General features: G+C 61.4%; 47 protein-coding genes and 1 pseudogene (2 of these 48 cut by a window edge). 29 read left to right on the top strand and 19 right to left on the bottom strand.

All coding sequences use genetic code 11. From position 1 onward, the window contains the following. Positions 1-2,644: pseudogene (locus ACI77D_RS13920) on the top strand (autotransporter-associated beta strand repeat-containing protein); it begins 7,855 nt to the left of the window's first position. Positions 2,645-2,660: 16 nt separating this feature from the next. Here the strand turns inward: ACI77D_RS13920 and ACI77D_RS13915 are convergent. Continuing rightward, positions 2,661-3,557, bottom strand: coding sequence for an EamA family transporter (locus tag ACI77D_RS13915; protein WP_407016799.1), 897 nt, complete (start codon positions 3,555-3,557; stop codon positions 2,661-2,663). Between the two features lie 99 nt (positions 3,558-3,656). On the opposite strand from ACI77D_RS13915, the gene ACI77D_RS13910 reads away from it, so the two are divergent. The 3 genes from ACI77D_RS13910 (at position 3,657) to ACI77D_RS13900 (ending at position 7,436) form a co-directional block, all read left to right on the top strand. Further along, positions 3,657-4,439 (top strand): helix-turn-helix domain-containing protein, encoded by a 783-nt coding sequence (locus ACI77D_RS13910; protein WP_407016798.1) that lies wholly within the window; start codon positions 3,657-3,659, stop codon positions 4,437-4,439. Positions 4,440-4,521: 82 nt separating this feature from the next. Further along, positions 4,522-6,075 (top strand): DUF726 domain-containing protein, encoded by a 1,554-nt coding sequence (locus ACI77D_RS13905; protein WP_064452781.1) that lies wholly within the window; start codon positions 4,522-4,524, stop codon positions 6,073-6,075. Between the two features lie 41 nt (positions 6,076-6,116). Beyond that, entirely contained in the window at positions 6,117-7,436 is a 1,320-nt protein-coding gene (locus tag ACI77D_RS13900; protein ID WP_407016797.1) for an Nramp family divalent metal transporter, read from the top strand. A 94-nt stretch (positions 7,437-7,530) separates the two neighbouring features. Here ACI77D_RS13900 and ACI77D_RS13895 read toward each other — a convergent pair whose 3' ends face one another. Next, the gene (locus ACI77D_RS13895; protein ID WP_064452779.1) at positions 7,531-8,463 is read right to left on the bottom strand and encodes a LysR family transcriptional regulator; all 933 of its coding nucleotides are present in this window, start codon (positions 8,461-8,463) and stop codon (positions 7,531-7,533) included. A gap of 117 nt (positions 8,464-8,580) precedes the next feature. On the opposite strand from ACI77D_RS13895, the gene ACI77D_RS13890 reads away from it, so the two are divergent. The 7 genes from ACI77D_RS13890 to ACI77D_RS13860 all read left to right on the top strand — a co-directional run bounded on the left by ACI77D_RS13890 (position 8,581) and on the right by ACI77D_RS13860 (position 12,657). After that, positions 8,581-9,069 carry a DMT family transporter gene (locus tag ACI77D_RS13890; RefSeq protein ID WP_056859391.1) on the top strand — a complete coding sequence of 163 codons (489 nt, stop codon included), beginning with the start codon at positions 8,581-8,583 and terminating at the stop codon, positions 9,067-9,069. A 4-nt stretch (positions 9,070-9,073) separates the two neighbouring features. Then, positions 9,074-9,529, top strand: a complete 456-nt coding sequence (locus ACI77D_RS13885) for a DMT family transporter (RefSeq protein WP_407016796.1) — start codon at positions 9,074-9,076, stop codon at positions 9,527-9,529. A gap of 89 nt (positions 9,530-9,618) precedes the next feature. Beyond that, a complete protein-coding gene (locus ACI77D_RS13880; protein WP_221294988.1) occupies positions 9,619-9,789 on the top strand; it encodes a metallothionein in 171 nt (56 codons plus the stop codon). 79 nt (positions 9,790-9,868) lie between these two features. Further along, positions 9,869-10,633: an AraC family transcriptional regulator gene (locus ACI77D_RS13875; protein WP_407016817.1), complete on the top strand. Its 765-nt coding sequence runs from the start codon at positions 9,869-9,871 to the stop codon at positions 10,631-10,633. Positions 10,634-10,722: 89 nt separating this feature from the next. Then, complete coding sequence (locus ACI77D_RS13870; protein WP_010564275.1) at positions 10,723-10,896, top strand: DUF1427 family protein; 174 nt, start codon at positions 10,723-10,725, stop codon at positions 10,894-10,896. A gap of 30 nt (positions 10,897-10,926) precedes the next feature. Continuing rightward, positions 10,927-11,886: a zinc-binding alcohol dehydrogenase family protein gene (locus tag ACI77D_RS13865; RefSeq protein WP_407016795.1), complete on the top strand. Its 960-nt coding sequence runs from the start codon at positions 10,927-10,929 to the stop codon at positions 11,884-11,886. 435 nt (positions 11,887-12,321) lie between these two features. Continuing rightward, a complete protein-coding gene (locus ACI77D_RS13860) occupies positions 12,322-12,657 on the top strand; it encodes a DUF6124 family protein (protein ID WP_407016794.1) in 336 nt (111 codons plus the stop codon). Between the two features lie 120 nt (positions 12,658-12,777). Here ACI77D_RS13860 and ACI77D_RS13855 read toward each other — a convergent pair whose 3' ends face one another. Continuing rightward, on the bottom strand, positions 12,778-13,809 hold the full coding sequence (locus tag ACI77D_RS13855) for a purine-nucleoside phosphorylase (RefSeq protein WP_407016793.1): 1,032 nt from the start codon (positions 13,807-13,809) through the stop codon (positions 12,778-12,780). A 14-nt stretch (positions 13,810-13,823) separates the two neighbouring features. Next, on the bottom strand, positions 13,824-14,786 hold the full coding sequence (locus ACI77D_RS13850) for a nucleoside-specific channel-forming protein Tsx (RefSeq protein ID WP_064452773.1): 963 nt from the start codon (positions 14,784-14,786) through the stop codon (positions 13,824-13,826). A 206-nt stretch (positions 14,787-14,992) separates the two neighbouring features. Between ACI77D_RS13850 and ACI77D_RS13845 the strand changes: the two genes are divergently transcribed. After that, the gene (locus ACI77D_RS13845; RefSeq protein ID WP_407016792.1) at positions 14,993-15,805 is read left to right on the top strand and encodes an aminoglycoside phosphotransferase family protein; all 813 of its coding nucleotides are present in this window, start codon (positions 14,993-14,995) and stop codon (positions 15,803-15,805) included. Here ACI77D_RS13845 and ACI77D_RS13840 read toward each other — a convergent pair. Further along, positions 15,787-16,734, bottom strand: a complete 948-nt coding sequence (locus ACI77D_RS13840; RefSeq protein ID WP_407016791.1) for an AraC family transcriptional regulator — start codon at positions 16,732-16,734, stop codon at positions 15,787-15,789. The genes ACI77D_RS13845 and ACI77D_RS13840 overlap by 19 nt on opposite strands. A gap of 276 nt (positions 16,735-17,010) precedes the next feature. Here ACI77D_RS13840 and ACI77D_RS13835 point away from each other — a divergent pair, with 276 nt between their 5' ends. The 3 genes from ACI77D_RS13835 to ACI77D_RS13825 all read left to right on the top strand — a co-directional run bounded on the left by ACI77D_RS13835 (position 17,011) and on the right by ACI77D_RS13825 (position 20,142). Beyond that, positions 17,011-18,270: an ABC transporter substrate-binding protein gene (locus tag ACI77D_RS13835; RefSeq protein ID WP_407016816.1), complete on the top strand. Its 1,260-nt coding sequence runs from the start codon at positions 17,011-17,013 to the stop codon at positions 18,268-18,270. Between the two features lie 21 nt (positions 18,271-18,291). Continuing rightward, positions 18,292-19,065 (top strand): L-iditol 2-dehydrogenase, encoded by a 774-nt coding sequence (locus ACI77D_RS13830; RefSeq protein WP_064452769.1) that lies wholly within the window; start codon positions 18,292-18,294, stop codon positions 19,063-19,065. Between the two features lie 429 nt (positions 19,066-19,494). Further along, positions 19,495-20,142: a nicotinamidase gene (locus tag ACI77D_RS13825; protein ID WP_128588114.1), complete on the top strand. Its 648-nt coding sequence runs from the start codon at positions 19,495-19,497 to the stop codon at positions 20,140-20,142. Between the two features lie 543 nt (positions 20,143-20,685). On the opposite strand, the gene ACI77D_RS13820 is transcribed toward ACI77D_RS13825, so the two are convergent. The 9 genes from ACI77D_RS13820 to ACI77D_RS13780 all read right to left on the bottom strand — a co-directional run bounded on the left by ACI77D_RS13820 (position 20,686) and on the right by ACI77D_RS13780 (position 29,491). After that, the gene (locus ACI77D_RS13820; RefSeq protein ID WP_082895908.1) at positions 20,686-20,847 is read right to left on the bottom strand and encodes a DUF2256 domain-containing protein; all 162 of its coding nucleotides are present in this window, start codon (positions 20,845-20,847) and stop codon (positions 20,686-20,688) included. Then, entirely contained in the window at positions 20,844-22,382 is a 1,539-nt protein-coding gene (locus ACI77D_RS13815; protein WP_407016789.1) for a cryptochrome/photolyase family protein, read from the bottom strand. Before ACI77D_RS13815 ends, ACI77D_RS13820 begins: the two co-directional genes overlap by 4 nt. Before the next feature lie 669 nt (positions 22,383-23,051). After that, positions 23,052-24,083: an ABC transporter substrate-binding protein gene (locus ACI77D_RS13810; protein WP_407016788.1), complete on the bottom strand. Its 1,032-nt coding sequence runs from the start codon at positions 24,081-24,083 to the stop codon at positions 23,052-23,054. 14 nt (positions 24,084-24,097) lie between these two features. Beyond that, positions 24,098-25,195: an NAD(P)/FAD-dependent oxidoreductase gene (locus ACI77D_RS13805; protein ID WP_407016787.1), complete on the bottom strand. Its 1,098-nt coding sequence runs from the start codon at positions 25,193-25,195 to the stop codon at positions 24,098-24,100. Then, the gene (locus tag ACI77D_RS13800) at positions 25,192-26,535 is read right to left on the bottom strand and encodes an FAD-dependent oxidoreductase (RefSeq protein ID WP_407016786.1); all 1,344 of its coding nucleotides are present in this window, start codon (positions 26,533-26,535) and stop codon (positions 25,192-25,194) included. Before ACI77D_RS13800 ends, ACI77D_RS13805 begins: the two co-directional genes overlap by 4 nt. Continuing rightward, positions 26,532-26,822, bottom strand: coding sequence for a (2Fe-2S)-binding protein (locus ACI77D_RS13795; protein WP_064452763.1), 291 nt, complete (start codon positions 26,820-26,822; stop codon positions 26,532-26,534). The genes ACI77D_RS13800 and ACI77D_RS13795 overlap by 4 nt, the downstream gene beginning before the upstream one ends. Next, positions 26,822-27,616, bottom strand: a complete 795-nt coding sequence (locus ACI77D_RS13790; RefSeq protein ID WP_053256614.1) for an ABC transporter permease — start codon at positions 27,614-27,616, stop codon at positions 26,822-26,824. The genes ACI77D_RS13795 and ACI77D_RS13790 overlap by 1 nt, the downstream gene beginning before the upstream one ends. Before the next feature lie 4 nt (positions 27,617-27,620). Further along, complete coding sequence (locus ACI77D_RS13785) at positions 27,621-28,466, bottom strand: ABC transporter permease (protein ID WP_064452762.1); 846 nt, start codon at positions 28,464-28,466, stop codon at positions 27,621-27,623. Further along, on the bottom strand, positions 28,463-29,491 hold the full coding sequence (locus ACI77D_RS13780; RefSeq protein ID WP_064452761.1) for an ABC transporter ATP-binding protein: 1,029 nt from the start codon (positions 29,489-29,491) through the stop codon (positions 28,463-28,465). Before ACI77D_RS13780 ends, ACI77D_RS13785 begins: the two co-directional genes overlap by 4 nt. Positions 29,492-29,733: 242 nt before the next feature. On the opposite strand from ACI77D_RS13780, the gene ACI77D_RS13775 reads away from it, so the two are divergent. Further along, entirely contained in the window at positions 29,734-30,564 is an 831-nt protein-coding gene (locus ACI77D_RS13775) for an IclR family transcriptional regulator (RefSeq protein ID WP_407016785.1), read from the top strand. A gap of 120 nt (positions 30,565-30,684) precedes the next feature. Here ACI77D_RS13775 and ACI77D_RS13770 read toward each other — a convergent pair whose 3' ends face one another. Continuing rightward, positions 30,685-31,350, bottom strand: a complete 666-nt coding sequence (locus ACI77D_RS13770; protein WP_053256610.1) for a response regulator — start codon at positions 31,348-31,350, stop codon at positions 30,685-30,687. Then, positions 31,325-34,708: an ATP-binding protein gene (locus tag ACI77D_RS13765; protein WP_407016784.1), complete on the bottom strand. Its 3,384-nt coding sequence runs from the start codon at positions 34,706-34,708 to the stop codon at positions 31,325-31,327. Before ACI77D_RS13765 ends, ACI77D_RS13770 begins: the two co-directional genes overlap by 26 nt. 302 nt (positions 34,709-35,010) lie before the next feature. On the opposite strand from ACI77D_RS13765, the gene urtA reads away from it, so the two are divergent. The 11 genes from urtA (at position 35,011) to ACI77D_RS13710 (ending at position 45,779) form a co-directional block, all read left to right on the top strand. After that, a complete protein-coding gene (gene urtA / locus ACI77D_RS13760) occupies positions 35,011-36,219 on the top strand; it encodes an urea ABC transporter substrate-binding protein (protein WP_064452758.1) in 1,209 nt (402 codons plus the stop codon). A 178-nt stretch (positions 36,220-36,397) separates the two neighbouring features. Continuing rightward, the gene (gene urtB, locus ACI77D_RS13755; protein WP_053256607.1) at positions 36,398-37,315 is read left to right on the top strand and encodes an urea ABC transporter permease subunit UrtB; all 918 of its coding nucleotides are present in this window, start codon (positions 36,398-36,400) and stop codon (positions 37,313-37,315) included. 10 nt (positions 37,316-37,325) lie between these two features. Continuing rightward, on the top strand, positions 37,326-38,486 hold the full coding sequence (gene urtC, locus ACI77D_RS13750) for an urea ABC transporter permease subunit UrtC (RefSeq protein WP_407016782.1): 1,161 nt from the start codon (positions 37,326-37,328) through the stop codon (positions 38,484-38,486). Then, positions 38,483-39,241, top strand: coding sequence for an urea ABC transporter ATP-binding protein UrtD (urtD, locus tag ACI77D_RS13745; RefSeq protein WP_407016781.1), 759 nt, complete (start codon positions 38,483-38,485; stop codon positions 39,239-39,241). Before urtC ends, urtD begins: the two co-directional genes overlap by 4 nt. A gap of 10 nt (positions 39,242-39,251) precedes the next feature. After that, on the top strand, positions 39,252-39,941 hold the full coding sequence (gene urtE, locus ACI77D_RS13740) for an urea ABC transporter ATP-binding subunit UrtE (protein WP_064452755.1): 690 nt from the start codon (positions 39,252-39,254) through the stop codon (positions 39,939-39,941). A gap of 218 nt (positions 39,942-40,159) precedes the next feature. Further along, positions 40,160-41,389, top strand: a complete 1,230-nt coding sequence (fmdA, locus tag ACI77D_RS13735; protein ID WP_064452754.1) for a formamidase — start codon at positions 40,160-40,162, stop codon at positions 41,387-41,389. 2 nt (positions 41,390-41,391) lie between these two features. Continuing rightward, positions 41,392-41,739: an FmdB family zinc ribbon protein gene (locus tag ACI77D_RS13730; RefSeq protein ID WP_407016780.1), complete on the top strand. Its 348-nt coding sequence runs from the start codon at positions 41,392-41,394 to the stop codon at positions 41,737-41,739. A gap of 15 nt (positions 41,740-41,754) precedes the next feature. Continuing rightward, positions 41,755-42,798, top strand: a complete 1,044-nt coding sequence (locus ACI77D_RS13725; RefSeq protein ID WP_064452752.1) for an aliphatic amidase — start codon at positions 41,755-41,757, stop codon at positions 42,796-42,798. 3 nt (positions 42,799-42,801) lie between these two features. After that, a complete protein-coding gene (locus ACI77D_RS13720; RefSeq protein ID WP_407016779.1) occupies positions 42,802-43,758 on the top strand; it encodes an AAA family ATPase in 957 nt (318 codons plus the stop codon). 67 nt (positions 43,759-43,825) lie between these two features. Then, positions 43,826-44,398: a DUF2239 family protein gene (locus tag ACI77D_RS13715; RefSeq protein ID WP_407016778.1), complete on the top strand. Its 573-nt coding sequence runs from the start codon at positions 43,826-43,828 to the stop codon at positions 44,396-44,398. A 25-nt stretch (positions 44,399-44,423) separates the two neighbouring features. Continuing rightward, positions 44,424-45,779 carry an MATE family efflux transporter gene (locus ACI77D_RS13710; protein WP_221294969.1) on the top strand — a complete coding sequence of 452 codons (1,356 nt, stop codon included), beginning with the start codon at positions 44,424-44,426 and terminating at the stop codon, positions 45,777-45,779. Here ACI77D_RS13710 and ACI77D_RS13705 read toward each other — a convergent pair. Beyond that, positions 45,763-46,356: a TetR/AcrR family transcriptional regulator gene (locus ACI77D_RS13705; protein ID WP_407016777.1), complete on the bottom strand. Its 594-nt coding sequence runs from the start codon at positions 46,354-46,356 to the stop codon at positions 45,763-45,765. The two genes, ACI77D_RS13710 and ACI77D_RS13705, sit on opposite strands and share 17 nt — an antisense overlap. 142 nt (positions 46,357-46,498) lie before the next feature. On the opposite strand from ACI77D_RS13705, the gene ACI77D_RS13700 reads away from it, so the two are divergent. After that, positions 46,499-47,689: an MFS transporter gene (locus ACI77D_RS13700; protein WP_407016776.1), complete on the top strand. Its 1,191-nt coding sequence runs from the start codon at positions 46,499-46,501 to the stop codon at positions 47,687-47,689. Here ACI77D_RS13700 and ACI77D_RS13695 read toward each other — a convergent pair. Together ACI77D_RS13695 and ACI77D_RS13690 are read right to left on the bottom strand one after the other, a co-directional pair. Beyond that, a complete protein-coding gene (locus ACI77D_RS13695) occupies positions 47,672-48,037 on the bottom strand; it encodes a type II toxin-antitoxin system HicB family antitoxin (protein WP_407016775.1) in 366 nt (121 codons plus the stop codon). The two genes, ACI77D_RS13700 and ACI77D_RS13695, sit on opposite strands and share 18 nt — an antisense overlap. Next, on the bottom strand, positions 48,034-48,285 hold the full coding sequence (locus ACI77D_RS13690; RefSeq protein ID WP_053256594.1) for a type II toxin-antitoxin system HicA family toxin: 252 nt from the start codon (positions 48,283-48,285) through the stop codon (positions 48,034-48,036). The genes ACI77D_RS13695 and ACI77D_RS13690 overlap by 4 nt, the downstream gene beginning before the upstream one ends. Before the next feature lie 209 nt (positions 48,286-48,494). On the opposite strand from ACI77D_RS13690, the gene ACI77D_RS13685 reads away from it, so the two are divergent. Next, a protein-coding gene (locus ACI77D_RS13685; protein WP_407016774.1) for a non-ribosomal peptide synthase/polyketide synthase crosses the window boundary here: on the top strand, positions 48,495-57,671 show its 5' portion. It continues 4,878 nt past the right edge of the window; only the first 9,177 of its 14,055 coding nucleotides appear in the window; it begins with the start codon at positions 48,495-48,497; its stop codon lies off the right edge, out of view.

The raw sequence follows: 57,671 nt of genomic DNA, 5'->3' as shown, positions 1-57,671 counted from the left end.
GTTGACCGGCAACAACACCCTGACCGGCAACACCAACGTCAACGCGGGCAGCCTGCTGGTCAACGGCACGCTGAACAGTGCGGCGGTGCAAGTGGCCAGCGGCGCGACCCTCGGGGGCAGCGGTACCCTCGGCGGTGCAGTGAGCATGGCGGATGGCTCGACCCTCAAGGCCGGGGCGGCGACGCCGCTGTCGGTGGGTTCGCTGGCGCTGTCGTCGGGCACCGCGTTGGACTTCGCCCTGGGTGCGCCAGGTGCGTCCACCACGGCGGTGAACGTGGCAGGCAACCTGGTCCTCGATGGCACACTCAATGTCACTGACGCTGGTGGCTTTGGCATCGGTGTGTATCAACTGTTCCGCTACGGTGGCGCCCTGACCGACAACGGCCTGACCTTCGGCTCGATACCTGCCGGCCTGGGTAACCTGAGCCTGCAGACGTCGTTGGCCAACCAACTCAACCTGTTGGTGCAGACCATGCCAGGGCAAATTCAGTTCTGGAACGGCGGCACCACCAACCCGGATGGCACTATCACCGGCGGCAGCGGCACCTGGGGCCCGGGCACTAACTGGACCGATCCAACGGGCACCCAAGCTCAGGCGTCGAACAACCAGTTCGCTGTATTCGCGGGGCAGGGTGGTACCGTCACCGTGCTCGGTAATCAGAGCTTCACCGGCCTGCAATTTCTCGACCCTGGCTACACGCTGACGGCCGGTGCAGGTGGGACCTTGTCGCCAACCGGCACGGCGGCGGTGCGGGTCAACTCGGGTGTTACCACAGAAATTGCCGCGCCAATCGTGGGCGCTGGAGCGATCAACAAACTCGACGCGGGCACCTTGTTGCTGACCGGCGCCAATACCTACTCCGGCGGCACTACCGTCAGTGGCGGTACGCTGGCCGGTAACACCCTCAGCTTGCAAGGTCGCATCCTCAACAATGCGCGACTGCTGTTTGTCCAACCCACTAACGGCACCTTCAATGGCACCTTGACCGGCACCGGTACCCTCTCCAAACAGGGCGCGGGTGCATTGTTGCTCACCGGCAACCAGCCGTTCAGCGGCACCGCGTCGGTGGATGAGGGCGTGCTGCAAGTCGGTAACGCGGCCAACCCGGGCACCGTGTTCGGCGGGCAGGTGACAGTCGCCAATGGCGCAGGCCTGACCGGCAACGGCAGTGTCGGTTCGTTGGTCAACAACGGCAGCGTCACACCGGATGGCGGCAAGCTGACGGTGGCCGGCAACTTCACTAACGCCAGCACTGGCGCGCTGAACCTGGTGATCACGCCTTCGATGACCACCTCGCTGGCCGTCGGTGGCACTGCGAACCTGGGCGGCAGCTTGAATGTGGTCAACCTGGTGCCGTATGCCGGCCCGATGACCTACACATTACTGACTGCCAGCGCGATAAACGGCACCTTCAGCACCACCAATCTGGAGAACCTGGCGTTCCTCAGTACCTCGCTGAACTACAGTCCGACCCAAGTGGCATTGGCGGTCGGCCGTAACAACGTCAGCTACGCCAGTGTGGCGGCCACCGGTAACCAGCGCGGCGTCGCGGCAGCGTTGGACAGCGGTACCGCTGTAGGCGGCGCTGCGGTGCAGAATGCGCTGCTTACCTCGGACGCAGCCGGGGCGCGCGCCGCCTTCGACAGCTTGTCCGGTGAGATCCACGCCAGCACTGCCAGCGCTTTGCTTGAGGATTCGCGTTACATCCGTGACGCGGTCAATGAGCGCCTGCGCCAACCGGGCTGCTACCGCGAAGACGACCCACGCAACAGCCTGGCGCCGAGTGAAAATCGCCTGAGCAGCGCCGGTTGCCATGGCGAGATGGTCGGCTGGATGCGCGTACTCGGTACGTGGGGCCACATGGGCGGCGACAGCAACACCGCCAAACTGGACCGCAACCTCAGCGGCTTCCTGCTCGGCACCGACAAGCAAGTGGATGACGCCTGGCGCGTCGGCATGGCGGCCGGCTACACCCGCAGTGACCTGGACGCCAAGCGCCGCAGTTCCAGTGCCGACGTCGACAGCTACCACTTGATGGCCTACACCGCTTATCAGCAGGAGGCCTTCGCCGCGCGTATGGGCGTGGCGTACAGCTGGCATGACATCGAAAGCAAACGCGACGTGGCCGTTGGCGGTGCAGGTCAACGCCTGAAAGCTGACTACAAGGCACGTAGCGCGCAAGTCTTCGGTGAAGTGGGCTACACCCTTGAAACCCGCAGTGTGGTGGTGGAACCCTTCGCTGGCCTGGCCTATGTCAACTACGACAGCGACACCCTCAGGGAGAAAGGCGGTTCCGCAGCCCTGCGTGGTGATGCCGATCAGGACGTGACCTTCTCGACCTTGGGCGTGCGCATCGGCCAGACCCTCACCTTGGGCAACGGCTCGAAAATCACCCCACGTGGCAGCATCGGCTGGCGTCACGCCTTTGGCGACACCAAGCCGGATGCCGACCTGAGCTTTATCAACGGCGGTGGTTCGTTCAGCACCCAAGGGGTGCCGATCGCCAAAGACAGCGCGGTGGTGGAAGCGGGCGTCGATTACCAGATCAGTCAGAACGGCAAGCTGGGCTTGGGCTATTCGGGGCAGTTGTCCCGAAACGATAAGGACCATGCGATGACGATCAGTTTCTCCCTCGGTTTCTGATCAAAGCCGAGCACCTTCAACCGCCCGAAAGGGCGGTTTTTTTTGCGGCGTCATGCACCACTGGTTTACGGTAAAGCCCGACAGCCAGGCCGATGATAATGACGGTGATGAACAGCCCATTGGCTGGGGAAATGCGCTCGCCCAGTATCAGCATTGAACTGGTGATCCCGAACACCGGGATCAATAACGACAGCGGCGCCACAGTTGACACGGGGTATGCCTTGAGCAGCGAATTCCAGCCCCAATAGGCGAAGTGCGTGGCCAGGTAAACCTGAAACAGCAGTGACAACCCGGCGGTCAGGTCGAGGCTGGCCGGCAAGCCGTCGAACGCGGCGTTGCCGTGCATCCACCAGGCCATCAGCCACAGTGGGATTGGCGGAAACAGGCTGGCCCAGACCATGAACGAGAAAATTTCCTTCACGCCCGATGCCTTGATGATGACGTTACCGATACTCCAGGCCAACGCACTGAACACGATCAACAAAACCCCAACTACCGCATGCTCGCCTTCTTGGGTAGAGATGATGCCCGCCAGCCCGATCAATGCCATAACGGCGCCGAGCCATTGTGCACGGCGGATTTTTTCCTTGAACAGCAGGTAGCCCCAGCCCAGCGTGAAAAACACGCTGCACTGAATGATCAACGAGGCGATTCCCGGGCTAACGCCAGCCTGGATGCCATAGTTGATCACGCCCCACATGCCCAGCCCGAAAATAATGCCGTAGGCGGCCACATAGCGGAACTTGACGCTGGGGCGCTGTATGAACAACACCAGTGGCAAGGCGGCGAGGGCAAAGCGCATGCCTGTCAGCACGAACGGGTCGATGGCACGCAGGCCCAGCTTGGTGATGGGAAAGTTCAGCCCCCAGACCAGGGTGACCAGCAGGGCAAGTGCCAGATGTTTCTTTTGCATGGCGATTCCTTCGAGCACGCTGCTTCAAAGGCATGAAGGGTAGGGCGCGTGCGGATGGCCCGCTTGCTATGTTGGGTCATCTTTTGACAATATCGGGCCATGATTCCAACCTTTGATGACAACGCCCCCGAAGCGCTGGTCACCCTGCGTGCGTACCCCTCCGGCACCGTGTTCGAGCGGCATACACACCCGCGCGGGCAGTTTGCCTATGCCTCCACCGGCGCGCTGAAAATGTTCACCGACCTGGGCAATTGGGTGGTGCCGCCGCAGCGGGCAATCTGGGTGCCGGGTGGCATTGCCCATGAAATGCACATGCGCGGTGATGTGGTCATGCTAAACACCTACCTTGATGCTCAAGCTGCCGAGCGGGCAGGGCTGCACGACCGCTGCCAGGTAGTCGAGGTGTCGCCACTGCTCCGGCATCTGTTGGAAGCGGCATTGGCTATCGACCCATCGGCAGCGTCCGATGCCCGACGGCATAGCGTATTGACGCTGCTGATCGATGAAATAGGCAGCATGCCGGTATTGCCCCTCAGTGCGCCGCTGCCCTCCGAGCCGCGCCTGGCCCGTGCTTGCCAGCGCTTTCTGGACGCGCCTGCGCAAACCGTGTCCCTCGACGAGATGGCCGAGTGGTCGAGCATGAGTCGACGTACCTTTACCCGCCATTTTCAGAACAGCACCGGCATGACGTTTGTAGCCTGGCGCCAGCAGGTCTGCTTGCTGGAGGCCACTGCACGGCTCAGTCATGGTGCATCCATCACCGAGGTAGCGTTAGCGCTGGGTTTCAGCAGTTCCAGCGCCTTTACCTCGGTGTTTCGTCGCAACCTGGGGGATTCCCCGGCGCGCTACCTGGCCAAATCCAGGGCCGCGTCATTGTTCTGAGCCCACGTCGGTCAGGATTCACCTTGCTTGCAGTCATGCTTTGTTACTATCGCCGTCCATCGTCACCAGGAGTCACCGGCCCATGCAACACCAGTGGGATGAAATGCACCGCACCCGCAAACCCACGTTCTTACTGTGCGGCGAGCCTCAGGGGGATGTGCTCAATCTCTATGTTCACGGTTACTCGGCCTTCTTCAACCGCCAGCAACTGGGCAATTTCAAAGCGCAACTGGCAGGTATCGAAGGCTCGACCAACTTGATGCTGTTCTGGCCGGCTGGGCATTTTCTGGAAAACCTGTTCGCCCCCTTCAAGGATGTGATCACCTCGATGCTCGGTGGCGGCGGCCTGGGTGCGGCGACTGTGGGCGTGGGCAAGGCGATTGCGTATTTTCTTGATCATTACAAAAGCGTCGAGGCGCGTGTCGATGAAGTGGCCAAGACTTTATTGCCGGAGTTGGCCAGTTACCTGCACGCCGAATCGCTGCAAGTAAGGCGCATCAACCTGATCGGCCATTCCCTCGGCGCACGCATCCTGGTCAAAAGTTTGCTGGCCAGTCCCGAGATCGCCCGCGAACTGCCATTGAACAATTTGTTGCTGATGGGCGGGGCGATCTGTACGTCCAGCCCGTGGGATGAAGTGTCGGCGCCGCTCAAGGGGCGCGTGATCAATTGCCACTCCAGCAAGGACTGGGCGCTGGCTATCAAGCCGGATACCGAGCGCTGCATTGGCCGTTATGCGATTGATGTCACGCCGGCACTCAAGGCCAAGGTCACCAATGTGCACCTGGCCACCTTTGATCATGCCGCCTACTGGCCGCAGTTGAAGACGGTGGTGCAGTACACCGACTTGTTGCAGGAGCGGCGCGGCCTGATTCGCTCTGATCTGCGCAGCAGTGAAGTGCGTTTTGCCGAGGAAGACGCGCAACTGTTCCCGGCACTGATGCAGGCGCGTGCGGAAGAATTGAAGTTTCTCGCCGAATTGATGGCGCAAAAGCGCAGTGCCTCGATTGATGCCAGCGTGCGCGAACCGCTGAAACTGGCCATCGAGTTGCAGCGTATGGGCGGTGACAGCTTTATGAACCTCGCCCGCGGCCATGGCGTGAGTTATCGACAGATCGCCGAAGATGTGGCGCAAAAGCTTGGAATCAAGTTCGATGAGCCGCTTGAAACCGTGGCGCTGGCGGACATCGAGGCGCAGGTCGCGGAAAAACTGATCGAGCAATACAAAGGCAAACTCAGCAGCGCCGACCGGCAGGCCTTCGACGCCGAGCTCAAGGCCGCCGCGCAAAAAGAGCAGGGGTTGTTCAATCGAATCGACATTGGCCGCTCGGCCACCACCGCGCTGAGCGGCACGGCGTTGGCGGGGTTGACCGGGTTTATCCTGCGGCGCGGCGCGGCCACGGCGATTCCGGTGGTGGGCCAGGCGCTGGCGGCGGCGATGTTGCTGGTGACGGGAGTGCGGGCGTTTTCCGGCCCGGCTTTTTCGATCACCACCTTGTCGGTATTGGTGATAGGTGTGATTCGCCAGCGCATGGAGCGCGAAGCGCTGAATCAGGAGATGGACCTGGTGGTGCAAGTCGTTGAAGCGTTTGATTTGCCCCGGGAGACAGTGATGCGCACGGTCGCATCGGACTGATAAGCTGCGTTTCTGACTTGTGTGTTTGCCTGGGATACCGCGTGAAATTCAGCCTGCCGAAAATCGCTACCGCCCCGTTCTGCCCGCCGGAAGTGGCCGGCTCCGTTGTCGTTGACCCTACGGCATCGTTTTTCAAACGGGCGCTGATGTTCGCCGGCCCCGGCCTGCTGATCTCCATTGGCTACATGGACCCGGGCAACTGGGCCACGGCCATCGAAGCCGGTTCACGTTACGGCTACAACCTGCTATTTGTAGTGCTGCTGGCCAGCCTGGCCGGAATGGCGGTGCAATGCCTGTGCTCGCGCCTGGGCATCGCCACCGGCAAAGACTTGGCGCAACTGTGCCGCGAGCGCTATAGCAAGCGCTCCTCGCGCACGCAGTGGGTGCTGGCGGAAATCTCCATCATCGCCACCGACCTTGCCGAAGTGCTCGGCTGCGCCCTGGCATTTCACTTGCTGCTCGGTGTGTCGCTGACCACCGGTATCGTGATCACCGCCTTTGACACGCTATTGATCCTGGCTCTGCAGAACCGAGGCTTTCGCCGCCTTGAAGCGATCATGCTGGCCCTGGTGGCGACCATCGGCGTGTGCTTCTTTATCGAACTGGTGCTGATCAAGCCGTATTGGCCGGACGTACTCAGTGGCTTCACCCCGTCATTGTCGGCCATCAGCGATGCGGCGCCGTTGTACCTGGCCATCGGTATTCTCGGCGCCACTGTGATGCCGCATAACCTCTACCTGCACACCTCCATTGTGCAGACTCGCCTGATTGGCAAAGACCTCGCCAGCAAACAGGACGCGGTCAAGCTGGCGCGTATCGACACCATCGGCTCCCTGGCGCTGGCGTTGCTGGTAAACGCTGCGATCCTGGTGCTGGCGGCGGCTGCGTTTTACAAAACGGGTCACACCGAAGTAGTCGAAATCCAGGACGCCTACCACCTGCTTGATCCGTTGGTGGGCGGTGCGTTCGCCAGCATCCTGTTCGGCATCGCCTTGCTGGCTTCGGGGCAGAGTTCGACCTTTACCGGCACCATCGCCGGGCAAGTGATCATGGAGGGTTACCTCAACCTGCGCATTCCGTGCTGGCAGCGCCGTCTGATTACTCGTGGGCTGGCACTGATTCCGGCGTTTCTCGGGGTCTGGCTGATGGGCGACGATGCCATCGGCAAGCTGCTGATTCTGAGCCAGGTGGTCCTCAGCCTGCAGTTGCCGTTTGCGCTCTATCCACTGATCCGCATGACCGACGACAAGCAACTGATGGGGCCGTTCGTAAACCGACTGCCCACGCGGTTACTGGCGTGGTTTCTGTTTGCGGTGATCAGTGGGGCGAATGCGTGGTTGATTGGGCAGTGGTTGTTTTGATCCAAACGTGCGCGGTTTGAGGCGACCAAAACCAGGACCGCCACTCGAGAGCAGGACAGGGGGGGCGCAGCAGCAACCCGTGAACTGAGAGAGCTCACCGATCCCAGTAGGGCACGGTCCCAAAACACTCCACAAAATAATCAATCACCGTGCGTACCTTCAGTGACAGCCGCCGACTGCCCGGCCACAACGCGGCAATCTGCTGCGGTTCCAGCGTGGTCGCCACCTCGTACTCCGTCAGCACCGCCTGCAAGGTGCCTGCGCGCAACCCTTCGCCAATCAACCAGGACGGAAACACCACCAGCCCAAGGCCTTGCTCTGCCGCATGGGTAAGGGTATCGGCGTGGTTGCCGGTGATGGGGCCTTTAACGCTGTACGGCGTCCAGTCGCCCTGGTCGCGGCGGAAGAACCAGCGTTGTTGGCCGGTGATGCCTTTGTAGGCCAGGCACTGGTGATTGACCAGTTCATCGGGGTGGCGCGGTGTGCCATGGCGTGCGAGGTAAGCGGGGCTGGCGGCGATACGAAAGCGCTGGGGCGCGAAGATGCGCGCCTGCATGCCCGAGTCATTGAGCACGCCGATGCGAAACAGCAGGTCGGTGCCATCTTGCAGCGGGTCGACGTAGGTGTCGGTTTGCTGGATATCCAGTTGCAACTTGGGGTAGCGCCGGCACAACTCGCCCAACCAGGGTGAAAGGTGACGCTGGCCGAACACCATCGGCGCATTGATCCGCACCAGGCCGCTGGGTTCGCTTTCCTGTTCCTGCAGCGCCTGGGCGGCCGCTTCCAGTTGTTCCAGCATCACGCGTGCGTGATGCCCGAGCAGGCGCCCGGCCTCCGTGGGGCTGACCGCGCGGGTATGCCGGTAGAGCAATTGTTGGCCGAGTGCCTGTTCCATCAGCTGGATCTGCCGCGAGATCGAGGAGGGCGCCAGGCTCTCGCGGCGTGCTACTTCGGAGAAGCTGCCGTGGTCCAGCACGGCGACGAACAGACGCAACGCTTTGAAACTCAACTCATTTAAACCCTGCATCGTGCCTCCGAGCTGTGCGCATTGCGCAAAGGTGTTATCCGCATGCTCCCATTTATCGCACAGGACGGCCACCGGATAATGCGCGCCATGTTTCCTTTCCAGTAGTGCAGGTGATCTATGCAGGCAAGTTCGATCGAGGGCGTGGCGCAGGCCAGGCCGAAAAAGAACCTTCTACGGCTGCTGTTGTTGCCGTTGGTGATTCTGGCGGGCATGGGCCTGTCGGTGGAGGCCGGTTTGCTCGGCCCATTGGGTGTGCAGGTCGGGCATTTGTGGGCGACGTTGAGCATCTTTGGCGTCGGCACCGCCATCCTGTTTTTGCTGCTGCTGTTCAGCGGCCCGCAAAAGGGCCCGGCCCTCACCGATTTGCCGCGCTGGCAGTTGATCGGCGGGTTCCTCGGGCCGATGTACGTGGTGGTGCTGACACTCGCCACACCGCACATCGGTATCGCCATGACGATGATCGCGATCCTGTCGGGGCAGGTGGGCAAGAGTGTGTTGATCGACCATTTCGGCTGGTTTGGTACTGCGCGCAAGCGGGTCAATGGCGAGCGCTGGATTGCCCTGGCGTTGATTGTGGCGGCACTTGTTCTGATTGCACGAGGGTAAGGCGATGAATCTGATTCTGTTATTGGTACTGGTGATTGCCGCCGGTGCGGTGTTGAGTGTGCAGGCGGCGATCAATGGTCGCCTGGGCCAGACGGTGGGTGTGTTGCGTAGCAGCTTGCTGACTTTTGCAGTCGGAGCACTCAGCACCGCGTTGTTGATTTTTTTCTTCGAGCCCGCGCAGGCTGTCAGCCTGCTGGATGTGCCGAAGTGGCAACTGACCGGCGCGCTGTTCGGCGTGGTGTACATGATGGTGATGGTCGGCGCGATGCCCATCGTTGGCACGGCAGTGGCAACGGTGGCGGTGATCGTCGGGCAATTGGGCATGGGCATGCTGATCGACAACTTCGGCTGGCTCGGTAACCCGGCCATCGAACTGTCGGGCAGTCGCATCGTGGCGATGCTCTGTCTGGCCCTGGCGCTGGTGTTCATGTACCGCAGCAATACCCGTCAGGCCGATTAACGGCGCTGAACCTTGGCGTCTTGCCGAGAGTCACTGCTTAAGGTGCAGCGCTCGCCGCACCTGGACGACCATGAAAAAGGAGTCTGACCATGGCTGATAAAACCTGTGCTTGCCCACATTGCAAATGCGTACTGGGCAAAGAGGCGGTGATGAAAGACGGTAAGGGCTACTGCTGCCAGGGCTGCGCCGAGCACCATGCGCATGGCGAGCCGTGCGCTTCGTCGACGGGTTGCGAGTGCACCAAGTCGGCCCACGGCTAAAAAACGCTTAAAAAATCCGCTCGGATTATTGGGTGGCGGTCATTACCATGGCCGTTCACCCTTGACCGATGCGCTCTTCATGGCTCTGGCCGCACCCCCCGACCTCAGTGATCATGCCGTCCCCGTGCAACCCTTGGCGCGTACCTACCCGCGCGGGTTGTATGTTGAGCCCCATAGCCATGACTGGGGCCAGTTGCTGTATGCCATGAGCGGTGTGATGTGGGTGGAAACACCGCGCGAAGCCCTGGTCGTCCCGCCGCAACGTGCGGTGTGGCTGCCGCCAGGGGTGGAGCACGGGATTCGCGTGGTCTCCGATTTACAGATGCGTAATATCTACTTGCGCCCGGCATTGGCGGCGACGCTGGACAGCCAGGTGCAGGTGATTGAAGTCGGTGGGCTGCTGCGCGAGCTGATCGTCACCTTGGTCGATCATGGCGATACCGGCGATTCGGCGTATTACGACGCCGTGGTTGGCCTGGCCCTGTTGGAACTGCAACGTGCGCGCCGCTCGCAAATCCGCATCGCCATGCCGGTGGCGGCGGACCGCCGGCTGATCAGCGCGTGCCAGGCGGTGATGGCGGCGCCTTCCCTGGAGATCCCCTTTGAGCAACACGCCGAGACGGCCGGTGCCAGCGTGCGTACGCTGGCGCGGCTGTTCCAGCATAACCTCGGCATGGGCTTTGCCGAGTGGCGTCGTCAGGTGCAACTGGCCACGGCGGTGGCGGAGCTGATCCAGGGCCAGTCGGTCAGCGGCATTGCCCGGTCTTTAGGTTATTCGCCCAGCAGCTTCAGTGACATGTTTCGGCGCGAACTCGGTGTGGCGCCATCGCACTACATCGATTGAGGGGTTGGCCGAAATCCTGAAGCACTTGGCCGATGCCTCGGCGACGGGCTCACTACACTGAGCCCATCAACCCACCAGGCGTCGCCCAAATGAATTACCTGATTTCCCTCGCCATTGGCCTGTTTGTCGGCGTGATCTACGGTGCCCTGGACTTCCGCTCGCCCGCGCCGCCTGCCATCGCTCTGGTCGGTCTGATGGGCATGTTACTGGGCGAGAAGCTGTGGCCCATGGGGCGGCAACTGGTGAGTGGTTGGTTGTCCTGATTATTCACTTCCCTTCGATGGATGTTGGCCATGAAAGCTCTGCAATTTTCCGCCACTGGCGACCTCGCCGCCCTGAGTTTCGTCGACGTCGCCACCCCGGTACCGGCTGCCGATGAAGTGCTGGTACAGATCAAGGCTGCGGGCCTGAACCCCAGCGATGTTAAAAACGTGCTGGGCCGCTTTCCCTACACCACGCTGCCGCGTATTCCCGGGCGAGACTTCGCCGGTGTTGTGGTGCAAGGCCCGCCAGCGTTGGTGGGGCAGGACGTGTGGGGCACCGGCCGTGACCTCGGGTTTTTCGCCGACGGCTCCCACGCGCAATACCTCACCGTGTCCGCCAAGGGCGTGGCGCACAAGCCTGCTCACCTGAGTTTTGCTCAGGCCGCCAGCCTTGGCGTGCCCTACACCACCGCTTGGGATGCCCTGGAACGTAGCGGTGTCGCGAAGGGCACGCGTTTGTTAGTGATGGGTGCCAATGGTGCCGTAGGCAGTGCCGCGTTGGCCCTGGCGAAGATTCGTGGTGCCCAGGTGTTGGCGGCGGTGCGCAAACCCGATCAGGTTGCGGCGTTGCAGGCGCAAGGGTTTGACGCGATTGCACTGGGCCAGCCGGAAACGCTGGGTGCGCAGGTGAATGCCGTGTTCAAAGGCGGCGCCGATGTGATCTTCGACACGACCGGTTTCTGGCTGCCGGCCGCTGTCGCAGGGTTGGCCCCATTCGGGCGCATCGCAATCATCGCCGCGCCGGTTGATGGGCACGTGCAACTCCCGGCATTGGCCTTGTATCGCAAAGGCGGCTCGGTGGTGGGCATCAATTCGTTGCTCTACAACTGCGAGCAGTGCGCCGTGATGCTGGAGCAATTCGGGCGCTTCTTTGATGAAGGGCTACTGCCACTGCCGACTGGGTTGCGCGAAGTGGCGCTGGCGGATGGTGTGCAGTGTTACGAGGAAGTGAACCAGGGCGGTGCTGACAAGATCATCTTTCTGCCTTAACACGGATAAAAAATGTGAGAGCTGGCTTGCCTGTGATAGCGGTGTGTCAGTCAACATCTATCTGACTGACAGGCCGTCATCGCGGGCAAGCCCGCTCCCACAGTTTGATCTTCACTGGGCATCAGAAACCTTGGTCGCTCGGACCTTTCCCACAGAGATTTCAGGTTGTCGCTCGGAAGGGCGCTGACTAACCTCACTGCCGTCGCTGACCGTTCAGCGATCGGATTTGACCGTCCGACTAAACCAGTGTGCTACAGCACCCAAGACCTATATCAGGCGTTTTTTCTACGCTTGATGTATCGTGTCGCGGCAGCTGTGCGCGGGATACCTTCGGGTATGCCGGATCCCTGGTTCCGGTCGGTCAACCCGCGTTCAGCTGCCACCCCACTTTGTTTGACCGCGAGTGATGGCAGCTCCACTACCAGGAGTTCCACCATGATTAAAGACAGCCCAAACCCCCCAGGCCAGCAAGACTTCGATACCTGCACCCTGCACGAAGTGGCCAACCGCGCGATCAACCACTACCTCAATCCCGGCAAGCCAATCCCCGAACCCACCGAAGGGCTCTTCACCGTGCGCGCCGATCTGGGCACTGAAACCTTGCTGGTCAATGCTTCCCAGGATTTGGCGTCCCTCTGTGAGATTGCCAACCATCTGGCGTTTGAAATCGACGGGGCTCAACGCAATGTCGCGCTGGGTATCTGTCGAATGCTGGAGGGAGTGCAACTGTTGGTCGATAAGGCACTGAACGCGGCCCATCCGACGGCCTAGCGATTGTAACGCGGTCAAAAAATGTGGGAGCGGGCTTGCTCGCGAAGGCGGTAGGTCAGTCACAGAAAGGTTGACTGAAACACCGCATTCGCGAGCAAGCCCGCTCCCACAGTTTGATCTCTACTGGGCGTCGGGAACGCCTTTTTCCCAGGCTGACCAGTTCTTCAGAATCGCCTGTACCAGCGGGTTGCCCGTGCGGTACAGGTTCTCCAGTGCCGGAACAAACCCACCCTGGTCGGCGTATTTCAGCAGGTTGTCGACTTCGCTGTAGCCAGGGTACGGCCGGTCGAAATCGGAACCTGCACGCACCACGGCCAGGCGCTGGATATCCACCAGGCCTTCGCGGCTGGCGCGCAGCAGGGCTTCATAGGTGGAGTTGTCTTCCTGCTGGGTGGTGCAGTACTCGCCTTTGTTGTCGGTGAGCAACTTGGTCCAGACTTCGGCGCGCTCGCTCAGGCGTGTGCCGGAGAACCAGGTGTTGCCTGCCAGCGTGTCACAGCGGGTGACTTGCGGCGGCTGGTTGGCCGGGGCGGCAGGGTAGTGTTTGCGCCAGGCGCTGGATTCCTTGCTTTCCGTCAGCTCAACCTTGTGCGACAAGTCATACGCCTTGGCTTGTAGCTTGGGGTTCAGCTCAAAGACTTCGGTCTTGTAGTCCAGTGGCGGTTTTTCGTTGGGGCCTTTGGTGTTGATGCCGATGTAACCGGTTGGCCAATCCTTGGGCGCATCCCGCGAGTCCAGTTCCCATTGGGTGCCGAATTCCACCAGGTAATGAGCCCAGGCAGCCGTGCCGATGGTGCCGTGTTTGGGGCTGATACCGGCAATCCCGGCGATCAGGAAATAGCTCTGGCGCAGGTCGAACTGGGGCGACAATGCCAAGGCCAGGGTCGACGCGGCGGCGTTGGTCTGGCCCATGCCGGTCACCAGCAGGCATACATCCTGGGTGTTGCAGCGAATCACCGGGTATTCAGCCGACAGGCCCGGCACGCGTACTTCCTGCTTGAGTTCCAGGCGGTCGATCCAGGTCTGCGCCTCGGGGGCGAACATTGTGATCAGCATCACTTTGGGTTTGATCGGCGCGGGGGCAGCCGCCAGCACCACGTGAGGCAGCAGGGCCAGGCCAACGGCCATCGAGAGACGGGTAAACGCTTTCATCTAATGCTCCTTTATCAGAATTGGTAGCCGACACCGGCGTAGTAGCCCCAGCCATCCGAGCGGGCGCGGAAGTTGCCTTCGCCGAAGTTCAGCTCGCTGCCGTCCTCCCAGTTGCCGCCGTTGTGAAAGTAACGGCCAACCAGGGTAAAGCGCAGGTGGGTAAACGAATACAGCAGCACGTTGGTCGCCACCAACGAGTTGGCGGTGCGCGCCGGATTGTCCTTGTGCAGGTCCGAGCCGAAATCGTAGTTGGTGAAGCCGATGTAGGTCAGCGACGCACCGTTATCGAAACTGCTGATGGGCACGATGTACTTCATTTGTGCACGGTAGCCGTCCCACGAATATTCATTGCTCGCGCCATAGTTTTCCCATTGGTAGCGCCCATAGAAGTTGGCCGACAGGTTGACCCGCGAGTGCGTGTCGATGTCGGTGCCGAGACCGCTGTACAGGGTGTTGGCGCGGTTGGACTTATTGCTGCCATGGTCGTAGATCCAGTCAAACGCCACATACCATTCCTTGAACGGCCCGATGGCCAGGCTGCGACCAGCCAGGTAGTCGATGGAGATGCGCGGCTCGTGCTCCATGAATACCGGCGAGCCATGGTCCCACGCGCCTTTGTCATTACTGTTACCGATGCCGAGAATCTTCGGCACGTCGATATAGCCGTACAACTCGAACGGGCCCTTGCGACCGAAGTACTCGTACTCCAGATAGACGTCATCCTGCGGCTTGGGGCCGAAGCTGATGTCTTTGCTGCCGATCAGTGTCAGGTCCTGGTTGAACCATTCCGACAGATACACGCCTTTTTTCGCGGGGCTGGCGTCGGGGCTCTTGGTCTCAGGGCTGAGGGTTTCGCCCTGTGCTGAGTCATCAGCGGGTTTTTCCTGCGCCAAAATGGGGGCGCTGAGTACTCCCGTAACGGCAGCCAGTAGCAAGGAAACACCAAAGGAAGCAGGACGCCTTGAGGTGGGGTGCATTGAAAGTCCCTATTCGTACGCGGTTTGAACCCGATACCTCGGGTAACGGTGAACTTGGCAGCCAAGTTCGTTCCGCAAACGTTTGCACAGGCTGTACCAACTTTGCTCAATGGCTTGAATAAAATGAAAAAAAGCGCAATTAGTCGACCTTTTGATCAAAAATGACTGGGTGTCATTTTTGCAGGCCACTACGAGGATCCACTCACATGTTCGAGCGCTATTTGCAATCCTGGAACCTGAAGGTTGAGGGTGACCCCGTCGTGACGCCCGGCAGTCACCTGTTGCCCGTGCGTTGGCAAGGCCGGCCGGCGATGTTGAAAATTGCTCACACCTCAGAAGAGCAGCTCGGTGGGCAGTTGATGAGCTGGTGGGCGGGCGAGGGTGCCGCCCAGGTGTATGCCCATGACGACGTGGCGTTGTTGATGGAGCGAGCCAACGGCCCGGGTTCCTTGATGCGCATGGCCCTCAATGGGCAGGATGATCAAGCCAGCCGGATCGCCTGCGCCACGGTTGCCCGGCTGCATGCGCCACGGCCATCGCCACCGCAAGGGTTACTGTCCCTGCAAACCTGGTTCCAGTCATTGTGGAAGGCCGCTGATGACAAAGGCGGTGTGTTGCGCGACTGCGCAGCGATGGCGCATGCACTGCTGGCGGCGCCACAGGACATCGTGGTGCTGCACGGTGATATCCATCACGACAATATTCTCGACTTCGGTGCTCGGGGTTGGCTGGCGATTGATCCAAAGCGTGTCATCGGCGAGCGTGGTTATGATTATGCCAACCTGATCTGCAACCCTGATTTGCTGACCTGCCACGATCCGGTGCGTTTTAATCGGCAGGTCGCGGTGATCGCCCAGGCTGCCAACCTCGCACGCCCACGCCTGCTGCAATGGGTATTGGCCCATGCAGGTCTGTCCGCAGCTTGGTTCCTTGAGGATGGAGAGCGCCAGCGTGCAGACGTTGACCTTGAAGTCGCTCGCCTGGCGCAACGGGCGTTGGCTCAATGGCCGATGGTGTAGGGCAATGGCTGATCGGCGATGCGGTTGAACAGATGCATCGCGGTTTCCCGGCGATACTCACTCGGGGTCTGGTTCATTTCGATCCGAAAGTGCCGGTTGAAGTTGGACAGGTTGGCGTAGCCCACTTCGAAACAAATATCCGCCACTGACATCTCGCTTTGCAGCAACAGCCGGCAGGCGCGCTGCACGCGGAACTTGCGCATCAGCTCGATAAAGCCGTGGCCGGTGTTGCGTTTGAAGAAACGCGAGAAGCCCGGTTCGCTCATCTCCAGTTGGCGCGCGATGACCGACAGGCGCAAGTCGCCGGTCAGCTCGCGCATCAGGTAATCGAAAGCCTTATTGATGCGCTCGGCGCTGCGTGCGTCCAGGGTGGGGGCATAGCAGGGGCTGGCCAGCGCCTGCACGTGCGGTGGCGGGGCGTTTTTGAGGGTGTCGAGCAGTTGCAGGAACAGGATCAAGCGTTGCAGGCCATGGGCGTTGCCGATGCTTTCCATCAGGCGTGCCGCCTGCGCGGCGGTGTCACCGCTGAATTGCAGGCCGCGCCGGGCCTGTTCGAACAGCGGCTGCAGGTCGCCGAGTTCCGGCAGGGTCTTGCGCAGGGCGAGGAGGGCGGCGCCGTCGAACTGCAGCACCACGTCGCGGCCGGTCAGGTATTCGCCGGGGGCCAGGTCACCGATCCAGTCGTGGGGCAGGTCCGGGCCGATCAGCGCGACATGCCCGGCACCGAACGCGCCGATATAGTCGCCCGCCACCAACTTGCCGCTGCCTTGGCGGATCAGGTGGATTTCGAACTCGGGGTGGTGGTTCCAGCGTGCCAGGTCATACGGGTAGTCATGTTCGAACCAGCGGAAACAGTGGTCCGGCTCGGGCAGGATGACTTCCAGTTCGGCGGGGCGGTGCTCGAACAGCTCGGCGCGACTGACGGGCATGGTGATGCCTCTTTTAGTTGTTGAGTCGCCTCAAAATACGCGCACAGGCATTCAATACGCTACCCCCGGTTTCGCCTGGCACTGATACTTTTTTGATCCTGGAGCCTGGGTTAAAAAAGTATCAGCTGTGCATTCGCCATTCGTTTGTGAGGGCTTGGCCAAGCTGCTGTAATCGACGCTCAACAACAAAAACAACAGGTGGAAACCGCCATGCTCCCGACCTGCAAAGCCAAGATCCCGCAAGCGCTGTTCCTGCTGACCGGCCTGGCGCTGGCCATGCCCAGCTACGCCGCTGACACCGTCACGATCGCCACGGTGAACAACAGCGACATGATCCGCATGCAGCGCCTGTCCAAGGTGTTCGAGGAGCAGCACCCGGACATTAAGCTCAATTGGGTGGTGCTTGAAGAAAACGTATTGCGCCAGCGCCTCACCACCGATATTGCCACCCAGGGCGGGCAATTCGATGTGCTGACGATCGGCACCTACGAAACGCCGCTGTGGGGCGCCAAACACTGGCTGGAACCGCTGACCCAATTGCCGGCTGACTATGACGCTGACGATATCTTCCCTTCGGTGCGCCAGGGCCTGTCGGTCAACAACACCCTGTATGCCCTGCCGTTCTACGGTGAAAGCACGGTCACTTACTACCGCACCGATCTGTTCAAGCAAGCCGGCCTGAGTATGCCCGCGCACCCGACCTGGACCCAGCTCGGTGAATTCGCTGCCAAGCTCACCGCAAAAGATAAAGGCCAATACGGCATGTGCTTGCGCGGCAAGGCCGGTTGGGGTGAGAACATCGCACTGCTCAGCACCATGGCCAACGCCTTTGGCGCGCGCTGGTTCGACGAACAGTGGACGCCCGAGCTGACCAGCCCGGAGTGGACGGCAGCCGCCAACTATTACGTCAATACCCTGAAAAACTATGGCCCGCCGGGCGTCTCCAGCAACGGTTTCAACGAAACCCTGGCGCTGTTCAACAGCGGCAAATGCGCGATCTGGGTGGATGCCAGCGTCGCCGGCTCTTTTACCACCGACAAGAGCCAGAGCAAGGTAGCTGATGACGTAGGCTTTGCCGCCGCCCCAACTGAAGTCACCGACAAGGGCTCCTCCTGGCTCTACGCCTGGTCCCTGGCAATCCCGGCCACGTCCAAGCATAAGGACGCTGCCAAAGCCTTTATCAGCTGGGCAACCTCCAAGGACTACATCCAATTGGTCGCCGATAAAGAGGGCATCACCAACGTACCGCCGGGCACCCGCCAGTCCACTTATAGCGAGGCGTATTTGAAGGCCGCACCGTTTGCCCAGGTGACGCTGGAAATGATGAAACACGCGGACCCCGCGCACCCTTCGGCCAAACCGGTGCCCTACGTGGGCATTCAGTACGTGACCATCCCTGAATTCCAGGCCATCGGCACCTCCGTCGGCAAGCTGTTCTCGGCGGCGCTCACCGGCGGCATGACGGTTGACCAGGCGCTGCTCGAAGCCCAGTCCACCACCGAGCGCGAAATGAAACGCGCCGGCTATCCCAAATAATTTTGAACGGACACGTACCCCATGAAACGACTGGAAGGTAAGAGCGCGCTGATCACTGGATCGGCGCGCGGGATCGGCCGCGCTTTTGCCCAGGCTTATATCGCCGAAGGCGCAACGGTTGCCATCGCCGACATCAACCTGCAACGCGCCCAGGCCACGGCGGCCGAGTTGGGCCCACAGGCTTATGCGGTGGCGATGGACGTCACCGACCAAGCCTCCATCGACGGCGCGATTGCCGCTGTGGTCGCCCATGCCGGCAAGCTCGATATCCTGATCAACAACGCCGCGCTGTTCGACCTCGCACCGATCGTCGACATCACCCGCGACAGCTATGACCGGCTGTTCTCGATCAACGTGGCCGGTACGCTGTTCACCTTGCAGGCGGCGGCGCGGCAAATGATCAGCCAGGGGCACGGCGGCAAGATCATCAACATGGCCAGCCAGGCCGGGCGGCGCGGTGAACCGTTGGTGGCCATCTATTGCGCGACCAAGGCCGCGGTGATCAGCCTTACGCAATCGGCGGGGCTGAACCTGATCAAGCAGGGCATCAACGTCAACGCCATTGCTCCCGGTGTAGTGGACGGTGAGCATTGGGACGGCGTGGACGCGTTGTTCGCCAAGCATGAAGGCCTGGCGCCCGGTGAGAAGAAGCAGCGGGTAGGGGCTGAGGTGCCGTTCGGGCGCATGGGCACTGCCGGGGATTTGACCGGAATGGCGATTTTTCTGGCGTCGAAAGAGGCCGACTATGTGGTTGCCCAAACCTACAACGTCGACGGTGGCAACTGGATGAGTTAAAGCCGTACACCCATCAGAAAGGCGGGAGCGGGCTTGCTCGCGAAAGTGGTGTGTCAGTCGGCAATGCTATTGACTGATACACCGCATTCGCGAGCAAGCCCGCTTGTGTCTTGATCTGGTAATAAACGCTGGGGTGAGAGGGTTGTATTGCAAGCTGTGAGTGCGCAGTGCTAGAAACACGAGTGGGAGCAAAGCGTCTATCCACCTTTCCACTCCGGCGCATAAGCCCGAACCGTTGAATGCGCGCCACTCGCATCACAAACGTGGGCAAAGCCACAGTGCTCTGCTTCCTGAGTGTAAGAGGTTTTTGTCATGACCTCCTGGGTCGGCATCGATATTTCCAAGACAATCCTCGTTGTCTGGGTTAAGCCTCAGCAAGAAAATGAAAGTACCTGATGTGTACTTTTTACAGGTCACAGGAGAACTGCCATGACCCTCGCGAAAACTGCCACTGCTTCATTCGACGTGGATGCCCAGAAGAGCTTCACGCCACTGTGCCCCAACGAGTTACCTGTGGCCGGCGGCGACCAGATCGGTGCCGAACTCAACTACATGGCCAGTTTGGCCGGCCATCGCGTCGGCAGCAAAGATGCGCACACCCCGCATGCGCCTTGGGTGGTCACGCAGCACAGCGAAATGCTGCAACCCACCGGCCTGGCACACGCCGACGTCACCTGGGTCAGCCACTGCGTGCCAGGCACCGAGGGTTTTACGCTGCTGGACGAATTGCCAACGCCGTATGACTACGACTATTTCATCTGGAAAGGTGTCGAACCCGACCTGCACCCCTACGGCGCCTGCTACCACGACCTGCACGACAAGCTGTCCACCGGTGTCATTGAGTACTTGAAAGCCCAAGGTGTCAGCCGCGTGATCGTCGGCGGCCTGGCCCTGGACTACTGCGTCAAGACTACCGCGTTGCAACTGCTCAAGGCTGGCCTGAAAGTGATCCTGCACCTGCCAGCCTGCCGAGGTATCAGCGAGGAGGGCGGCGTGCAAGCCGTCAATGAGTTGCTCAAAGCGGGTGCGGCCGTCAGCAGCACCCGCGAAGAACTGGCCGCGATGGTCGCGCTTTAAGGAGAATCAACCCGTTACATGGGCGCGATTGGGACGCCGGCTTAGTGATGATCTTGTAGCGCCTGGGATTACTCATGCATTTCAGTAACAGCATGGTCGTACTGAGCCAACCGATATATCCGTGGCCAGCGCCTTAGCGAAAGACGTTTGTGCGCGCTACAACACCCGTGATGAGAACCTCCAAGGACGGGGTTCCAGAATCACAAAGGCGATCGTCGGCCGGACACACCTGTGACAGCGCCGAGGACAGTGCTGGAAATACCAGTGAATCCAAAGAAATTCGGCTGTTGCGGCGTTCATGCATCAACCCCGCCGGCCTTATCATCTGTGCGCCGTTTGCTGGCTGCATTCCACGATTTAATAGAAGCAGCGGACAAGCAACGCTATGCAGCAAAAAGCGCGGTTAGGTTCATCTGCGATGTCGTCCAGTTAAGCGCTTTCCCCATTGTGGGCTGCATTTGGTTGGAAGCGCATATCGGCAGCAACGCGCCAACGGGGTAAACGTGCGGCCAACTCACCTTGACTGGCAATCTTCCGACAGGTTCAAAAGGGCCTGTCATGGCGCTTTATTGGTTCGGCTTTGCTGCGCCGGCAGCGTTCCGAGCAGTAGCGTACTTGCTCCCAGCAGCGAGCCCACTTCTTCCTCCACGTGAAGGGAAGGCCGCACGTCACGCATGTTTTGACGGGCAGTTCACTCTTCTTCAAAACGACTCCCCTGCGTCGAGCCTGGCGAGCAGTTTCTGGCCGCGTTCCCAGAGCGCTTGTCGTTTGGGGTCAGTCATCCGATCAAGGTTTTTGTAGACCATGCCCATGCGCTGATTGCCGCGCAGAAGGTCGCCATGACGCATTAGGAAATGCCAGTAAAGCGAATTGAACGGGCAGGCGTCCTCGGTCGTGCTTTCACTGACCTTATACGCGCAGTTGCGGCAGTAGTCAGACATGCGCTTTATATATTGGCCACTGGCGCAGTACGGCTTGGAGCCCAGGTATCCGCCATCGGCGTGCATGACCATGCCCAATGTATTGGGCAGTTCGACCCAGTCGAACGCGTCCATGTAGATCGCCAGGTACCAGTCGCAAATCTGGCTCGGTGCGATGCCGGCCAGTAGCGCAAAGTTGCCGGTCACCATCAGCCGCTGGATATGGTGGGCATAGGCGTGTTTCAAGCTTTGGCCGATCGCCTGGCCCATGCAGTTCATTTGGGTGTCGCCCGTCCAATAGAACGCTGGAAGCGGCCTGCTGTTGCCAAACAGATTGCCGCTGGCGTAGTCGGGCATTTTCAGCCAGTAGACACCCCGTACATATTCACGCCAGCCAATGAGCTGGCGGATAAAACCTTCGGCGGCGTTCAATGGAATCCTGTGCGCCCAATACGCGGCCTCGACGTCGCTGCACAACTGACGCAGATTCAATAGGCCAATATTTAGCGCGGCGCTGATCCGCGCATGAAACAGGAACGGTTCATCAGTGGCCATGGCATCCTGGTAGTCGCCGAAGGCCGCCAGCCCCCAGTCGAGGAAGTAGTCCCACAACGCTTGGGCGTCGGCATGTGTAACCGGGTAGTCAAAGGTATCGAGGGCGCCATAGTGGCTGGTGAAGTTTTTTGCGACCAGCGCCAGTACCTCCTGGGTGATGGCATCTGCCGTAAAGCGCATGGGGGATGGGGCTCTCACCCCTTTGGGCAGCGCCTTGCGGTTTTCTGCATCAAAGTTCCAAGCGCCGCCGACCGGGCTGCCATCGCCGTTGAGCAGCAGGCCACTCTTGCGCCGCATCTCACGGTAGAAGAACTCCATGCGCAGCTGCTTTTTGCCTTCGGCCCAGGACGAGAATTCAGCGCGTGTGCAGAGAAAGCGTGTATCGGCATGCCATTGGATGGCTAAACCGCATGCCTTGAGGGACTGCTCCAGACGCCAGTCACCGCATTCTGTCAGATGCAACTCATCCGGGTTCAGTCGCGACTGCCAACGCTGCAACTCTCCCGCTACCGATCCAGTATTGTGCGGATCATCGAGGGTGACGTATTGCACGCGGATGCCGCGTTGTTGCAGCGCCTGGGCAAAATGGCGCATCGCGCTGAAGATCAGTGCGATTTTTTGCGGGTGATGGGGCACATGGCTGGCTTCCTCCATCACTTCGACCAGCAACACCGTATCGTGCTCGGCGTCCAATGCCTTCAATGAGGCCAAATCAAAAGACAACTGATCGCCCAAGACCAGGCACAGTCGGTGAGTCTTATTCATACGACAGGATCCAACGGAGGGTGACTTACCATGACGCAGTCAGCGAGAAAGGAATACGCAACGACTCGATGGGCCCGTGCAAGTACTTGATTTCGCGCGCACACAGAGGGCATTCACCGTCAACGTACAGCGCCAGCGGCCAATTCATTTTATTGTACATCGGCTATGTCTTTGTATAAGTTTTACACAAGATATGCCGAAAGAAACAGACTGACAATGTGCACTGTCTTTTTGCTGTGTTATGGACGGTGATGCCCATTTTCGCGAACGCATCGCCTGTGCCCTCGGTATCAAGGTGGGTGGCGGCAAGCGATGCGAAGTCGTTCACGTCATCGGCAAAGCGGGCGCGATGGCGTTATCGAGGACTACTACGGGCTGATCCGCCCTTGGTTCGTCGAGCCTTGGCCAACCTGCTCGCCAACGCACTGCGTTAGGGGGCTCCCGCTACGGCCGTGACTATTCGCAGTGTGGTGCAGGAGAACAGGACTGAAGTCACTGTGCACAACCAATGCCCGCCGATTTCAGCGCCAGGCAAGCGGGATGACCCTGCGTAGGGCTGCACTGATGCAGAGATTTAACGCGTACCCAGGGCACACCGGTGAAGGCGATTGTCGAGAGGGCCATAGCAATACAGCGCACACGTGCGCGCTGCCCATTGCTCCGGTTTAATCAGCGCTCAATCGAGCGACTCCACCGTGCGTTCCACTCCGGCCGTGCCTGATTTACCTGGTCCCAATCAATCGAAATCGCCGTTTGCAAGTAACTCTGCATCGCTTCGACTCGCGCACGGGTCTTGTCGGTTGTTGGCGTGGTCGGGTTCGACGGAATCTGGTCGCCTTCCTCCAGCGCCGGCGCCTGGGCTTCAGCCGTCAGCAGGAAGGCCGCGAGCTTCTGCGCCAATTCCGGCTGGTCATTACGTGCAATCACGCATTCGGCCACATTGAGCACCACCGCGCCTTCCTTCGGTTGCGCATATTCCATGGGGATACCCAGCAGTTGCTGGGTGGTGACCTGCGTCGGGGTCAGAGGGAAGATCGCCGCCTCGTCGGTTTGCACCATCTCGGAGATCTTCGCGGAGCTTGCGATGTATTCCAGCACGTTGGGGCCGATAGTCTTCGGCCAGGCCTTGAAACCCGGTTCCACGTTGGTCTCAGAGCCACCCTGAATGCGGTTGAACATCAGAAAACCGTGCAGGCCGAAGGTGGAGGAGGCCAGGGACTGGAACACCACTTTGTCCTTGAAGCGCGGGTCGGCCAGGTCCATCCACGAGGTGGGTGCGGCCCAGCCTTTTTCCTTGAACATCTTGGCGTTGTAGCCCAGGCCGGTGACGCCCAGGGTCACGGCCACGGCCTCTTGCTTGATTTTCGCCTTGACCGGGATTTGCTCAAGGGTCGGGCTCGGCGCGAGCTTGTCGCACAGGCCCATGGCGATGGCGCGGTACATGATGCCGTCGTCGAGGAACATCACATGCATTTGCGGGTTGTCTTTGTTGGCCTGGACTTTGGCGAGGATGTCCGACGAGGTGCCGGGCACGATCACCACCTTGACGTTATTGGCCTTCTCGAAGGCGGGCAGCACCTTGTCGGCGTACACCCGTTCCATGGTGCCGCCGTTCATGCCCAGGTACAGCGTCGGCGCAGCATGGGCGATGGAGGCGAGCAACGCGAGGGGCAAGCAGGACAGCGCGATACGTGTGTTCATGGATGTTTTTCCTCTCAGGCTTGGAATCGACGAATGGAAAACGCTTCGATGGGTTGCCGGCTGGCCCCGGCGCAGACGATCTCTGCCAGGGCTTCACCGACGGCGGGGCCGAGCTGGAACCCGGCGCCGGCAAAGCCGAAACCGTGGAGCAGGCCAGGTTGGGTGCTGCTTGGGCCGATCACCGGTTCATGATCGGGGAGGTAACCTTCGGTGCCACTCCAGGTGCGAATCGCCTGGGCACCCTTGAGGAACGGGTACAACTCGCCGGCATTGCGCAAAATCTCCAGCACCGCCGCTTGCCCTGGGCGCGCCGTTTGCGGGCCAAGGGCAAAGCCGCGGCCGCCGCCGAGGATGCAGTTACCCCGGGCGACCTGGCGCGCGTATATCCCGCCGCCTTCAACGCCGGTGCTGACGTTCATCACCATCGGCAGCGGTTCGGTGACCAGCATTGCCGGGTGCGCCGAGGTGATCGGCACCGGCTCGCCAAACTGCTCGGCGACGTGGCCGGCCCAGGCGCCGGCACAGTTGAGCAGCCAGGGTGCTTGCAGGTTCAGGCCGTTGGCGCAGTGCACGTGGAAGCGGTGGCCGTCATGTTCGAGGCGAATCACTTCGGCCTGCTCGTATACCGAGGCGCCGAGGCGCTGCGCTGCACGGGCGAAGGCGGGCGAGACCAGGCGTGGATTGGCATGGCCGTCTTCAGGGCACAGTGACGCGCCCACCGCCACATCGCCCACCCAGGGAAAGCGCGCGCGCAATTGCGTGTAATCCAGCAACTGCAGGCCCAAGCCAAAGCCGCGGGTGTGCTCGGCATACGCCTGCAACGCGGCAAAGTCCCCTTGGCTGCGGGCCAACTTCAAATGCCCGGAGCGAACATATTCGCCATCAATGCCGATCAACCCCGGCAAGTCGGCCCATAACTGGTGGGCGCGTTGCGACAACGGCAACTGATGCAACGGCCGACCCTGGCGCCGCACGCCACCATAGTTGACGCCGCTGGAATGAGAGCCACAGAAATCTCGCTCGACCAAAGCCACACGCTGGCCTTTGTGCGCCAGCATCAGCGCCGCCGACGCACCGACAATCCCGCCGCCCAATACGATGACGTCGATCATGGTTGCACCTGCACGCCAAACGGCAGCGGCTTGATCGGTGCCTGGCCACGCAAGCGGCCTACGGTTTCAATCCCTCGACCACTGCGCTCGGCCACAATCTCGGCTGCCGCCAGCCCGCACATGCGGCCCTGGCAACGGCCCATGCCGACACGGCAATGGGCCTTGACGCGGTTGAGTTCCCAATGGCCTTCATCCACCACTGCCCGCACCTCGCCGACGCTGACTTCCTCGCAGCGGCACAGAATCAGCGCATCCGGCGCCTGCGCGGCCCACTGTTGAGGAAAGGGGAAGGCGGTTTCCAGTCCATGGCGAAAGCGCTGGATGCCTGCCAGTTGCTGCTCCAGTTCGGCAGCGCGGCGTTGATTGATGGTGATGCCGGAATCTTCCAACAGGGCCAATGCCGCGCGCTCACCGGCGATTTGCGCCGCGTCGGCGCCCATGATGCCGGCCCCATCGCCCGCCAGGTAAACGCCGTTCACGCTGCTGCGCCCGGCGCTGTCGCGTTGCGGCAACCAGGCTCGGTTCAAGCTGTTCCAGGCAAAGTCACAGCCGAGCAGATCCGCCAGTTGTGTCTCGCTGCGCAAGGCATGGGCGAAAGCCACGGCATCGCAGTCCAATCGGCGCTCACCCCAGCGAATGCCCGTGACCCGCAGTTCGCCGTCAATCTGCGTGAGCGTTGCGCCCTGATGCACGGGAACCCCATGGGCCGTCAGCCAGGCGCGATAATACAAACCTTTGGCCAGGGTCACCGGTTGCCCGAGCAACGCCGGTAATGCGCGGCACTGCGCACTGAAGGGCGCGCTGTCGAGCACCGCGACCACCTTGGCGCCGGCCTTGGCGTATTGGTAAGCCACCAGGTACAGCAACGGCCCGCTGCCACACAATGCGACCCGTTCACCGATGGCGCAGCCTTGGTATTTCAAGGCGATTTGCGCCGCGCCCAGGCTGTAGACGCCTGGCAAGGTCCAGCCGGGCACCGGCAGGATGCGGTCCGTGGCGCCGGTTGCGACGATGATCCGGGCATACTCGATGCTCTGCGCGCGGTCGTTATTCAGCATGTCCAGCCGACCGTCCTCGGCGTTCCACACCAGGGTTTGCGGCCGGTAGTCGATCAGCGGCGCCAGCTCATCCAGGGTGCGGTGCACGGCCTCGGCCTTGCGCGCTTCAAACCCATAAAGCTGCTTGGGCGTGCGCTGGAAGTTCGCCGGTTGGCGCCGATAAATCTGCCCGCCACCGCGCAGGCCTTCATCCACCAGGCAAGGCTTGAGGCCATGGTCGAGCAGGGTACGCGCCGCGCTGATGCCTGCCGGGCCTGCGCCCACAATCACGATCGGCTTCATGCTTGGCGCCCCGGGTCGCGGCTGATCACCTGGCCTTCTTCCAACAGCGTCGAACAGGCCCGCACGCGGCGCCCGTCTTCGAGGCGCACCCAGCAATCCTGGCAGGCGCCCATCAGGCAGAAACCGGCGCGGCGTTCGGCACTGAAATCGCTGCCGCGCAGGTGATCGGCGCACGTCAGCATGGCGGTCAGCAGGGTGTCGCCCAGCAAGCCCTTGGCCGGTTGCCCGTCGAGGGTGAAGGCCAGGGCAGGGCGCGCGGTTTCGGCCAATCGTTTGAACAACGCCATCAATGTTTCCCCACCAGCACGCGGTCCAGGCCATAGACCCGGTCGAGCAGAATCATGGTCGCTGCGGTCAGCGCAATCACCAGCGCCGAGACCGCCGCCATCATGGGGTCGATGGACTCCGTGGCGTACACGTACATGCGCACCGGCAAGGTTTGCGTGGCCGGCGAGCTGACGAAGATCGACAGGGTCACCTCATCGAAACTGTTGATAAACGCCAGCAACCAGCCGCCGGCTACACCGGGCAAAATCATCGGCAGGGTAATCTGACGAAACAGCGTAAAACGGCTGGCACCCAGTGACTCCGCCGCCTGCTCGGCACTGCGATCAATGCCGATTGCCGCGGCCAGCACCAGGCGCAGCACATACGGCGTGATGATCACCACGTGGGCGAGCATCAGCCAGGTGAAGCTGCCGTTGACGCCCATCAGTGCGAACAACCGCAGCATCGCCACCCCCAGCACCAGGTGCGGGATGATGATCGGCGACAGGAACAGCGCACTGAAAAAGTTGCGCCCCGGGAATTGATAACGGCTGATCGCCAACGCCGCCGGCACTGCGATCAGCGTGGCCAGGGTCGCGGCGGTAAACGCCAGGATCAGGCTGTTATAGAACGCCTGGATGAAGTCGGCACGCTCGAACACCGCGCGAAACCAGCGCAGGGAGAAGCCTGATGTAGGCAGGCTCAGGGTGTTTTCCGGGGTGAAGGCCACCAGGCACACCACCACCAGCGGCGCCATCATGAACAGCACCACCAGGCCATGAAAACCGAGGGCCAAAGGACCGTTTCTGGACATGTGCTTAAACCCCCAGGGACTTTTTATAGCGGCTTTCGACCATGCGGTTCCAGCTCAGCATGATCAGCAGGTTGACCAACAGCAGCACCACCGCGATGGTCGCGCCCATGGGCCAGTTGAGTTCCGAGAGGTACTGGTCGTACACCACCGTAGCGACCATTTTCAGGCGGCGCCCGCCAAGCAGGCCGGGGATCGCAAACGAACTGGCGGCCAGGCCGAACACGATCAAGGTGCCGGAGAGCACGCCGGGCATGACCTGCGGCAACACGATTTTGCGCATTACCGTGGCCTGGCTCGCGCCCAGCGACAGGGCGGCTTGCTCAGCCGACGGGTCGAGCTTTTGCAGCGAGGTCCACACCGGAATGATCATGAACGGCAGCATCACGTGCACCAGCGCGATGATCACGGCGAACGGCGTATACAGCAGTTTTACCGGGCGCCCGCCGAGCGCCTGGATCACCTGGTTCACCAGCCCGTCGGCACCGAGCAGCAGGCTCCAGCCGAAGGCGCGCACCACCACTGAAATCAACAGCGGTGTGAGGATCAGGATCAGGAAGATCGAGCGCCACGGGGTGCCCATGCGGCTGAGGATGTAGGCCTCGGGCACGCCGATGACCACGCACAATAACGTCACCAACGCACTGATCCAGAAGGTGCGCCAGAAGATCTCGTAAAAGTATGAATCGCTGAACAGCGACAGGTAATGCGCGAAGGTCCACTCATCAGCCTTCACGCCGACCTGGTAGTCGAACACGTTGAACGACAGCACCAACGTCATCAGCAGCGGCAGAATCAGCAGCCCGGTAAACAGCGCCAGGGCCGGCAACGACAACACATAACCCCGACTCATGCGCGCACCTCATCCGCCGCCAACACGCGCAGCAGGCCGGCGTGCCAGTCCAGGCCCACCGCCGCGCCGCAGCCGAGCGGCGCACTGCCGTCGTTGCTGCGTACCACGGTGATTTCGCCGAGGGTGGTGTGGATGCGGTACAGCCATTGGCTGCCGAAGAAGTAACTGTCGAGGACTTTGCCTTGCACGCGCCCGGTGCCGGCCTCCACCAGGGTGATTTTTTCCGGGCGCAGGCTCAGGGTCAGTTCACCATCGCCGCTGGCGTGGCGCACCTGTGGGGCGCCGAGTTCGTCATAGTCGCCCGGCAGCAGGTTGGCTTTGCCGACAAAATCCGAGATGAAGCGTGTGCGCGGGTGCTCATACAGCTTGTACGGCGCGTCGATCTGGGTCACGCGCCCGGCCTGCATCACCACCACGCGGTCGCTGATGGACAGCGCTTCGGCCTGGTCGTGGGTGACCATCAAGGTGGTGATGCCCACGGCGCACTGGATGCGGCGAATTTCAAACTGCATTTCTTCGCGCAAGTTGGCGTCAAGGTTGGACAGCGGTTCGTCCAGCAGCAACACCGGCGGCTCGATCACCAAGGCACGGGCCAGGGCCACACGCTGGCGCTGGCCGCCGGACAGTTCACGCGGGTAGCGCTCGGCGTGTGGTGCCAGGCGCACCAGGTCGAGCACGGTTTTGACTTTGCTGGCGATTTCGGCGGCCGGCACTTTGCGCATCTTCAGGCCGAAGGCGACGTTGTCGCGCACGGTCATATGCGGGAACAGCGCGTAGCTTTGGAACACCACGCCCAGACCCCGGGTGGCGGGCTTGGCGTGGGTGATGTCACGCCCGTCGAGCAGAATCTGCCCGCCGCTCACGTCGACGAAGCCGGCGATCATTTGCAGGGTGGTGGTCTTGCCGCATCCCGAGGGGCCGAGCAGGGAAACGAACTCGCCTTTTTCCACCGCAAGGTCGGTGGCGACCACCGCGTCGACGGCGCCGTAGCGTTTGCTCAAGGCGTTGAGTTGGAGAAATGCCATGTCTGCGTTCCACCTTTTTTGAGTCGCGTCGAAACGCGCTTTTTTGTTTTGGGCAGATGCGAAAAGAGTGTTGCGGGTGCGTTGGCGCTCGATCTCGAGTCGGCTGCCATTTGTTGTTCATTTCGCCCCTGTGGACGCAGATTAGGACGAAGACTAGGATGGGCGGAAGATGGAATTTCACTGAATGGACTATTATTTTCAGTTTTATTCATTCACTAGAATTTATGCCTGGGTTGAGTGTTATGGATTCCACTGAGCGGAATGAAGCGAGTAAAGAAGTCGGCGCGGGCGGGGTGTCTCGTCTGTTCGCGCTGCTGCGTACTCTGGGCGAGGTGCCGGAAGGCGGCGAACGCGTCACCCAGCTCGCGCAGCAGGTCGGCCTGTCCCAACCCACCACCCACCGCCTGCTGCGCAGCCTGATGGACGAAGGCATGGTCGAGCAGGACGCGCGCAGCAAACGCTATCGCTTGAGCCTGGAGTTCTTCGCGCTGGCAGCGAACGCGGGCAAGACCGGCAACCTGCGCGACCTGGTGCGGCCGAGCATGTTGCGCCTGAGTGCCTCCCTGGGCGATTCGCTGTTCCTGCTGGCGCGTAGCGGCTTTGATGCGATCTGCCTGGACCGCAGCGAGGGGCCGTACCCGATCCGCACGTTTACCGGCGATATCGGTGGGCGCGTGGCGTTGGGCGTGGGGCAGGGCAGTTTGGCGATTCTGGCGTTCTTGCCGGAGGAAGAGCGTGAGACGGTGATTCGCTACAACCTGCCACGGCTCAAGGATTTTCACCTGTATGACGAAGTGCTGTTGCGCTCGGAGGTCGAGAACGTGCGGCGCCTGGGCTATGCAGCGCGCAATACCGGCGTGTTGGAAGGCATGGCGGGGGTGGCGGTGCCGATCCTCAATCGGGACGGGCATGCGGTGGCGGCACTGAGTGTGGCGACCATCAGTGATCGATTGGGGCCGAGCCGCATGCCGATGGTGGTGGAGTTGCTCAAGCGCGAAGCGGCGGCGATTGGGCCGAGGATCAACCCGTTTGATCCGACGTTGCGCAGGCCGTCGCAGACCTTTGGTGGGTAACGTATCTCCGCCACGATGAAGAATCAGTGTGGGAGCGGGCTTGCTCGCGAATGCGATAGATCAGTTATGGATAGGTCAACTGACACACCGCTTTCGCGAGCAAGCCCGCTCCCACCTTTTTCAGATTGCGGCCAATGCTACTGACGTGGCGGCCGTGCGAGTCTCCACCCCCAATTTCACATACACATGCTCCAGATGCTTGTTCACCGTCCTGGGGCTCAACCCCAAAATATCGCCGATATCCCGATTGGTCTTGCCGCACGCCACCCAGCGCAGCACTTCCACCTCGCGCTCGGTCAGTTGGAACCTGGCCGACAACAGCCGCTGCGCCGGTGCGTCTTCCAGGGTCAACACACTCGGCTGCGTGGCCGCCCGTGCCGAGAGCAAAATGCGTGACGTGCGCAAATGCGCTGCCACCCGTGCCAATACCTCATCGGTCTGGATCGGCTTGGTCACATAGTCGCTGCCGCCCACTTCAAAGCCCTGCACCACATGCTTGCTGTCGGTCAGCCCGGTCATGAACACCACCGGGATGTCTGCGCTGGCGGGCTGCGCCTTGAGCCGGCGGCAGGTTTCGAAGCCATCCAGGCCGGGCATCATCGCGTCCAGCAGGATCAGGTCCGGGCGCCGTCGTTGCACGCGGTTCAGCGCGCTGAGGCCGTCGAGGGCGACCAGCACCATGTAGCCGGCGTCGTCGAGGGCATCGGAGAGCATGGCGAGGTTGTCCGGGGTGTCGTCGACGATCAGCACCACGCCGGGTTCAGTGCTGCGGGTGAGTGCATTCATCTTCGGCCTCCTTGAGGGTTCGGTTGAGTTCATCCAGGCGGAAACCCTTGAGCAAACCGCGGACTTTGCTGATGAAAGGTTCAGTGTCCGGGCGGTGTTCAAGGATCATGTCGAGTTTGTCGTGCAGGCCACGCACATAGCCGATGGCGCTGAGTTCGGCGAGCGCGGCGAGGTCTTCAGGGCTGGGCAGCACACTGGGCGGCGGCGGTGCCTTGGACGTCTTGGTGCGGCGCAGCCACTGCAAACCCAGATGCTGTTGCAGGCGCCCAAGCAGCTCCGGGGTGCGCACCGGCTTGGCCAGGTAGTCATTGCAGGCGGCGGCGATGCTGCGTTCGCGATCGTCGGTAAAGGCGTTGGCCGAGATCACGATAATCGGCGCGCTGGACAGCGCATTGCGGCGGATCAAGCGGCTGGTTTCCAAGCCGTCCAGGGTCGGCATCGACAGGTCCATCAGGATCAAATCCGGCGCCAGCAACGCCACCTGGCGGATCGCATCCTGGCCGTTACTGGCCTGGATCACTTCAAAACCCAAGGGTGTGAGCATGCCGCTAAGCACCTTGCGATGGTCAACGTGGTCGTCTACTACCAGGATGCGTCGGCGTTCACCTTGATAGCCGATGATGTCGTGCTCCACATGCACCACCGCTTGCGGCGCGCGCACTTGGGAGAGGAACAGCCGCACCTGGAAGCACGTGCCCTTGTCCAGTTCGCTGGTGACCCGCAGTTCGCCGCCCATCAACGAGGTGAGCATGCGCGTGATGGTCAGGCCCAGGCCCACGCCTTTGTCCTGGCGCATCAAATCGCCGCGTTCGAACGGCTGGAAAATCCGCTCGATCTGCTCCGGATCAATACCGATGCCGGTGTCGATGATTTCAAAATTGGCGGTCTCGCGCATGTAGCTGACCCGCAGGCACACCTCGCCGCTGTCGGTGAAATTCACCGCGTTGCCCAGCAGGTTGATCAGGATCTGGCGCACGCGTTTTTCATCACCGCGCACCACTGCCGGGATCTTGCCCACGCAGTCGAGGCGAAAGCGCAGGCCCTTGTCCTGCGCCTGCGGGGTGAACATCTGTTCCAGGTCGTGGATCAGCTCCGGGAAGGGGATTTCGGTGAGTTCCAGGCGCAGCTTGCCGGCCTCGATCTTGGCCACGTCGAGCAGGCCGTCGATCAGCGACAGCAAGTGCGAGCCGCTGCGCAGGATGGTCGCCAGGGCGTCCTGATGTTGGTCAGGCATAGCGTTGTCGCGCTGCAGGATTTGGGTGAAGCCGAGGATGCTGTTGAGCGGCGTGCGCAGTTCGTGGGACAGCCCGGTGACGTAGCGGCTCTTGGCGGCATTCGCGGCTTCCGAGGCTTCCTTGGCCTGTTGCAGGGCTTGGTCGGTGAGGCTGTGGGCGTCGATTTCCTGCATCAGGAGCAGGGTCTGGCGGTCGGATTCTTCCTGGGCGACACGCCGGCTTTCGCGCGTCAGCACCACCCACCAGGCGAGCACGGCGGCCAGCACCGAGAGCGTGAGAAACGCCTTGAAGAACGCCTGATACAGGGTCTCTGAATGGGGCAGCCCTTGGGCAGCCTGAACGTAGATCAGTGCCAACGCCCCCGCGAGCAGCAGCACCAGGACTAATAACAACCCCAAATAGTGGGCCAGCCGGGTGTGCAGGCGTGGCATCAAGGAGTTCGGCAGCAACCAGCGCAATGCACTTTCAAACTGGGTAACCAGCCGGGCGTGGGGTTTGCAGCGATCACCGCAACGTGCGTCCAGCGAGCAGCACAGTGAGCAGATGGGCGTGCTGTAGGCCGGGCAGAACGCCATGTCGGCGGTTTCAAACGGGTTGCTGCACAGGCCGCAGACCGCGTGGGTGGCGGGGGCGACCGGGTGAATCAGCTGTACATCACTGGTGCGGGCGATGTAGTACTTGCCCCGGGTCAGCCAGGCCAAGAGCGGCGCCATGATCAGCGCCGTGCCCAGCGCAACGAAGGGCGGCGCGGCGTGGGCCAGTGCGCCGAACAGGCCGAAGTGGGCGAGGATCGACAGCAATGAACCGATCAGCATTGAGCCGACGCCCACAGGGTTGATGTCGTAAAGGTGCGCGCGCTTGAACTCGATGTGTTTGGGCGACAGGCCCAGGGGCTTGTTGATGACCAGGTCGGCCACCAGCGTGCCGATCCAGGCAATCGCGATGTTGGCGTAGAGCCCCAGCACCTGGTCGATGACATCGAACACGCCAAGCTCCATCAGCATCAGCGCAATCGCCACGTTGAACACCAGCCATACCACGCGCCCGGGGTGGCTGTGGGTTACGCGGGCGAAGAAGTTCGACCAGGCCAGGGAACCGGCGTAGGCGTTGGTCAGGTTGATCTTCATCTGGGAAATGAACACGAACAGCACCATCGCGCCGAGTGCCCATTCCGGCGAGCTGAACACGTAGCGGAACGCGACGAGGTACATCTGGGTCGGCTCGGCGGCGCGCTCCATGGGGATTTCATGTTGCAGGGCAAGGAAGGCCAGGAACGCACCGGCGAACATTTTCAACGCCCCGGGGATAATCCAGCCGGGGCCGGCACAGAGCAGGGCGGCCCACCAACGCTTGCGGTTGGCGGCGGTTTTTTCCGGTAGAAAGCGCAGGTAGTCCACCTGTTCGCCAATCTGCGTCACCAGCGACAGCGCCACCGTGCAGGCGGCGCAGAACGCCAACAGGTTGAACCCGCCGCCGTCGCCACTGCGCCCGAGGAAACTGGTCCAGTCGCTGAAGGCATCGGGATTTTTCCACCACACGAAGCCGTAGGGCAGCACCAGCAACAGCAGCCAGACCGGTTGTGTCCACAGTTGCAGGCGGCTGATCAGGGTTACGCCGTAGGCCACCAGCGGAATCACCAGCAGCGAGCAAATGACATAGGCGATGGCCAACGGGATATGAAAATACAGCTCCAGCGCCAGGGCCATGATCGCCGCTTCCAGGGCGAAGAACAGGAAGGTGAAGCTGGCGTAGATCAGCGAGGTGATGGTTGAGCCGATGTAACCGAAGCCGGCGCCGCGGGTCAGCAGGTCCATGTCCACACCGTAACGTGCGGCGTAATAGCTGATGGGCAGGCCGGTGAGGAAGATCACCAGGCTGATCGCGAGGATCGCCCAGAAGGTGTTGGTGAAGCCGTAACTCAAGGCCAGTACACCGCCGATGGCTTCCAGCGCCAGGAACGACACGGCGCCCAGGGCGGTGTTGGCGATGCGCAGCTCCGACCATTTGCGAAAGGATTTTGGGGTGTAGCGCAGGGCGTAGTCTTCCATGGTCTCGTCGGCGACCCAGGTGTTGTAGTCGCGGCGGATCTTGACGATGCGCTGAGTGCCAGAGGTGGGGTGCACGGTGGGTGGCTCCGCAGAGTGGGCGAGTTTAAATGAGCAAGTTCCATGCCCCGATTCAAAATGTGGGCGCTGGCTTGCCTGCGATAGCGGTGGGTCAACCTCTGCTGATGCCGCCTGATACGCCGCCATTGCAGGCAAGCCAGCTCCCACATTGATCGAGGGTGTTTGGGCGGTCGGGATCCTGCTCGAAAATGGTGCGCAGCGGCATACGTCAAATGACGTACACCGTTACGTCAGGCTGCGTATACCCGCGCTGGCCGGGTGCCGCCATGCTGGACCCCTCATTGCAGAGGAGTCGCCCCATGGCACCACGATTGATCCGCTCCACACCGCTGTTGGCCCTGTCATTGCTGGCGGCCGCTCTGTTCAGCCAGGGCGTACTGGCCGATAACGAAGGCCTGGCCGTGACCCCTACCGAAGTGACCGTCGGCCAGTTGCACTCGGCCACCGGCACCATGGCGATTTCCGAAACCGGCTCGATTCAGGCCGAGCGCCTGGCCATCGAGCAGATCAATGCCTCAGGCGGGATTCTGGGACGGCAGATCAAGGTGATCCAGGAAGACGGCGCCTCTGACTGGCCGACCTTCGCAGAAAAGGCCAAGAAGCTGCTGGTCAACGACAAGGTCGCCGCCGTGTTCGGCTGCTGGACCTCGGCCTCGCGCAAAGCCGTGCTGCCGATCTTCGAGAAAGAAAACGGCTTGCTCTACTACCCGACCTTCTATGAAGGCCTGGAACAGTCGAAAAACGTGATCTACACCGGCCAGGAAGCTACCCAGCAAATCCTTGCCAGCCTCGACTGGATCGCCAAGACCAAAGGTGCCAAGACGTTCTACCTGGTCGGCTCGGACTACATCTGGCCGCGCACCTCGATGAAAATCGCGCGCAAGCACATTGAAAACGTACTGCACGGCACCGTGGTCGGCGAAGACTATTACCCGCTGGGCAACACCCAGTTCGGCTCGCTGATCAACAAGGTCAAGCTGAAGAAACCGGACGTGGTGTTCGCGGCCGTGGTCGGTGGTTCCAACGTGGCGTTCTACAAACAACTGAATGCGGCGGGTGTGAACGCGTCCAAGCAAACCTTGCTGACCCTGTCGGTGACCGAGGATGAATTGCTCGGCATTGGCGGCGAAAACATGGCTGGTTTCTACGCCTCGATGAAGTACTTCCAAAGCCTGGACAACCCGAACAACAAAGCCTTCGTCGAAGCCTTCAAGGCCAAGTATGGCAAGGATGCGGTGATCGGCGACGTGACCCAGGCGGCCTACCTCGGCCCATGGCTGTGGAAAGCGGCGGTGGAGAAGGCCGGCAGTTTCGACGTGGATAAAGTCGTGGCCGCTTCGCCGGGCATCGAGCTGAAAACCGCGCCGGAAGGCTACGTGAAGATCCACGAGAACCATCACCTGTGGAGCAAGTCGCGTATCGGTGAAGTGCAGCCCAACGGCCAGTTCAAGGTGATCTACGAGTCGGATCTGATTGAGCCGAACCCGTTTCCTAAAGGCTACCAATAACTCCGGGGCTGGCACTGATCCAACTGTGGGAATTGGCTTTGTGTGGGCGCTGGCTTGCCTGCGATGCAGGCGACTCGGTCTTGCAGCCAGACCGAGGTGATTCCATCGCAGGCAAGCCAGCTCCCACATAAATCAACAGCAGATTGCATTTCAACCTCCCGCTCAGGAGACCATCATCATGGAATGGCTATCGGAATTTGGGGCCATCGCGGCAATGCAGGGGTTCAACGGCTTGTCCGTGTTCTGCGTGCTGTTGCTGATGGCATTGGGGCTGGCGATCATCTTTGGCCAGATGGGCGTGATCAACATGGCCCACGGTGAGTTCCTGACCATCGGCGCCTACACCACCTACGTGTGCTCCAGCCTTACGGCGCACTTTGCGCCGAGCTTCCAACCCTATTACTTCTTCTTTGCCATCGCCCTGTCATTCCTTGTCGCCGGCGCCGTCGGCTGGCTGGTGGAGTGGGCGATGATCAGCCGCTTGTACAAGCGGCCGCTGGACACGTTGCTCGCCACGTGGGGCTTGTCGCTGGTGATGCAGCAAACCTTCCGTTCGGTGTTTGGCGCCCGTGAAGTCAGCGCCGAGCCCCCGGCCTGGCTGATGGGCTCGGTAAACTTCACCGACGCCATCGAAATCCCGCGCAACGGTTTGTTCATGATGGGCCTGACCTTGCTGCTGACCGCCGCGATCTTCCTCATGCTGTACCGCTCGCGCTGGGGCTTGCAGGTGCGCGCCACGGTACAGAACCGCCTGATGAGCCGCGCCGTGGGCATCAATACGCGCAAGGTCGACCGCATGACCTTTGCCCTCGGCTGCGGCGTCGCCGGTGTGGCGGGCGCGGCCTTCACCACCATCGGTTCCACCGGCCCGACGGCGGGCTCGCAGTACATCGTCGACACCTTCCTGGTGGTGGTGTTCGGCGGCGCGCAAAGCCTGTTCGGCACCATCGCCTCGGCGTTCGTGATCGCCCAGACCCAATCGCTGTCGGAGTTTTTCCTCAGTGGCTCGATGGCCAAGGTACTGACCTTGTCGTCGGTGATCCTGATCCTGATGCTGCGCCCGCAAGGGTTGTTCTCCATCAAAGTGCGCAAGTAGAGGCGAGCAGATGAAGGCTTTAGACAAGCTGCTGGGCGGCCAGCAAAACCTGATCGGTATCGTGCTGTTGGCGCTGCTGATCCTGGTGGTATTCCCCCTGACCCTGGATGCGTTCCGCCTGAACATGGTCGGCAAGTACCTGACTTACGCGTTCGTCGCGGTAGGGCTGGTGTTGTGCTGGGGCTACGGCGGCATTCTCAGCCTGGGGCAGGGCGTGTTCTTTGGGGTGGGCGGCTACTGCATGGCGATGTTCCTCAAGCTGGAAGCATCGGACCCCGAAAGCACCAGGATCCAATCCACACCGGGCATTCCGGACTTCATGGACTGGAACCAGATCACTGAGTTGCCTTGGTTGTGGCAGCCGTTCCACAGTTTCAGTTTTACCCTGGTGGCGGTGATCGCGGTGCCGGTGCTGCTGGCGTTCATCATCGGCATGGCGCTGTTCAAGCGACGCGTGGGCGATGTGTATTTCTCCATCGTCACCCAGGCCATCGCGCTGATCCTTACGGTGCTGATCGTCGGCCAGCAAGGCCTGACCGGCGGCGTCAACGGCATCACCGACCTCAAGACCCTGCTCGGCTGGGACCTGCGCACCGACAGCGCGAAAATGATCCTGTACTTCATCAACGCCGGCCTGCTGTTCGGCTGCATCTTTATTGGCCGCTTCATTCTCGCCTCCAAGCTCGGCCGGCTGCTGATGGCCATGCGCGACAAAGAGGAGCGGGTGCGTTTCTCCGGGTATGACGTGGCCAGCTTCAAGATCTTCGTTTTCTGTGTGGCTGCCGCGTTCTCGGCCATTGGCGGGGCGATGTTTGCCTTGCAGGTGGGCTTTATGTCGCCGTCGTTCGTCGGCATCGTGCCGTCGATCGAGATGGTGATTTTCGCCGCCGTGGGCGGGCGCATGTCGTTGCTCGGCGCGATGTATGGCGCGCTCCTGGTGAACTACGGCAAGACCTACTTTTCCGAGTCCTTTCCTGAGCTGTGGCTGTACTTGATGGGCGGGCTGTTTATCGCCGTGGTCATGTACTTCCCCAATGGTTTGGCTGGCTTGTGGGACAGTCATGGTCGCCAGGCGCTGGCGAAATTGCTGCGGCGTAAACCGGTGGTGAAAGTCGCCGCCGCCGTGGCCAAGCCCAAAACTGAAACCAAAATCCTGGAGACCCAGCCATGACCGCCGTCGGTTTTGAAATGAAGAAACCGGTGCTGGCCATCGAAGGCCTCACTGTCTCGTTCGACGGCTTCAAGGCGGTCGACAACCTCAATTTGTATATCGACCGCAATGAAGTGCGCGTGGTGATTGGCCCCAATGGCGCCGGCAAGACCACGGTGCTCGACCTGATCTGCGGCAAGACCCGCGCCACCAGCGGCAGTATCCAGTTCGACGGCCAGGAACTGACCAAGATGCGCGAGTACAACATTGTGCGCGCCGGGGTCGGGCGTAAATTTCAGAACCCGTCGATCTACGAAAACCTCACGGTGTTTGAAAACCTTGAGATGTCTTATCCCGCCGGTCGCAAGGTTTGGGGCGCACTGTTTTTCAAGCGCAACGCGCAAGTGATCGCGCGGGTGGAAGAGGTGGCGCGGGAGATCTTCCTCGGTGATTTACTGCAACAACAGGCCGATCTGTTGTCCCACGGGCAAAAGCAATGGCTGGAGATCGGCATGCTGCTGATGCAAGACCCCGAGCTGCTGATGCTTGATGAACCGGTGGCGGGCATGAGCGTCAACGAGCGCGCGCAAACCGCCGAGCTGCTCAAGCGCATCAGTCAGGGGCGTTCGGTGCTGGTGATCGAACACGACATGGAATTCGTCAAAAGTATTGCCCACAAGGTCACGGTGCTGCACCAGGGCAAGGTGCTCGCCGAGGGCAGTATGGAGTCGGTGCAAGGCAACCCTAAAGTTATCGAAGTGTATTTGGGCCACTGAGGAATCCGGCATGTTCAAGATTGACCAGTTGTCCTGCGGCTACGGCCAGAGCCAGATCCTCCACGACCTCGACCTGAACGTGGCCAAGCGTGAAATCGTCGCGGTGATGGGCCGCAACGGCATGGGCAAGACCACGCTGTTCAAAAGCCTGATGGGCATCCTGCCGCAGTGGAAAGGCCAGGTCAGCGTGGACGGGCAGGATGTGTCGGCACTGGAAACCCATGAGCGGGTGGCGCGCGGCATCGCCTATGTACCCCAGGGGCGCATGATTTTCCCGAGCATGACGGTGCTGGAGAATATCCAGACCGGTTTGCCGGCGTCGGCGCGGGGTAAGGTGCCGGAGGATTTGTATGCCCTGTTTCCGGTGTTGCACGACATGCAGTCGCGCAAAGGCGGCAACCTCTCGGGTGGGCAGCAACAGCAGTTGGCGATTGCGCGGGCGCTGGCGACGAACCCGAAGGTGTTGTTGCTGGACGAGCCTACGGAGGGCATTCAGCCGTCGATCATCAAGGACATAGCACGCACGCTGAAAGAGATTCGCAACCTGCGGGACTTGACCATTGTGGTGTCCGAGCAAGTGCTGTCGTTCACGCTGGAAATCGCCGACCGATTCCTGGTGATTGAAAAGGGCCGCTTCGTGGTCGAAGAGACCCGGGATCGGGTGGATGAGGCGACCATAAGCCGCTACCTGTCTGTCTAATTATCACGGCTCAAATGTGGGAGCTGGCTTGCCTGCGATAGCGGTTTATCAGTCATGGAATTGTTGGCTGACACACCGTTATCGCAGGCAAGCCAGCTCCCACATTTTTTGATTGCGGTACACCCCTTTCTCCATACGTCATCCAACGTATTCCCCGTTTCCCCCGGCTCCACGAGACTGGATCGAACGCACCAAGCCATCCGTCCAGGAGCCAGTCCATGACCGAAACGCTGATCAAAGTCGACCTCAACCAGCCTGTCACCGAAAACGAAAATATCCATAACCGCTGGCACCCGGATATTCCGATGGCCTGTTGGGTCAAGCCGGGCGATGACTTCATCCTGGAGACCTACGACTGGACTGCCGGCGCGATCAAGAACAACGACGACGCCAGCGATGTGCGTGATGTGGACCTGTCCACCGTGCATTACCTGTCAGGCCCGGTGGGCGTGCACGGCGCCGAGCCGGGTGATCTGCTGGTGGTGGACTTGCTCGACATCGGCGCCAAGGCCGATTCGCAGTGGGGCTTCAACGGTTTCTTCTCGCGACAGAACGGCGGTGGTTTCCTCACCGATCATTTCCCCAGCGCGCAAAAAGCCATCTGGGACTTCAAGGGCATGTTCACCAGCTCGCGGCACATACCAGGGGTTAACTTTGCCGGCCTGATCCACCCCGGCCTGATCGGTTGCCTGCCCGACCCGGTGATGCTCGCCGACTGGAACCGCCGCGAGCAGGAACTGATCGACACCAACCCCACCCGCGTGCCGCCGCTGGCGAATGCGCCGTTGGCGGCCACCGCGCATATGGGCAAGCTCAAGGGCCAGGCGCGTGACGACGCCGCTGCGACCGGCGCGCGCACAGTACCGCCGCGTGAGCATGGCGGTAACTGCGATATCAAGGATTTGTCCCGCGGATCGAAGATCTTCTTTCCGGTCTACGTCAACGGTGCCGGGCTGTCGGTGGGCGACCTGCACTTCAGCCAGGGCGACGGCGAAATCACCTTTTGCGGCGCCATCGAAATGGCCGGCTGGGTGCATATGAAGGTCGAGCTGATCAAGGGCGGCATGGCCAAGTACGGGATCAAGAACCCGGTGTTCAAGCCGAGCCCGATCACCCCGAACTACAAGAACTACCTGATTTTCGAAGGCATCTCGGTGGACGAGCAAGGCCAGCAACACTACCTGGACGTCAACGTCGCGTACCGCCAGGCCTGCCTGAATGCGATCAACTACCTGACCAAGTTCGGCTACTCACCGGCCCAGGGTTACGCGTTGCTCGGTTCGGCGCCGGTGCAGGGGCACATCAGCGGCGTGGTGGACATTCCAAATGCCTGCGCCACCTTGTGGTTGCCGACGGAAATCTTTGAATTCGATATCAACCCCAACGCCAATGGCCCGACGAAATTCCTCGACGGCAGTATCGACCTGCCCATCGCCCCGGACCTGTAGCCATGCCGACCTACGAATACGCCTGCCCAACGTGCGGCACTTTCACGATGCTGCGGCCAATCGCCCAGCGCAACGAACCCAGCCAGTGTCCCTACTGTGCGGGGCCGGGCGGGCACCTGAGGGTGTCGGCACCGGCGCTGCAAACTCTGTCGGCCAACCAGCGCAAGGCTATGGCCGGCAACGAGCGCAGCGCCCACGCGCCGCAAACCGTCGGTGAGTACCAGGAAAGCCGAAAGCACCCAGCGGGTTGCAGCTGCTGCGGCACCAGCAAGCAGGTGGAACCGAGTAAGGCCAACCCTTTGGGCCTCAAGACCAGGACCGGGCCACGGCCGTGGATGATCAGTCACTAGACCAGGAGCATTGTTATGCGTCATGGCGATATTTCCAGCAGCCCGGACACCGTTGGTGTCGCGGTGGTGAACTACAAGATGCCACGCCTGCATTCCAAGGCCGAGGTCATCGATAACGCAAAGAAAATTGCCGAGATTATTCTCGGCATGAAGCAGGGCCTGCCGGGTATGGACCTGGTGGTGTTCCCGGAATACAGCACCATGGGCATCATGTACGACCACGATGAGATGATGGCCACCGCCGCAAGTATTCCTGGCGAAGAGACGGCGATTTTCTCGGCGGCGTGCCGTCAGGCCAATACGTGGGGCGTGTTTTCCCTGACCGGTGAGCGTCACGAAGAACACCCGCACAAGGCGCCTTACAACACGCTCGTGCTGATCAACAACCTCGGCGAAATCGTGCAGCGTTACCGCAAGTGCATTCCCTGGTGCCCTATCGAAGGCTGGTACCCAGGGGATCGCACCTACGTGTGCGAGGGGCCCAAAGGCATGAAGATCAGCCTGATCATCTGCGACGACGGCAATTACCCGGAGATCTGGCGCGACTGCGCGATGAAGGGCGCCGAGTTGATCGTGCGCTGCCAGGGCTACATGTACCCGGCCAAGGAGCAGCAGGTGCAAATGTCCAAGAGCATGGCCTGGGCGAATAACTGCTATGTGGCCGTGGCGAATGCGGCGGGGTTCGACGGGGTGTATTCGTACTTCGGCCACTCGGCGATCATCGGGTTTGATGGGCGCACATTGGGCGAGTGTGGCGAGGAGGAGATGGGCATTCAATACGCCCAGCTTTCGGTATCACAGATCCGCGATGCGCGGGCCAACGACCAGTCGCAGAATCACTTGTTCAAGCTGCTGCACCGTGGCTACACCGGCATGCACGCCTCGGGCGATGGCGACAAGGGTGTGGCCGACTGCCCCTTCGAGTTCTACCGCACCTGGGTGCTGGACGCGCAAAAGGCCCAGGAGAATGTCGAGAAAATCACCCGCAGCACGGTGGGCGTCGCCGCGTGCCCGGTGGGGCAGTTGCCCCATGGCGGAAAAGAAAAATCAGTGGGGTAGGGCATGCGCTTTACCTTTGAACCGGCCCAGATGATGGCATTGCTGCGTAGCCGTATCGTTGGGCAGGAGGCCGCGCTGGCCCAGGTTGAGAGTTTGCTCAAGGTGGTCAAGGCCGACATCGGTGAGCGGGACCGGCCCTTGAGCGTCAACCTGTTCATGGGGCCGACCGGCGTCGGTAAAACCGAAATCGTGCGCCTGCTCGCTCAGGCGTTGCACGGTCGCACCGACGGCTTTTGCCGTATCGACATGCACACCCTGGCCCAGGAGCATTACGCCGCCGCACTGACCGGCGCCCCGCCGGGGTACGTGGGCAGCAAGGAGGGCATCAGCTTGTTCAACAGCGAGTTGATCCAAGGCACCTACAGTCGACCCGGTATCGTGTTGTTCGATGAACTGGAGAAAGCCAGCCAGGAAGTCGTGCGCAGCCTGCTCGGCATTCTGGAAAACGGCCAGCTGACGTTGGCCGGTGGTACGCGCACCCTGGACTTTCGCAACAGCCTGATCTTCATGACCAGCAATATCGGCGCGCAACAGGCACGTCGTCATCGTCAGCGGTTTGCCCAGGGCTGGCGGCGCTTGCTGCGCGTCTTTGTGCGGGATGAGGCGGCCGTGCTCGAAGACGCGTTACATAGCCACTTTGAGCCTGAGTTTCTCAACCGAATCGACCGCATCCTGATGTTCGAGCCTATCGACAGCCAGTGGCTGGACGCACTGCTGGACGTGGAGCTGGAGAAACTCAACCTGCGCTTGGCGGCGCATCAGCGTTCGTTAAGCGTGGAAGCGCCGGCAAGGATGTGGCTGTGTCGCCAGCACGATGCACGGTTCGGCGCACGGGCGTTGGGCCGCCGCCTGCGGGTAGAGCTGGAGCCGGCGATTGCCGAGTGCTTGCTGAGAGACCCCACGGTGCAAGGGATGCGGGCGACACTGCACGGCGAGCGTTTGAACGTTTCACGAGAATAACCTTGCGTACCGAAAAATTAAGACTAATATGATCCGGGTAAAACAAATAACGCCCGGGTAATAATCCATGTCTACGCAAAACATTCCCCGTTGCACCGCCTTTGTCCAACAGCAGCGCGTGGCCGCTGGCAGTTATCCCGAAGTTGCGACTGTTTTGGCGGGCCTTGCCCTGCCGATGGGCAGCTTCCTGGTGTTCGACGACGCTACCGGCACCCAGGTCGATTACCCGTGGCCACTCGGTTACGTGCCAGCGCAACCCGCACACACTGAAACCGATGACGAGCCGCCCGTGGCCCCCTCGGTCGGACGCCCAAAGCTGGGCGTGGTCGCGCGGGAGGTCACGTTGTTGCCTCGCCATTGGGAGTGGCTGGGCCAGCAACGCGGCGGCGCTTCAGCGGCCTTGCGCCGGTTGGTGGATGAGGCGCGCAACACCAGCGCCTCCCGTGATCAGATGCGCCAGGCCAAAGAATCCAGCTACCGTTTCATGAATGCCATCTGCGGCAACTTGCCGGGTTTTGAAGACGCTTCACGTGCGCTGTTTGCTGAGGATGCGGCCGACTTTTCGCGCAAGGTCGCGCATTGGCCGGTAGACGTGCAGACTTACCTGGCCTGGCTGTCGCGCAATGCTTTCCCCGTCTAACAATAATTCCGGGACTCGAACCACCATGGAAGTCACTCAACAACGGCCGCTGTGGCAGATCTACCTGATTTTTCTGGCACCGATGGTACTGTCCAACTTTCTGCAAAGCTTTTCCGGCACCCTCAACGGCATCTATGTCGGGCAAATGCTGGGCACCCAGGCGTTGGCGGCGGTGTCGGGGATGTTCCCCATCGTGTTTTTCTTTATTGCCTTGGTGATTGGCCTCGGGGCGGGTGCTTCGGTGCTGATCGGTCAGGCGTGGGGCGCCCAGGAAACGGGGCTGGTCAAGGTGATTACCGGTGCGACCCTGACACTGGGGGCGCTGGTGGGGTTGATCGCGGCAGTTCTCGGTAGCCTGTTCGCGCGCCCGGCATTGCAGGCGTTAGGTACACCGATTGACGTACTCGACGATGCGGTGGGGTATGCCCAGGCAATGATGCTGATCATGCCGCTGCTATTGGTCTTCATCCTCTACACCCAACTACTGCGCGGCGTCAGCGACACGATTTCACCGCTGCTGGCGCTGATGGTCTCGACCCTGGTCGGCCTGCTGCTGACGCCGGCGCTGATTCGTGGCTGGGTCGGCCTGCCGCCCATGGGCATCCAGAGCGCGGTATACGCCAGCCTGGTGGGTAATGCCTTGGCCATGTTGTTTCTGATACTGCGCCTGCGCCATAAAAATCATGTGATGGCGCCGGACCGTGAACTGTTCGCGGCATTGCGCCTGGACCGGGTCATCCTCGGCAAAGTCCTGCGTATCGGCTTACCGACAGGTTTACAGATGGTGGTGCTGTCGCTGTCGGAGCTGGTCATTCTGGCCCTGGTCAACAGCCACGGCTCCCAGGCCACGGCGGCGTATGGTGCGGTAACGCAGATCGTCAACTATGTGCAATTCCCGGCGCTGTCGATTGCGATTACCGCATCGATCCTCGGCGCACAGGCGATTGGCGCCGGGCGCCTGGAGCGCATCGGACCGATCCTGCGCACCGGGTTGTTGATCAACATTTGCCTCACCGGCGGCCTGATTTTGCTCGGTTACCTGCTGTCCCACTGGCTGCTGGGCTTGTTCATCACTGATGACACGGCGCGGATCAAGGCTGAGCACTTGCTGCACATCATGCTGTGGAGCGTTCTGGTCTTTGGGTTCCAGGCCGTGATCGGCGGAATCATGCGTGCCAGCGGCGTGGTGCTGATGCCGGTCGCGATTTCGATCTTTTGCGTACTCTGCGTGGAGCTGCCGATGGCGTACCTGTTCAATGCGCACTTCGGCCTCGAAGGGGTATGGATGGCGTTTCCGGTGACGTATCTGGCGATGCTCGCATTGCAGACGGCCTATTACCGTTTGGTGTGGCGGCACAAGCAGATCACACGGCTGGTGTGATGGGTTGCTTCAGGCCTTGCAGCAACAGTTCCAGGCTCGACAGGCCTTCTTCCAGGCGTTTGATCGGGTGTTCATCCCGGGCGATCCACAAAGCGGTATTGACCAGGCTGCCATTGATCAATTGAGCCAGCGCGACGCTGGGGGCTTGCAGGATGGCACCGGTCTGCATCAACGCCTCCAGCAATTGGCGCAACGATTCCACACAATGTTGTTGGCAGCCTGTATCGCCTAATACGGCAGGCGCATCCTGCAACACAATGCGTTGGATCTCGCCATCCTGGGCCATGCGCAGATAGGCTTGGCAGCGATCACAAAAACCGCGCCAGGGGTCCTGGGCCTGTTCGGTGATGTGCTGCAAGCGTGCGTCCATCTCACTGTCGAGTTGCGCAACCACCGCGGCCAACAAACCTTTCTTGTCACCGAAGTGGTGGTACAACGCGCCTCGAGTCAGGCCGGCGCGAGCGGTAAAATCGTCCATCGACGTGTTGGCGAACCCATGCGTGGCGAAGGCCGCGCGGGCACTGGCGATCAGCCGGGCGCGGGTGTCTTCGATGATTTCGGTACGGGCTCGGCTCATTGATAAGGCTCGCATTGGGCTAGTGAGTGATTGACATACGGTGCGTATGTTACGCATGCTCCGCCACATACGCGCCGTATGTATATTGCCTTGATAACCGCGGATAGCAAGTTTCAAGGCGCAAAGGAAGAGGTTAAGCAGGATGGCAAATCCCTATGCCGAGTTGTTCCAGGTCCCAGGTAGCAGGGCTTTTGTCTTGGCGGGCATGCTTGCGCGCATGCCGATATCGATGACGGGCATCGGCCTGATTACCATGCTTTCGCAAGTACACGGTGGCTATGGCCTGGCGGGCGCGGTGGCGGCGGTGTTCGCCCTGGCAACGGCGTTTTGCGCGCCGCAGGTGTCGCGGCTGGTAGACCGGCACAGCCAGGGCAAGGTGCTACCAATCGCCGCTATGATGGGGGGCGGGGCGTTGTTGCTGTTGTTGCTGTGCACACGCTTGCAGGCGCCGAGCTGGACCTTGTTCCTGTTCGCCGCCTTTGCCGGTTGTATGCCGAACATGTCGGCCATGGTGCGGGCCCGTTGGACCGAGTTGTTGCGCGGTCAGCCCAGGTTGCAAACCGCGTTTGCCCTGGAGTCTGTGCTGGATGAGGTGTGTTTCATCATCGGCCCGCCGATCTCCGTAGGCCTGTGTGTCGTGCTCTTTCCCGAGGCAGGACCTTTGGTAGCGGCAGTGTTGCTGGCCGTGGGTGTCACGGCCTTCGTGCTGCAACGCGCGACAGAACCACCCGTGCATGAGCACACGGGGCATCACGGCGGTTGGCTGATCGCATCACCTTCGGTGCTGATCCTGATGATCCTGTTGCTGGCCATGGGCGTGATCGTCGGCGTCGTGGATGTGGTCAGCGTGGCCTTTGCCCAATATCAGGGCCAACCGGCGGCGGCAAGCATCGTGCTTTCGGTGTATGCCATCGGTTCGTGCCTGGCGGGTTTGGCATTTGGCATCCTTAAGCTCAAGGCGCCGTTGCCCCGCCAGTTTCTGTTCTGCGGCGTGGCAACGGCGTTGACCACTTTACCGTTACTGCTGGTGACCAATATCACCGGGTTGGCGGTGGCGATCTTTATTTCCGGTTTGTTCTTCGCCCCGACCTTGATCGTGTCCATGGCCCTGGTGGAGCAGGTCGTGCCGCCCAGCCGCCTGACCGAAGGCATGACCTGGCTGATCACCGGCCTGAGCATCGGCGTGGCCATTGGCGCTGCCAGCTCCGGTTGGATGATCGATCATTTCGGTGCTACCAGCGGATTTTGGGTGGCGTTGGTGGCCGGTGCGATTGTGCTGGGCTCGGCAGCGCTTGGGTATCGGCGGTTGGGGCCGTCAACTGAGCACGGGTAGAGGTTCTGCGCAGTGATGCTGCAAAAACTCATTCAACGCCTGGCGCGTCAGGTCATTGAGCGTGACTTTTTTACGGGTCGCGGCCAGTGCCGCCGCCAAATGCAGGTCATGGCCGACCCGTACGTTGAATGAGCCCTTGCAAGGCTTCTCCGGCGTTTGCCCCAGTGCGTGGCATGTCGCGAGGTAGTCATCGACTGCCTCACGGAACGCAGCGTCCAGCTCTGCGACGGTTTTCCCTTCGTAGCTGACCAAGGCCTTGATAAACAGAATCTTGCCGAACAGGCAGTTGTCTTCGAGGCTGGCTTCGATAGAGCCGATGTAGCCTTTGTATTTCAGTTGGTTGTTCACTGAATCAGTTCTCCTGATTTCAATTGTTCGATGATCTGGCGCCGAATGTAGTGTTTCAGTTCGTTGCCGGGGTGAGGCTTGTGCAAGCTGATCATTGCACTGGGGTCGCCGATGTCGAACTTGACGCGGCTTCCAGCCCCTTCAATCTGTGTGTAGCCCAAGCGATGCAGCAGCGTTACGAGCTCTGGCCAGGTAAAGGCCATGTGCTCGTTGAGCAGTTTGGCGAGCAGCTTTTCATTTTTTGACACGGCGATCCCTTCGTGTAACTAAATGTAGTTGCAAAAAGTGGTGTCCGTCAATGCTAACTCGGGTTTGTGTGTCTTTCCCAAGATTGATGTAACCCTTGATGACACCTCGCTCCACGCCTCCCACCCCCCGCTAATTTTTCCCCGCCCGGTTCGTTTTATAGGGACGACGTGCCTTTGTGCTTCCCGCCTATTGCTCCGGACTCCAAGAAATGAATGCTGAAGACTCCTTGAAACTTGCTCGCCGGTTTATCGGGTTGCCCCTGGAAAAACGCCAGGTTTTCCTACAGGCCCTGCAAAAAGAAGGCGTGGACTTTTCCCGGTTTCCGATTCCTGCAGGGGTGGACGTGGAGGACCGCCAGGTGCTGTCCTACGCGCAGCAGCGCATGTGGTTTCTCTGGCAACTGGACCCGGCCAGCGGTGCCTATAACTTGCCCGGCGCAGTGCGGCTAAAGGGTGAACTCAACCTCGGGGCGCTGGAGCAAGCGTTCGCCAGCCTGGTGGCTCGGCATGAAACCTTGCGCACGGTGTTCCAGTGCCAGGCCGATGAGCGCCTGATTCAGGTGGCGATAGAGCCGTCGCTGGCCGTCGAGCGTCTGGACTTCAGCACCTTGGCCCCCGATAAGCGCGAGCAGGCCGTCAATGACGCGGCAACACGTCAATCGCTGCTGCCGTTTGATCTGGAGCACGGCCCGTTGCTGCGTGTGCAGTTGCTCAAGCTCGACGCGCAGGAGCACGTGCTGCTGCTGACCCTGCACCACATCGTCTCCGACGGCTGGTCGATGAATGTGCTGATCGACGAGTTCATCCGCTGCTATGACGCCCACGAGCGCAACGAGGCGCCGCAATTGCCGGCGTTGCCGATCCAGTACAGCGACTACGCCCTGTGGCAGCGTCGCTGGCTGGAAGCGGGGGAGCAGGCGCGTCAGCTGGAATACTGGCAGGCGCGTCTTGGTGATGAGCATCCGGTATTGGAGTTACCGACGGATCGCTCGCGCCCGGCCATGCCCAGCTACCAGGGCACGCGCCATAATTTCGCGATCGACGCGGGCCTGGCCATGCAACTGCGCAGTTGCGCGCAACAGCACAACGTCACCCTGTTCATGCTGCTGCTGGGCGCCTTCAACGTGCTGTTGCATCGCTACACCGGGCAGGGCGATATACGTGTTGGCGTGCCGATCGCCAACCGCAACCGCAGTGAAGTCGAAGGGCTGATCGGTTTCTTCGTCAACACCCAAGTGCTGCGCACGGAGCTGACCGGGCAGACCCGTGTTGCCCAATTGCTGCAAAGCATCAAGGAGCACGCGCTGGGCGCGCAGGACCATCAGGAGCTGCCATTCGAACGCTTGGTGGAAGCACTGAAAGTCGAGCGCAGTCTCAGCCATACGCCGCTGTTCCAAGTGATGTACAACCATCAGCCGGTGGTCGCGGACATCGCCTCGGTCAGCACCGCCTCCGGCCTGGAGCTGGCACTTGTGGAGTGGCAGGGCCGTACCACGCAGTTCGACTTGACCCTCGATACCTATGAAAAGTCCGGCACCCTGTACGCCGCGCTGACCTACGCGAACGACCTGTTCGACGCGCCCTCCATTGCGCGCATGGCCCGGCACTGGATCAGCCTGTTGCAGGCCATGGTGGCCGATGGTGAACAGCGCATCGGCGAGCTGCCGATGCTGGATGTTGATGAGCAGCAAAGCCTGGTGCATCGCTGGAACCAGACCGCCGAGGCGTACCCGACCGACGTGGGTATTCATCAACTGATCGAAGACCAGGTGCAGCGCACGCCGCACGCGCCAGCCCTGGTATTTGGCGCCACCACGTTGACCTATGCCCAGCTCGACACCCGCGCCAACCAACTGGCCCATGCCTTGCGTGAGCGAGGTGTCGGCCCGGATGTGCTGGTGGGGGTCTGCGTCGAGCGTTCCGTCGAAATGGTGGTGGGTTTGCTTGCGATCCTCAAGGCGGGTGGCGCCTATGTGCCGCTGGACCCGGAATACCCTCGGGAGCGCCTGGCGTACATGATCGAAGACAGCGGCATCACGCTGCTGCTCAGCCAGCACAGCCTGTTGGCGTTGCTGCCCGCTGAAGGCCTCCAGGTGATTGCCCTGGACCAAGCGCCAGCCTGGCTCGAGGGCTACAGCATCGAAGCGCCTGCCGTGGATATCCACGCGCTCAACCTGGCCTACGTCATCTACACCTCCGGCTCCACCGGCAAACCCAAAGGCGCCGGCAACAGCCATCGTGCGTTGGTCAACCGTCTTTGCTGGATGCAACAGGCCTATGGCCTGAATGCCAGCGATGCAGTCCTGCAGAAAACCCCGTTTAGTTTTGACGTCTCGGTCTGGGAGTTCTTCTGGCCGCTGATGACCGGCGCACGTCTGGTCGTCGCCGCGCCTGGCGAACACCGCGAACCCGCGCGCTTGATCGAGACCATTGGCCGTCACGCCATCACCACCTTGCACTTTGTGCCGTCGATGCTGCAGGCGTTTATCCATGAGCCGGGCGTACACGCCTGCACCTGCCTCAAGCGTATCGTTTGCAGTGGCGAAGCCTTACCGCTAGATGCGCAAGTGCAGGTGTTCGCCAAGCTGTCAGGGGCCGACTTGTTCAACCTCTATGGCCCCACCGAAGCCGCGATCGACGTGACCCACTGGACCTGTGTGGATGAAGGTGCCGACAGCGTGCCTATCGGCCGCCCGATCGCCAACCTCGCCACCTATGTGCTCGACGCCGAGCTGAACCCGGTGCCGGCCGGTGTGTCCGGCGAGCTGTATCTGGGCGGCACTGGCCTGGCGCGCAGTTATCACCGCCGCCCGGCGCTGACCGCCGAGCGGTTTGTGTCGAGCCCGTTCGTCAACGGCGAGCGCCTTTACCGCACCGGCGACCGCGTGCGTCAGCGAGCCGACGGCGTAATCGACTACCTCGGCCGTCTCGATCATCAGGTCAAGCTGCGCGGCTTGCGTATCGAGTTGGGCGAAATTGAAACACGCTTGATGCAGCACCCCTCGGTGCGTGAGGCGGTGGTGTTGGTACAGGGCGGTAAACAATTGGTCGCCTACCTGGTACTCGAGAACGAAGAGCCCACGGACCTCAAGGCGTGGCTGCTCAGCAGCTTGCCGGAGTACATGGTGCCGACTCACTTCGTGACCCTGGCCAAACTGCCGGTGACCGCCAATGGCAAGCTTGACCGCAAGGCGCTGCCGCTGCCCGATGCGGCGCCGCAACAAGCGTTTATTGCCCCTTCGACTGAGCTTCAAAAAGCCTTGGCGGCGATCTGGGGTGATGTGCTCGGCGCCCCGCAAGTCGGCCTGGACGACAACTTCTTTGAGCTGGGCGGCGATTCGATCATCTCCATCCAGGTGGTCAGCCGCGCCCGCCAGGCGGGGATTCGCCTCAGCCCTCGCGACCTGTTCCAGTACCAGAGCGTGCGCAGCCTGGCGCTGGTGGCGAGCTTTGAACAGGCGACCGTTATTGATCAAGGCCCGGTGACTGGCGAAGCAATCCTGACGCCCGTGCAGCATGGCTTTTTCGCCCAGGCAATCCCGGCTCGTCACCATTGGAACCAGTCGCTGCTGCTCACGCCGCGCGAAGCGCTGGAGCCTGCTCGGCTGGATGCAGCCCTGACGCACCTGATCAACCACCACGATGCGCTGCGCCTGCGTTTTACGCAGCAAGCCGCTGGCTGGCAACAAGCCCACGGCGCTCCGATCACGCAATCCACACTGTGGCGATCCACCGTCAGCACCGACGCCGAGCTGGCTGCGCTATGCGATGAAGCCCAGCGCAGCCTGGACCTGGAGCACGGCCCACTGTTACGCGCAGCCTTGGTGCAAATGGCCGATGGCAGCCAGCGCCTGCTGCTGGTGGTCCATCACCTGGCGGTCGACGGCGTTTCCTGGCGCATCCTGCTTGAAGACCTGCAACAGGCTTATCGCCAAGCCGCATTGCCGGCCAAGACCAGCAGCTACCAGCAGTGGGCGCAGCAGCTGCAGGCCCATGCGCACACCCTCCAGGACCAACTGCCTTTTTGGCAGGCGCAGTCCTGCGACGCTGACCTGCCGTGCGACAACCCTCAAGGTGGCCTGCAGAATCGCCTGGGCGCCAAGCTCGAAACCCGCCTCAATGCCGAGCAAACCCGCCAACTGCTGCAGGATGCGCCGGCGGCCTATCGCACCCAGGTCAACGACCTGTTGCTGACCGCGTTGACGCGGGTGATCAGCCGTTGGAGCGGCCAGGCCGGCGCGTTGATCCAGCTGGAGGGCCATGGTCGCGAAGACTTGTTTGACACCCTCGACCTAAGCCGCACTGTCGGTTGGTTTACCAGTTTGTTCCCGGTGCGTTTGCAGGCCCATGGCGATCTGTCGAGCGCGATCAAGTCGATCAAGGAGCAACTGCGCGCGGTCCCGGACAAGGGCGTGGGCTACGGCCTGCTGCGCTACCTGGGCAACCCCCAATCGCACAAGACCCTGGCTGGTTTGCCCGCGCCGCGCATTACCTTCAACTACCTGGGGCAGTTCGACCGCCAGTTCAACGACTCGGCACTGTTCGTACCGGCCGCGCAAAGCAGCGGCCAGGCTCAAGACCCTGAAGCCCCATTGGCCAACTGGTTGACGGTGGAAGGGCAGGTGTACGGCGGGGAGCTGTCCCTGCAATGGGGCTTCAGCCGTGAGATGTTCAAGGCTGCGACCATTCAGCGCCTGGCGGATGAGTACGCCACGGAACTCAAGGCGTTGATCGAACATTGCTGCGAAACGCCGGCAGGGCAGGTGACGCCGTCGGACTTCCCGCTGGCACGCCTCACCCAACAGCAGCTGGATGCACTGCCCGTACCCGGCCCGCAAATCGCTGACCTTTACCCACTATCGCCAATGCAACAGGGCATGCTGTTCCACACGTTGTATGAGCCCGAGGCCCAGGCCTATATCAACCAGCTTCGCCTGGATATTGAAGGCCTGGATCTGCTTGCCTTCGGCTGTGCCTGGCAAGCGGCGCTGGACCGGCATGACATCTTGCGCAGCAGCTTCCACTGGCTGGGCCTGGACAGTGCCCACCAGGTGATCCAGCGTCAGGTCGACGTGCAATTGCAAGTGATCGAAGACGTGGCTGTCGACTCCGATGCGCTGGCTGATGCCGAGCGTTCACGCGGTTTCGAGCTAAACGCCGCGCCGCTGTTTCGCCTGATGTTGGTACGCGGCGCCGGGTCCACCTGGCACTTCATCTTCACCAGTCATCACATCCTGATGGATGGCTGGAGTAACGCGCAGCTGCTTGGCGAAGTCATTGCCCACTATGCAGGCCAGGCGCTGGCGGCGCCGCTGGGGCAGTTCCGCGATTACCTGGGCTGGCTGCAACAGCAACCCAGCGGCGAGACCTTCTGGAAAAATGCCCTGGCGCCGTTGCAAGCGCCAACGTTGCTGGCCCAGGCCCTGCGGGCGCCGGTCGACGGCGTGGGCATGGCTGACCATCAAGTGGCATTGGGCAACGACTTTACCCAGGCCCTCGGCGAGTTTGCCCGCCAACAAAAAGTCACGCTCAATACGGTGCTGCAAGGCGCCTGGAGCCTGTTGCTGCAACGCTACACCGGCCAGGACTGCGTGGCGTTCGGCGCCACCGTCGCCGGGCGTTCAGCGCCGTTGCCGGGAATCGAGCAGCAACTGGGCTTGTTCATTAACACCTTGCCCATCATCAGTGCCGCCTCGCCCGCTCAATCGGCCAGCGCTTGGCTCAGTGAGTTGCAAGCCCTGAACCTCAGCTTGCGCGACCATGAACACGTGCCGCTCTACGACATACAGGCGTGGGCCGGTCAGCAAGGCGCGGCGTTGTTCGACACCTTGCTGGTGTTTGAAAACTTCCCGGTGGCCGAAGCGCTCAAGCAAGGCGCGCCCGCAGGCCTGACATTCGGCCGGCTGCACAACCATGAGCGCACTCACTACCCGCTGACCCTGGGCGTCGAGCTGGGTGCCAGTCTGCGCCTGGAATTCAGCTACGACCGAGCCCGCTTCAGCGAGCAACAGGTCACGCGGTTGGGCGCTAACCTGCGTCACCTACTGACGCAACTGGTGGCGGACGCGCACGTACTTTTAGGCAACTTGCAGCTGCTGGATGCCGACACACGACACGAGGTGCTCGCACTCAGCCAATCGCTCGGCGGCGCCCAGCGTCATCAGCGCGTGCACGAGCGCATCGCCGCGCAGGCCCACGCCACACCTGACGCATTGGCGGTACAGGCGGGCCGTGAGCGCCTGAGCTATGCCCAGCTCAACACGCGAGCCAACCGTATGGCCCACCGCCTGATGGAACTCGGCGTAGGGCCGGGCCAACGGGTGGGCCTCGCCAGTCTGCGTGGGCCGCAGTTGATCGTCAGCCTGCTGGCGGTGCTCAAAACTGGCGCGGCCTACGTGCCGCTGGACCCAAAATACCCGGCCGAACGCTTGGCCTACATGCTGGCGGACAGTCGCCTGGACCTGCTGCTCAGCCAAACCGGCTTGCTCACCGATCTGCCGCTGCCGCAAGGGCTGATGCGCGTGGCGTTCAGCGCGTGCGGTGAAGAGCTGGCCAATTACCCGGCGACCAATCCAGCCAACTCGGCGGCGGCTGCCGACCTGGCCTACGTGATCTATACCTCCGGGTCTACCGGCCAGCCCAAAGGCGTAGCCATCGACCATGCCGCCCTCGGCCAGTTCTGCGACAGCGCCGAGGCTTACAGCCGCCTGTGTGCCGAAGACCGCGTGCTGCAATTTGCGACGTTCAGTTTCGACGGGTTTGTTGAGCAGTGCTACCCGCCGCTGTGTGTGGGCGCCGCCTTGATCATGCGCGGCGATGAACTGTGGGACGTCGGGCAGCTGGCACAGGAGATCGTCGAGGAGGGTGTGACCCTGGCCGACTTGCCGGCTGCCTACTGGTACCTGCTGGCCAGGGAATGTGCGCTGGACCGCCGTACTTTGGGCAACCTGCGCCAAGTGCATGTGGGCGGCGAGGCCATGTCGGTGGAAGGCGTGCGCGCCTGGCACGCGGCGGGGCTGGGCGATGTGCGCTTGGTCAATACCTATGGGCCGACCGAGGCGACGGTGGTGTCCAGCGTGCACGAGTGCCAACTGGCGGATGCCAGTGATGCGTTCGGTGTGCCGATTGGTCGGGCGATCGCAGGTCGCTCGCTGTATGTGCTCGACAGCGGGTTCGAGCTGCTGGCCACCGACGGCGTCGGCGAGTTGTGCATTGGCGCCGAAGCGGGCCTGGCCCAGCGTTATTTCGACCGCCCGGCATTGACTGCTGAACGCTTCCTGCCGGACCCGTTTTCCAGTGTGCCGGGCGCACGGCTTTACCGCAGCGGCGACCTTGCCCGTTACAACGAGGCAGCGGCGTTGGAGTACGTCGGGCGTATCGACCATCAGGTGAAAATTCGCGGCTACCGCATCGAAATGGGCGAAATCGAGGCCTGCCTGCAAGCCTTGCCGCAGGTGCGTGAAGCCGTCGTCATCGCCCAGCCGAGCGCTATCGGCATGCAATTGGTCGCCTATGCAGTGCCTGCCCATGGGCAGACTCTGGATGCGCAAACGCTGGCGGCAACCTTGCGCCAATCGCTGCCGGACTACATGGTACCGGGCCACTGGGTGCTGCTCGCCGCGTTGCCGTTGAACCACAATGGCAAGCTTGACCGCCGTGCGCTGCCGGCGCCCGACCTGAACCTGCGTCAACAGGCTTATGTGGCGCCACAAAGCCCGCTGCAAATGCAGTTGGCAACGATCTGGCAAGCGGTGTTGCAGGTCGAGCAGGTGGGCCTCACGGATCACTTCTTCGAGCTGGGTGGCCATTCATTGCTGGCCACCCAGGTGATTTCCCGTGTGCGGCATGAGTTGAAGCGCGAAGTCCCGCTGCGAGCACTTTTTGAGCAACCGACGCTGGAAGCATTCGCCACGCTGTGTTCAGGCTTGCATCAGCAGAGTGCGCAACCGCTGGTGGCTCTGGAGCGCGGGCAGCCGATGGCGCTGTCGTTCGCCCAGGAACGCCAATGGTTTTTGTGGCAGTTAGACCCTGCCAGCGCGGCGTATCACGTGCCTACGGCGTTGCATCTGCGCGGCGAACTGGATATCAACGCGCTGGAGCGTGCATGCCAGGCGCTGGTGTTGCGCCATGAACCGTTGCGCACCACTTTTGTTGAAGACGGTGAGCAGACCTGGCAGGTAATCCATTCCGCCCTGGCAATGCCTGTCGAGCAGGCGAGGGCAGAGGCTGCGACGCTCCAGCAGTGTGTGGAGCAAGAAATCCAGCGCCCATTCGACCTGCGCAGCGGCCCGCTGATGCGCGTCAAACTGCTGGTGATCGCGCCCGAGCACCATGTGCTGGTCATCACTCAACACCACATCATCTCCGACGGTTGGTCGATGCACGTGATGGTGGATGAGCTGGTGGCGCTGTATCAGGGCCAGGCTCAGTTGCCGGCGCTGCCGATCCAGTACGCCGACTATGCCGTGTGGCAACGCAACTGGATGGCGGCAGGTGAAAAACAGCGCCAGCTCGACTACTGGCAACGGCGCCTGGGCGATGAGCATCCGGTGCTGGAGCTGCCCCTGGACCACTCGCGTCCGGCGGTACAGAGTTATCGGGGCGCGCGTCAGCAGGTCCAGCTTGACCCTGCGCTGGTGAACGACCTGAAGGCGCTGGCCCAGCGCGAGGGCGTGACACTGTTCATGCTCTTGCTGGCCTCGTTCCAGACCCTGCTGCATCGCTACAGCGGTCAGTCCCGGCTGCGCGTCGGGGTGCCGATCGCCAACCGCAATCGCCTTGAAACCGAGCGGCTCATCGGCTTTTTCGTCAACACTCAGGTGCTTCAGGGCGACCTCGATGGGCAGATGGCCTTCAGCCAATTGCTTGCCCAGGTCAAGCAGCGCGCCCTGGAGGCGCAGGCCCATCAGGATCTGCCATTCGAGCAGTTGGTAGAAGCGCTGCAACCGGAGCGCAGCCTGAGCCATAACCCACTGTTCCAAGTGATGTTCAATCACCAGGACAGCCTGCGGGCCGGCCCTGTGCACCTGCCAGGCCTGGCGTTGCAGCCGCTGGATTGGGCAGGCCACACCACGCAAGTTGACCTGAGCCTCGAAACCGAAGAATCCGCTGAAGGCCTGTGGGCGTCACTGACCTACGCCACCGACCTGTTCGAACCCGCGACCCTGGAGCGCTTGGCGCAGCATTGGCAGAACCTGTTGCGCGCCGTCGTGAGTGATACTTCGCAAGTGTTGGATGAACTGCCGATGCTCAGCGCGCAGCAATGGCAACAGACGGTGCATGGCTGGAACGACAGCACCGTCGATTACCCGCAGACGCGCTGTGTGCATCAGCTGTTTGAAGCGCAAGTGTTGGCAACGCCGGGCGCGAGTGCGCTGCAATTCAAT

Origin of the sequence: Pseudomonas sp. O39, from assembly GCF_045447295.1 — a bacterium.
Taxonomy (GTDB): domain Bacteria; phylum Pseudomonadota; class Gammaproteobacteria; order Pseudomonadales; family Pseudomonadaceae; genus Aquipseudomonas; species Aquipseudomonas antarctica_A.
This window is presented reverse-complemented; position numbering and strand designations above follow the sequence as displayed.

Coding starts and splice junctions, on each gene's coding strand:
- ACI77D_RS13915 (WP_407016799.1), bottom strand. CDS start 3,557: ATGCAAAAGAAACATCTGGCACTTGCCCTGCTGGTCACCCTGGTCTGG.
- ACI77D_RS13910 (WP_407016798.1), top strand. CDS start 3,657: ATGATTCCAACCTTTGATGACAACGCCCCCGAAGCGCTGGTCACCCTG.
- ACI77D_RS13905 (WP_064452781.1), top strand. CDS start 4,522: ATGCAACACCAGTGGGATGAAATGCACCGCACCCGCAAACCCACGTTC.
- ACI77D_RS13895 (WP_064452779.1), bottom strand. CDS start 8,463: ATGCAGGGTTTAAATGAGTTGAGTTTCAAAGCGTTGCGTCTGTTCGTC.
- ACI77D_RS13890 (WP_056859391.1), top strand. CDS start 8,581: ATGCAGGCAAGTTCGATCGAGGGCGTGGCGCAGGCCAGGCCGAAAAAG.
- ACI77D_RS13885 (WP_407016796.1), top strand. CDS start 9,074: ATGAATCTGATTCTGTTATTGGTACTGGTGATTGCCGCCGGTGCGGTG.
- ACI77D_RS13880 (WP_221294988.1), top strand. CDS start 9,619: ATGGCTGATAAAACCTGTGCTTGCCCACATTGCAAATGCGTACTGGGC.
- ACI77D_RS13875 (WP_407016817.1), top strand. CDS start 9,869: ATGGCTCTGGCCGCACCCCCCGACCTCAGTGATCATGCCGTCCCCGTG.
- ACI77D_RS13870 (WP_010564275.1), top strand. CDS start 10,723: ATGAATTACCTGATTTCCCTCGCCATTGGCCTGTTTGTCGGCGTGATC.
- ACI77D_RS13865 (WP_407016795.1), top strand. CDS start 10,927: ATGAAAGCTCTGCAATTTTCCGCCACTGGCGACCTCGCCGCCCTGAGT.
- ACI77D_RS13860 (WP_407016794.1), top strand. CDS start 12,322: ATGATTAAAGACAGCCCAAACCCCCCAGGCCAGCAAGACTTCGATACC.
- ACI77D_RS13855 (WP_407016793.1), bottom strand. CDS start 13,809: ATGAAAGCGTTTACCCGTCTCTCGATGGCCGTTGGCCTGGCCCTGCTG.
- ACI77D_RS13850 (WP_064452773.1), bottom strand. CDS start 14,786: ATGCACCCCACCTCAAGGCGTCCTGCTTCCTTTGGTGTTTCCTTGCTA.
- ACI77D_RS13845 (WP_407016792.1), top strand. CDS start 14,993: ATGTTCGAGCGCTATTTGCAATCCTGGAACCTGAAGGTTGAGGGTGAC.
- ACI77D_RS13840 (WP_407016791.1), bottom strand. CDS start 16,734: ATGCCCGTCAGTCGCGCCGAGCTGTTCGAGCACCGCCCCGCCGAACTG.
- ACI77D_RS13835 (WP_407016816.1), top strand. CDS start 17,011: ATGCCCAGCTACGCCGCTGACACCGTCACGATCGCCACGGTGAACAAC.
- ACI77D_RS13830 (WP_064452769.1), top strand. CDS start 18,292: ATGAAACGACTGGAAGGTAAGAGCGCGCTGATCACTGGATCGGCGCGC.
- ACI77D_RS13825 (WP_128588114.1), top strand. CDS start 19,495: ATGACCCTCGCGAAAACTGCCACTGCTTCATTCGACGTGGATGCCCAG.
- ACI77D_RS13815 (WP_407016789.1), bottom strand. CDS start 22,382: ATGAATAAGACTCACCGACTGTGCCTGGTCTTGGGCGATCAGTTGTCT.
- ACI77D_RS13810 (WP_407016788.1), bottom strand. CDS start 24,083: ATGAACACACGTATCGCGCTGTCCTGCTTGCCCCTCGCGTTGCTCGCC.
- ACI77D_RS13805 (WP_407016787.1), bottom strand. CDS start 25,195: ATGATCGACGTCATCGTATTGGGCGGCGGGATTGTCGGTGCGTCGGCG.
- ACI77D_RS13800 (WP_407016786.1), bottom strand. CDS start 26,535: ATGAAGCCGATCGTGATTGTGGGCGCAGGCCCGGCAGGCATCAGCGCG.
- ACI77D_RS13795 (WP_064452763.1), bottom strand. CDS start 26,822: ATGGCGTTGTTCAAACGATTGGCCGAAACCGCGCGCCCTGCCCTGGCC.
- ACI77D_RS13790 (WP_053256614.1), bottom strand. CDS start 27,616: ATGTCCAGAAACGGTCCTTTGGCCCTCGGTTTTCATGGCCTGGTGGTG.
- ACI77D_RS13785 (WP_064452762.1), bottom strand. CDS start 28,466: ATGAGTCGGGGTTATGTGTTGTCGTTGCCGGCCCTGGCGCTGTTTACC.
- ACI77D_RS13780 (WP_064452761.1), bottom strand. CDS start 29,491: ATGGCATTTCTCCAACTCAACGCCTTGAGCAAACGCTACGGCGCCGTC.
- ACI77D_RS13775 (WP_407016785.1), top strand. CDS start 29,734: ATGGATTCCACTGAGCGGAATGAAGCGAGTAAAGAAGTCGGCGCGGGC.
- ACI77D_RS13770 (WP_053256610.1), bottom strand. CDS start 31,350: ATGAATGCACTCACCCGCAGCACTGAACCCGGCGTGGTGCTGATCGTC.
- urtA (WP_064452758.1), top strand. CDS start 35,011: ATGGCACCACGATTGATCCGCTCCACACCGCTGTTGGCCCTGTCATTG.
- urtB (WP_053256607.1), top strand. CDS start 36,398: ATGGAATGGCTATCGGAATTTGGGGCCATCGCGGCAATGCAGGGGTTC.
- urtC (WP_407016782.1), top strand. CDS start 37,326: ATGAAGGCTTTAGACAAGCTGCTGGGCGGCCAGCAAAACCTGATCGGT.
- urtD (WP_407016781.1), top strand. CDS start 38,483: ATGACCGCCGTCGGTTTTGAAATGAAGAAACCGGTGCTGGCCATCGAA.
- urtE (WP_064452755.1), top strand. CDS start 39,252: ATGTTCAAGATTGACCAGTTGTCCTGCGGCTACGGCCAGAGCCAGATC.
- fmdA (WP_064452754.1), top strand. CDS start 40,160: ATGACCGAAACGCTGATCAAAGTCGACCTCAACCAGCCTGTCACCGAA.
- ACI77D_RS13730 (WP_407016780.1), top strand. CDS start 41,392: ATGCCGACCTACGAATACGCCTGCCCAACGTGCGGCACTTTCACGATG.
- ACI77D_RS13725 (WP_064452752.1), top strand. CDS start 41,755: ATGCGTCATGGCGATATTTCCAGCAGCCCGGACACCGTTGGTGTCGCG.
- ACI77D_RS13720 (WP_407016779.1), top strand. CDS start 42,802: ATGCGCTTTACCTTTGAACCGGCCCAGATGATGGCATTGCTGCGTAGC.
- ACI77D_RS13715 (WP_407016778.1), top strand. CDS start 43,826: ATGTCTACGCAAAACATTCCCCGTTGCACCGCCTTTGTCCAACAGCAG.
- ACI77D_RS13710 (WP_221294969.1), top strand. CDS start 44,424: ATGGAAGTCACTCAACAACGGCCGCTGTGGCAGATCTACCTGATTTTT.
- ACI77D_RS13705 (WP_407016777.1), bottom strand. CDS start 46,356: ATGAGCCGAGCCCGTACCGAAATCATCGAAGACACCCGCGCCCGGCTG.
- ACI77D_RS13700 (WP_407016776.1), top strand. CDS start 46,499: ATGGCAAATCCCTATGCCGAGTTGTTCCAGGTCCCAGGTAGCAGGGCT.